At 35.5% G+C, this 56937-nt stretch carries 68 protein-coding genes, 1 pseudogene and 2 riboswitches (2 of these 71 only partly in view); of the genes and pseudogenes, 22 read left to right on the top strand and 47 right to left on the bottom strand.

What is annotated here, in order from left to right; all coding sequences use genetic code 11:
- From VF726_RS09555 to VF726_RS09545, 3 genes are all read left to right on the top strand, one after another.
- Nucleotides 1-83 carry the end of a PadR family transcriptional regulator gene (locus VF726_RS09555; protein WP_000556083.1) on the top strand. Its footprint begins 235 nt before the window's first position, so only the last 83 of its 318 coding nucleotides appear in the window; its start codon lies off the left edge, out of view; it ends in the stop codon at nucleotides 81-83.
- Nucleotides 84-88: 5 nt separating this feature from the next.
- The gene (locus VF726_RS09550; protein WP_440167637.1) at nucleotides 89-760 is read left to right on the top strand and encodes a hypothetical protein; all 672 of its coding nucleotides are present in this window, start codon (nucleotides 89-91) and stop codon (nucleotides 758-760) included.
- Between the two features lie 200 nt (nucleotides 761-960).
- Entirely contained in the window at nucleotides 961-1800 is an 840-nt protein-coding gene (locus tag VF726_RS09545; protein WP_440167634.1) for a hypothetical protein, read from the top strand.
- Nucleotides 1801-1827: 27 nt separating this feature from the next.
- On the opposite strand, the gene VF726_RS09540 is transcribed toward VF726_RS09545, so the two are convergent.
- On the bottom strand, nucleotides 1828-2664 hold the full coding sequence (locus tag VF726_RS09540; protein WP_440167632.1) for a lipoate--protein ligase family protein: 837 nt from the start codon (nucleotides 2662-2664) through the stop codon (nucleotides 1828-1830).
- 170 nt (nucleotides 2665-2834) lie between these two features.
- Here VF726_RS09540 and VF726_RS09535 point away from each other — a divergent pair, with 170 nt between their 5' ends.
- Complete coding sequence (locus tag VF726_RS09535) at nucleotides 2835-3218, top strand: rhodanese-like domain-containing protein (protein WP_048531103.1); 384 nt, start codon at nucleotides 2835-2837, stop codon at nucleotides 3216-3218.
- 39 nt (nucleotides 3219-3257) lie between these two features.
- Here VF726_RS09535 and VF726_RS09530 read toward each other — a convergent pair whose 3' ends face one another.
- On the bottom strand, nucleotides 3258-3794 hold the full coding sequence (locus tag VF726_RS09530; protein ID WP_440168291.1) for a DNA polymerase III subunit delta: 537 nt from the start codon (nucleotides 3792-3794) through the stop codon (nucleotides 3258-3260).
- A gap of 314 nt (nucleotides 3795-4108) precedes the next feature.
- Here VF726_RS09530 and VF726_RS09525 point away from each other — a divergent pair, with 314 nt between their 5' ends.
- The 5 genes from VF726_RS09525 to VF726_RS09505 all read left to right on the top strand — a co-directional run bounded on the left by VF726_RS09525 (nucleotide 4109) and on the right by VF726_RS09505 (nucleotide 6758).
- Nucleotides 4109-5086: a LacI family DNA-binding transcriptional regulator gene (locus VF726_RS09525; protein WP_053563663.1), complete on the top strand. Its 978-nt coding sequence runs from the start codon at nucleotides 4109-4111 to the stop codon at nucleotides 5084-5086.
- A gap of 97 nt (nucleotides 5087-5183) precedes the next feature.
- Complete coding sequence (locus VF726_RS09520; RefSeq protein ID WP_053563662.1) at nucleotides 5184-5765, top strand: TetR/AcrR family transcriptional regulator; 582 nt, start codon at nucleotides 5184-5186, stop codon at nucleotides 5763-5765.
- Between the two features lie 71 nt (nucleotides 5766-5836).
- A complete protein-coding gene (locus VF726_RS09515) occupies nucleotides 5837-6169 on the top strand; it encodes a DMT family transporter (RefSeq protein ID WP_000312344.1) in 333 nt (110 codons plus the stop codon).
- A gap of 1 nt (nucleotide 6170) precedes the next feature.
- Nucleotides 6171-6485, top strand: coding sequence for a DMT family transporter (locus VF726_RS09510; protein ID WP_016080306.1), 315 nt, complete (start codon nucleotides 6171-6173; stop codon nucleotides 6483-6485).
- A gap of 15 nt (nucleotides 6486-6500) precedes the next feature.
- Nucleotides 6501-6758 (top strand): DUF3975 family protein, encoded by a 258-nt coding sequence (locus VF726_RS09505; RefSeq protein WP_053563661.1) that lies wholly within the window; start codon nucleotides 6501-6503, stop codon nucleotides 6756-6758.
- 16 nt (nucleotides 6759-6774) lie between these two features.
- On the opposite strand, the gene VF726_RS09500 is transcribed toward VF726_RS09505, so the two are convergent.
- The 12 genes from VF726_RS09500 to gcvT form a co-directional block, all read right to left on the bottom strand.
- Nucleotides 6775-6960, bottom strand: a complete 186-nt coding sequence (locus VF726_RS09500; RefSeq protein ID WP_197234422.1) for a hypothetical protein — start codon at nucleotides 6958-6960, stop codon at nucleotides 6775-6777.
- A gap of 250 nt (nucleotides 6961-7210) precedes the next feature.
- A complete protein-coding gene (locus tag VF726_RS09495; protein WP_440167628.1) occupies nucleotides 7211-7804 on the bottom strand; it encodes an ABC-2 transporter permease in 594 nt (197 codons plus the stop codon).
- A gap of 17 nt (nucleotides 7805-7821) precedes the next feature.
- Nucleotides 7822-8445: an ABC-2 transporter permease gene (locus tag VF726_RS09490; RefSeq protein WP_053563658.1), complete on the bottom strand. Its 624-nt coding sequence runs from the start codon at nucleotides 8443-8445 to the stop codon at nucleotides 7822-7824.
- Between the two features lie 69 nt (nucleotides 8446-8514).
- On the bottom strand, nucleotides 8515-9147 hold the full coding sequence (locus tag VF726_RS09485; protein WP_440167626.1) for an ABC-2 transporter permease: 633 nt from the start codon (nucleotides 9145-9147) through the stop codon (nucleotides 8515-8517).
- Nucleotides 9148-9161: 14 nt separating this feature from the next.
- Nucleotides 9162-9830, bottom strand: a complete 669-nt coding sequence (locus VF726_RS09480; RefSeq protein WP_440167624.1) for an ABC-2 transporter permease — start codon at nucleotides 9828-9830, stop codon at nucleotides 9162-9164.
- Nucleotides 9811-10683 carry an ABC transporter ATP-binding protein gene (locus VF726_RS09475; protein ID WP_440167621.1) on the bottom strand — a complete coding sequence of 291 codons (873 nt, stop codon included), beginning with the start codon at nucleotides 10681-10683 and terminating at the stop codon, nucleotides 9811-9813. The genes VF726_RS09480 and VF726_RS09475 overlap by 20 nt, the downstream gene beginning before the upstream one ends.
- Nucleotides 10684-10686: 3 nt before the next feature.
- Nucleotides 10687-11061: a GntR family transcriptional regulator gene (locus tag VF726_RS09470; protein WP_001021351.1), complete on the bottom strand. Its 375-nt coding sequence runs from the start codon at nucleotides 11059-11061 to the stop codon at nucleotides 10687-10689.
- A gap of 118 nt (nucleotides 11062-11179) precedes the next feature.
- Entirely contained in the window at nucleotides 11180-11371 is a 192-nt protein-coding gene (locus tag VF726_RS09465; RefSeq protein ID WP_000535935.1) for a hypothetical protein, read from the bottom strand.
- 70 nt (nucleotides 11372-11441) lie between these two features.
- A complete protein-coding gene (locus VF726_RS09460; protein WP_000639160.1) occupies nucleotides 11442-11645 on the bottom strand; it encodes a DUF3929 family protein in 204 nt (67 codons plus the stop codon).
- Nucleotides 11646-11937: 292 nt separating this feature from the next.
- On the bottom strand, nucleotides 11938-13413 hold the full coding sequence (gene gcvPB / locus VF726_RS09455) for an aminomethyl-transferring glycine dehydrogenase subunit 2 (RefSeq protein WP_061677399.1): 1476 nt from the start codon (nucleotides 13411-13413) through the stop codon (nucleotides 11938-11940).
- Entirely contained in the window at nucleotides 13410-14753 is a 1344-nt protein-coding gene (gene gcvPA, locus VF726_RS09450; protein ID WP_144612634.1) for an aminomethyl-transferring glycine dehydrogenase subunit 1, read from the bottom strand. Before gcvPA ends, gcvPB begins: the two co-directional genes overlap by 4 nt.
- Nucleotides 14754-14773: 20 nt before the next feature.
- Nucleotides 14774-15874: a glycine cleavage system aminomethyltransferase GcvT gene (gene gcvT / locus VF726_RS09445; protein WP_087956936.1), complete on the bottom strand. Its 1101-nt coding sequence runs from the start codon at nucleotides 15872-15874 to the stop codon at nucleotides 14774-14776.
- Between the two features lie 391 nt (nucleotides 15875-16265).
- On the opposite strand from gcvT, the gene VF726_RS09440 reads away from it, so the two are divergent.
- Complete coding sequence (locus tag VF726_RS09440; RefSeq protein ID WP_440167617.1) at nucleotides 16266-17948, top strand: DEAD/DEAH box helicase; 1683 nt, start codon at nucleotides 16266-16268, stop codon at nucleotides 17946-17948.
- Complete coding sequence (locus VF726_RS09435; protein ID WP_440167615.1) at nucleotides 17935-18729, top strand: YqhG family protein; 795 nt, start codon at nucleotides 17935-17937, stop codon at nucleotides 18727-18729. Before VF726_RS09440 ends, VF726_RS09435 begins: the two co-directional genes overlap by 14 nt.
- A 36-nt stretch (nucleotides 18730-18765) precedes the next feature.
- Here the strand turns inward: VF726_RS09435 and VF726_RS09430 are convergent, their stop codons facing one another.
- Nucleotides 18766-18897: a hypothetical protein gene (locus VF726_RS09430; RefSeq protein WP_440167613.1), complete on the bottom strand. Its 132-nt coding sequence runs from the start codon at nucleotides 18895-18897 to the stop codon at nucleotides 18766-18768.
- A 97-nt stretch (nucleotides 18898-18994) separates the two neighbouring features.
- Nucleotides 18995-19222 (bottom strand): hypothetical protein, encoded by a 228-nt coding sequence (locus VF726_RS09425; protein WP_000032702.1) that lies wholly within the window; start codon nucleotides 19220-19222, stop codon nucleotides 18995-18997.
- Nucleotides 19223-19295: 73 nt separating this feature from the next.
- Between VF726_RS09425 and VF726_RS09420 the strand changes: the two are divergent.
- Together VF726_RS09420 and VF726_RS09415 are read left to right on the top strand one after the other, a co-directional pair.
- A pseudogene (locus tag VF726_RS09420) lies at nucleotides 19296-19414 on the top strand (GTP pyrophosphokinase).
- 140 nt (nucleotides 19415-19554) lie between these two features.
- Nucleotides 19555-20187, top strand: a complete 633-nt coding sequence (locus VF726_RS09415; RefSeq protein ID WP_001073110.1) for a VC0807 family protein — start codon at nucleotides 19555-19557, stop codon at nucleotides 20185-20187.
- Between the two features lie 67 nt (nucleotides 20188-20254).
- Here the strand turns inward: VF726_RS09415 and VF726_RS09410 are convergent, their stop codons facing one another.
- The 10 genes from VF726_RS09410 to comGA form a co-directional block, all read right to left on the bottom strand.
- Nucleotides 20255-20455, bottom strand: a complete 201-nt coding sequence (locus VF726_RS09410; protein WP_000106080.1) for a YqzE family protein — start codon at nucleotides 20453-20455, stop codon at nucleotides 20255-20257.
- Nucleotides 20456-20493: 38 nt separating this feature from the next.
- Entirely contained in the window at nucleotides 20494-20991 is a 498-nt protein-coding gene (locus VF726_RS09405; RefSeq protein WP_440167608.1) for a shikimate kinase, read from the bottom strand.
- 118 nt (nucleotides 20992-21109) lie between these two features.
- Entirely contained in the window at nucleotides 21110-21760 is a 651-nt protein-coding gene (locus VF726_RS09400; protein ID WP_097843945.1) for a 2OG-Fe(II) oxygenase, read from the bottom strand.
- Nucleotides 21761-21935: 175 nt separating this feature from the next.
- Nucleotides 21936-22307 carry a competence type IV pilus minor pilin ComGG gene (gene comGG / locus VF726_RS09395; RefSeq protein WP_440167606.1) on the bottom strand — a complete coding sequence of 124 codons (372 nt, stop codon included), beginning with the start codon at nucleotides 22305-22307 and terminating at the stop codon, nucleotides 21936-21938.
- Nucleotides 22304-22774 (bottom strand): competence type IV pilus minor pilin ComGF, encoded by a 471-nt coding sequence (comGF, locus tag VF726_RS09390; protein ID WP_440167604.1) that lies wholly within the window; start codon nucleotides 22772-22774, stop codon nucleotides 22304-22306. Before comGF ends, comGG begins: the two co-directional genes overlap by 4 nt.
- On the bottom strand, nucleotides 22744-23046 hold the full coding sequence (comGE, locus tag VF726_RS09385) for a competence type IV pilus minor pilin ComGE (protein WP_440168289.1): 303 nt from the start codon (nucleotides 23044-23046) through the stop codon (nucleotides 22744-22746). The genes comGF and comGE overlap by 31 nt, the downstream gene beginning before the upstream one ends.
- Entirely contained in the window at nucleotides 23039-23494 is a 456-nt protein-coding gene (gene comGD / locus VF726_RS09380; protein ID WP_440167602.1) for a comG operon protein ComGD, read from the bottom strand. The genes comGE and comGD overlap by 8 nt, the downstream gene beginning before the upstream one ends.
- Nucleotides 23491-23790, bottom strand: coding sequence for a competence type IV pilus major pilin ComGC (gene comGC, locus VF726_RS09375; RefSeq protein ID WP_440167600.1), 300 nt, complete (start codon nucleotides 23788-23790; stop codon nucleotides 23491-23493). The genes comGD and comGC overlap by 4 nt, the downstream gene beginning before the upstream one ends.
- Nucleotides 23791-23801: 11 nt before the next feature.
- Nucleotides 23802-24833: a competence type IV pilus assembly protein ComGB gene (gene comGB / locus VF726_RS09370; protein WP_440167598.1), complete on the bottom strand. Its 1032-nt coding sequence runs from the start codon at nucleotides 24831-24833 to the stop codon at nucleotides 23802-23804.
- A complete protein-coding gene (comGA, locus tag VF726_RS09365) occupies nucleotides 24826-25869 on the bottom strand; it encodes a competence protein ComGA (protein ID WP_440167596.1) in 1044 nt (347 codons plus the stop codon). Before comGA ends, comGB begins: the two co-directional genes overlap by 8 nt.
- Nucleotides 25870-26074: 205 nt before the next feature.
- Between comGA and VF726_RS09360 the strand changes: the two genes are divergently transcribed.
- From VF726_RS09360 to VF726_RS09350, 3 genes are all read left to right on the top strand, one after another.
- The gene (locus VF726_RS09360) at nucleotides 26075-26770 is read left to right on the top strand and encodes a helix-turn-helix transcriptional regulator (RefSeq protein ID WP_098088693.1); all 696 of its coding nucleotides are present in this window, start codon (nucleotides 26075-26077) and stop codon (nucleotides 26768-26770) included.
- Between the two features lie 125 nt (nucleotides 26771-26895).
- Nucleotides 26896-27138, top strand: coding sequence for a DUF2626 domain-containing protein (locus tag VF726_RS09355; protein ID WP_000440714.1), 243 nt, complete (start codon nucleotides 26896-26898; stop codon nucleotides 27136-27138).
- Between the two features lie 106 nt (nucleotides 27139-27244).
- Nucleotides 27245-28639 (top strand): L-cystine transporter, encoded by a 1395-nt coding sequence (locus VF726_RS09350; RefSeq protein WP_440167593.1) that lies wholly within the window; start codon nucleotides 27245-27247, stop codon nucleotides 28637-28639.
- Between the two features lie 192 nt (nucleotides 28640-28831).
- On the opposite strand, the gene VF726_RS09345 is transcribed toward VF726_RS09350, so the two are convergent.
- Nucleotides 28832-29047 carry a DUF3912 family protein gene (locus VF726_RS09345; protein ID WP_440167591.1) on the bottom strand — a complete coding sequence of 72 codons (216 nt, stop codon included), beginning with the start codon at nucleotides 29045-29047 and terminating at the stop codon, nucleotides 28832-28834.
- A 252-nt stretch (nucleotides 29048-29299) separates the two neighbouring features.
- On the opposite strand from VF726_RS09345, the gene VF726_RS09340 reads away from it, so the two are divergent.
- A complete protein-coding gene (locus VF726_RS09340; protein ID WP_166701809.1) occupies nucleotides 29300-29611 on the top strand; it encodes a hypothetical protein in 312 nt (103 codons plus the stop codon).
- A 35-nt stretch (nucleotides 29612-29646) separates the two neighbouring features.
- Here the strand turns inward: VF726_RS09340 and VF726_RS09335 are convergent, their stop codons facing one another.
- The 6 genes from VF726_RS09335 to VF726_RS09310 form a co-directional block, all read right to left on the bottom strand.
- Nucleotides 29647-30135: a hypothetical protein gene (locus tag VF726_RS09335; RefSeq protein ID WP_440167589.1), complete on the bottom strand. Its 489-nt coding sequence runs from the start codon at nucleotides 30133-30135 to the stop codon at nucleotides 29647-29649.
- Between the two features lie 79 nt (nucleotides 30136-30214).
- The gene (locus tag VF726_RS09330) at nucleotides 30215-30589 is read right to left on the bottom strand and encodes a nucleoside 2-deoxyribosyltransferase (RefSeq protein ID WP_440167587.1); all 375 of its coding nucleotides are present in this window, start codon (nucleotides 30587-30589) and stop codon (nucleotides 30215-30217) included.
- 97 nt (nucleotides 30590-30686) lie between these two features.
- A complete protein-coding gene (locus tag VF726_RS09325; RefSeq protein WP_000817964.1) occupies nucleotides 30687-30947 on the bottom strand; it encodes a DUF3966 domain-containing protein in 261 nt (86 codons plus the stop codon).
- 96 nt (nucleotides 30948-31043) lie between these two features.
- A complete protein-coding gene (murG, locus tag VF726_RS09320) occupies nucleotides 31044-32102 on the bottom strand; it encodes an undecaprenyldiphospho-muramoylpentapeptide beta-N-acetylglucosaminyltransferase (RefSeq protein ID WP_440167584.1) in 1059 nt (352 codons plus the stop codon).
- A gap of 18 nt (nucleotides 32103-32120) precedes the next feature.
- Entirely contained in the window at nucleotides 32121-35519 is a 3399-nt protein-coding gene (gene metH / locus VF726_RS09315) for a methionine synthase (RefSeq protein WP_440167582.1), read from the bottom strand.
- Nucleotides 35519-37351 carry a bifunctional homocysteine S-methyltransferase/methylenetetrahydrofolate reductase gene (locus VF726_RS09310; RefSeq protein WP_440167580.1) on the bottom strand — a complete coding sequence of 611 codons (1833 nt, stop codon included), beginning with the start codon at nucleotides 37349-37351 and terminating at the stop codon, nucleotides 35519-35521. The genes metH and VF726_RS09310 overlap by 1 nt, the downstream gene beginning before the upstream one ends.
- A gap of 70 nt (nucleotides 37352-37421) precedes the next feature.
- Nucleotides 37422-37531, bottom strand: a riboswitch (SAM riboswitch).
- A 203-nt stretch (nucleotides 37532-37734) separates the two neighbouring features.
- Nucleotides 37735-37844, top strand: a riboswitch (SAM riboswitch).
- A 93-nt stretch (nucleotides 37845-37937) separates the two neighbouring features.
- Here VF726_RS09310 and metI point away from each other — a divergent pair.
- The 4 genes from metI (at nucleotide 37938) to VF726_RS09290 (ending at nucleotide 41573) form a co-directional block, all read left to right on the top strand.
- Nucleotides 37938-39050, top strand: a complete 1113-nt coding sequence (metI, locus tag VF726_RS09305) for a cystathionine gamma-synthase/O-acetylhomoserine thiolyase (protein WP_440167578.1) — start codon at nucleotides 37938-37940, stop codon at nucleotides 39048-39050.
- Nucleotides 39047-40210, top strand: coding sequence for a cystathionine beta-lyase (metC, locus tag VF726_RS09300; protein WP_440167576.1), 1164 nt, complete (start codon nucleotides 39047-39049; stop codon nucleotides 40208-40210). The genes metI and metC overlap by 4 nt, the downstream gene beginning before the upstream one ends.
- Before the next feature lie 161 nt (nucleotides 40211-40371).
- A complete protein-coding gene (locus tag VF726_RS09295; protein WP_440167574.1) occupies nucleotides 40372-40884 on the top strand; it encodes a cysteine hydrolase family protein in 513 nt (170 codons plus the stop codon).
- A 398-nt stretch (nucleotides 40885-41282) separates the two neighbouring features.
- The gene (locus VF726_RS09290) at nucleotides 41283-41573 is read left to right on the top strand and encodes an ArsR/SmtB family transcription factor (RefSeq protein WP_000894375.1); all 291 of its coding nucleotides are present in this window, start codon (nucleotides 41283-41285) and stop codon (nucleotides 41571-41573) included.
- A gap of 144 nt (nucleotides 41574-41717) precedes the next feature.
- Here the strand turns inward: VF726_RS09290 and VF726_RS09285 are convergent, their stop codons facing one another.
- Together VF726_RS09285 and VF726_RS09280 are read right to left on the bottom strand one after the other, a co-directional pair.
- Entirely contained in the window at nucleotides 41718-42830 is a 1113-nt protein-coding gene (locus tag VF726_RS09285; protein ID WP_440167572.1) for a class I SAM-dependent methyltransferase, read from the bottom strand.
- Between the two features lie 9 nt (nucleotides 42831-42839).
- The gene (locus tag VF726_RS09280) at nucleotides 42840-43469 is read right to left on the bottom strand and encodes an MBL fold metallo-hydrolase (RefSeq protein WP_440167569.1); all 630 of its coding nucleotides are present in this window, start codon (nucleotides 43467-43469) and stop codon (nucleotides 42840-42842) included.
- A gap of 170 nt (nucleotides 43470-43639) precedes the next feature.
- On the opposite strand from VF726_RS09280, the gene VF726_RS09275 reads away from it, so the two are divergent.
- Nucleotides 43640-43813 carry a DUF2759 domain-containing protein gene (locus VF726_RS09275; RefSeq protein WP_000524846.1) on the top strand — a complete coding sequence of 58 codons (174 nt, stop codon included), beginning with the start codon at nucleotides 43640-43642 and terminating at the stop codon, nucleotides 43811-43813.
- An 80-nt stretch (nucleotides 43814-43893) separates the two neighbouring features.
- On the opposite strand, the gene glcK is transcribed toward VF726_RS09275, so the two are convergent.
- The 12 genes from glcK to VF726_RS09215 form a co-directional block, all read right to left on the bottom strand.
- Nucleotides 43894-44877, bottom strand: a complete 984-nt coding sequence (gene glcK, locus VF726_RS09270; RefSeq protein ID WP_048531179.1) for a glucokinase — start codon at nucleotides 44875-44877, stop codon at nucleotides 43894-43896.
- A 19-nt stretch (nucleotides 44878-44896) separates the two neighbouring features.
- Nucleotides 44897-45097, bottom strand: coding sequence for a YqgQ family protein (locus tag VF726_RS09265; protein ID WP_000253699.1), 201 nt, complete (start codon nucleotides 45095-45097; stop codon nucleotides 44897-44899).
- 103 nt (nucleotides 45098-45200) lie between these two features.
- Nucleotides 45201-45779 (bottom strand): 5-formyltetrahydrofolate cyclo-ligase, encoded by a 579-nt coding sequence (locus VF726_RS09260; RefSeq protein ID WP_440167565.1) that lies wholly within the window; start codon nucleotides 45777-45779, stop codon nucleotides 45201-45203.
- Nucleotides 45780-45883: 104 nt separating this feature from the next.
- Entirely contained in the window at nucleotides 45884-46033 is a 150-nt protein-coding gene (gene rpmG, locus VF726_RS09255) for a 50S ribosomal protein L33 (RefSeq protein ID WP_001265616.1), read from the bottom strand.
- A gap of 69 nt (nucleotides 46034-46102) precedes the next feature.
- On the bottom strand, nucleotides 46103-48457 hold the full coding sequence (locus tag VF726_RS09250; RefSeq protein ID WP_440167562.1) for a sugar phosphate nucleotidyltransferase: 2355 nt from the start codon (nucleotides 48455-48457) through the stop codon (nucleotides 46103-46105).
- Between the two features lie 353 nt (nucleotides 48458-48810).
- Nucleotides 48811-49467 carry a phosphate signaling complex protein PhoU gene (phoU, locus tag VF726_RS09245; RefSeq protein ID WP_440167560.1) on the bottom strand — a complete coding sequence of 219 codons (657 nt, stop codon included), beginning with the start codon at nucleotides 49465-49467 and terminating at the stop codon, nucleotides 48811-48813.
- 162 nt (nucleotides 49468-49629) lie between these two features.
- Nucleotides 49630-50445: a phosphate ABC transporter ATP-binding protein gene (gene pstB, locus VF726_RS09240; RefSeq protein ID WP_000226683.1), complete on the bottom strand. Its 816-nt coding sequence runs from the start codon at nucleotides 50443-50445 to the stop codon at nucleotides 49630-49632.
- A gap of 28 nt (nucleotides 50446-50473) precedes the next feature.
- Complete coding sequence (gene pstA / locus VF726_RS09235; RefSeq protein WP_440167557.1) at nucleotides 50474-51340, bottom strand: phosphate ABC transporter permease PstA; 867 nt, start codon at nucleotides 51338-51340, stop codon at nucleotides 50474-50476.
- A 1-nt stretch (nucleotide 51341) separates the two neighbouring features.
- Nucleotides 51342-52292: a phosphate ABC transporter permease subunit PstC gene (gene pstC, locus VF726_RS09230; RefSeq protein ID WP_440167555.1), complete on the bottom strand. Its 951-nt coding sequence runs from the start codon at nucleotides 52290-52292 to the stop codon at nucleotides 51342-51344.
- A 27-nt stretch (nucleotides 52293-52319) separates the two neighbouring features.
- Nucleotides 52320-53237, bottom strand: coding sequence for a phosphate ABC transporter substrate-binding protein PhoX (gene phoX / locus VF726_RS09225; RefSeq protein WP_440167553.1), 918 nt, complete (start codon nucleotides 53235-53237; stop codon nucleotides 52320-52322).
- Between the two features lie 332 nt (nucleotides 53238-53569).
- The gene (locus VF726_RS09220; protein ID WP_440167550.1) at nucleotides 53570-55693 is read right to left on the bottom strand and encodes a peptidoglycan D,D-transpeptidase FtsI family protein; all 2124 of its coding nucleotides are present in this window, start codon (nucleotides 55691-55693) and stop codon (nucleotides 53570-53572) included.
- 109 nt (nucleotides 55694-55802) lie between these two features.
- A protein-coding gene (locus VF726_RS09215) for an MFS transporter (RefSeq protein ID WP_440167548.1) crosses the window boundary here: on the bottom strand, nucleotides 55803-56937 show its 3' portion. Its footprint extends 143 nt past the window's final position; only the last 1135 of its 1278 coding nucleotides appear in the window; its start codon lies beyond the right edge, outside the window; it ends in the stop codon at nucleotides 55803-55805.

Below are 56937 nucleotides of genomic sequence, written 5' to 3'. Positions count from 1 at the left end.
AAGGATTAGAACAGCTTGAAGAATTTAAACAAAGCTGGGGGATGGTTTCAACGACCGTAAACAACTTATTACAAGGGGAGTGATAGGGATGAATGCACAAGAAATGATTGAATTGAATAATAAAAAACGTGAGCTTCTAACTTCCGAAAACGAAACTGCTTATGGTGATATGCTAGTATATCTTCGGTTATCTAATGTACCCGAACATCAAGCAGAAGAACTTTTGTTAGAAATATTAGACCACCTCATCGAAGCACAAGCTGAAAATAAAAATGCTTATGACATTTTCGGAAATGATTTACAATCTTACTGCGATGAACTTATATCCGCTTTACCCGCCCAAACAAAATTTGAAAAAACTTCTTTAATTGGTTTTGTTATTAGTTTACTTCTTGCTATACAGTTTGGAATGGATGCCCTTGCTTCTCTTTTCATTTTCCTGTTTGAAAAAGATACCGATATAATAAGTCCACCTTTTAGCATCCCTGGAACTACTTTGTCTATTTCATTAATCGTACTAGGCATACTACTTATTTTATATTTATTAAAGCGTTATTCTTTTAATAAAAAGATAAATTGGAAAAGAAGAATTCTATTCGGACTCGCTTTTGCTACTCCATTTTGTTCAACTATATTCGTAAATATTTATTTTAGAAAACAACCTTATCTCCTTTACCATCTAACCTTTTGGCAAAACGCCTTAATCGCTATCTTATTTTTTGTTTTATATAAATTACTATACAAAAAATCAAATTTTTAACAGCCTTTCAAAAGGCTGTTTTTCTTCTGTCTAATTTTACAAATTGAAAAATTTCATAAAGAAAATAAGAAAAATGCAAAATAATTAAAGTTAATTGTTGACGTGATGCTTTTATTATCGGTATCATAAATCTTCGTGAGCAATTATTTTTCGTTATACGATTTTTTTATTATTACTGAATTTTTGAGAGGAGAAATTAGATGTCAGTTAAGAAGAAAACGCAAGTACGCACCGGCAAAATGGTACGTGAACTAATGTTAGCAGACGAAGATGTAAATGCTTCGCTAATTATGGTATATAGTGAAAACGGTGTAAACGCAGAAATTAAAATCGAGGGCTTAACGCCGAAATGTAACGAAGAATTATTTTTGAGCGGAAACGTGGATTGGAACAAGAGTGTTATTTATAAAATTGTTGATTTCACTGGGAACGCTGAAGTTGGTAAAGTTACATTAACAGCGATGAACAAAAACAATGTTTCTCTAGAAGTTGAACGCGTTATGTGGAGCAAAGAGAATAAAGAAGCTGCTGAGCAAGAAGAAACTGTTGTAGAAGCTACTCCGAAAAAAGAAGTAGTTGTAGAAGCGCCAAAAGCAGTTACACCTGCTCCAAAACCTGTTACGCGAGTAGAAACACCTGCAGCACCTAAACCTACTCCGGTACCAACACCGAAGCCAGTAAGTGTAGAAGCTGCTGTGGAATTATCTACTCCAGCACCTGTGAAAAAAGCAGTACCAACTCCAGTTACAAAGCAAGAGACAGCACCGGTTGCGCCTGCAAAACCGAAGCAATCTGCTTTGACTGAAACAAATACAAAACTACAAGAAAATTATGTGAAACTCGTGAAAAAGACAATTGAAGTTTGTCAAGATTACGAGCTTGGCATCGACATAGATGATTCTATTGAAGGATTAAAACAAGAACTACAAAGCCAAGGTATTAGCGTTACATTTGACAAAGAAATTATGGACGTTGTAAACCGCCTTCGTTCTTTACAAGATAAAGGAATCAAAGTAGAAAAAGTACTTAATTTACTATAAAAAATAAGAGGTGGCAATTGCCACCTCTTATTTTTTATAATTCCATTCTATACTTTCATACTTCTCTTTTGCTAATGTTTGTACTTCATGTAACTGTTCTTCTGTTAATTCATACGGAACAAGCTCTACATCTAATCCTTTTTCAAACCCAACCTCAAACGCTTTAATTAACTGCTCGATTGTAAATGTACGGTCTGTTAATTCATTAATTGCCACCGCTTTAGAAGAGAACATACTCTTCATACGTTCTTTTACACGTTCATTCGGGAATAAAAACAAATCATATAACTCATCTAAATCTATTTCTAACGGAATCGACCCGTGCTGTAAAATCACACCTTTTTGACGTGTTTGCGCACTACCTGCGATTTTTCTTCCTTCTACTACGATTTCATACCAAGATGGTGCATCAAAACATACGCCTGAGCGTGGATTTTTTAAATTTTCACGATCTGCTTCTGTTTTTGGAACTGCATAATACGCTTCTAACCCTAATGCTTTAAAACCGTCTAGTAAACCTTGCGAAATAACACGATACGCTTCTGTAACTGTTTTTGGCATATTTGGATGATCTTCAGACACAATAACACTGTATGTTAATTCTTTATCATGTAGTACACCCCTGCCGCCTGTTTGACGACGAACGAATCCATATTTCTTTTCTTTAACTACATCCATATTAATATCTTTTTCAACACGCTGGAAATACCCGACTGTTAATGTTGGTACTTCCCATTCATAAAAACGAATAGTTGGTGGCATTTTCTTTTCACTTTGCCAATTTAATAAACATTCATCTAACGCCATATTAAATGCCGGTGAACATTGACCAGAGTTAATATAACACCATTTTTCTTTTCCCATCCTGCACCTCATATAACCAATTATTTTTCACATTCTCTAGTCTACCAAATTCGACAAAATTTGTGAAAGAATACGAAATTTCTTCTTATATACAAATGAATCTGTTGCATAAATACATACGGGCATTATAATATTGAAAGTAGGATAAGAAAAAAGGGAGCGATAGAATCGTGTCAACAACTTGGATTATTTTATTAGCCGTAATCGTAGCGTTCATCGGTTACACTGTATGGATGTATTTCTATCAGAAAAAATTAATTAAAACACTTTCAGAAGAAGAGTTTCGCGCTGGCTACCGTAAAGCACAGCTTATCGATATTCGCGAAGCAGACGAATATACTGCAGGGCATATTTTAGGCGCACGTAACATTCCGTTATCACAAATTCGCCTTCGTCATAAAGAACTTCGTAAAGATCAACCAGTTTACTTATACTGCCAAAGCGGATTCCGTACTGGTCGTGCGGCTCAATACTTAAAGAAACAAGGCTACAAAGATTTCTACCAATTACAAGGTGGATTCAAAACGTGGACTGGAAAAATTAAAAAGAAATAATAGTATACAAAAACTAGCTGAATGATTCAGCTAGTTTTTTCATTCCATATTATTCGCAATGTATAATAAATTTTTCTTAATCACATCTTGATCATTTTCTTGTGCATTCCGATACAAGAGCTGATATTCAAGTCCTTTCTCTTTCCATATAAGCGTAGCAAATTCGTCTCCTTGCCCAGAGTCATCCTTATTTTTAAAATAAGCGAATGCTCCATTATTCAATTTCATTTGTTCTTGAAATCGCTTCTCTTCCACGAGATCCGGAAAACTATAAGGAAAGTTCGCAACATTTAACTCAATATACTCATTTCTCCCCGGCTCCCGCTGTTTATATTTAATCATTAAGACAGCGTTCTTTTTTCCAATCGTTCTGACTTCTCCCTTCACATCACTCGTAATGTTATACGGTAAAAACGCCGGAACTTTAAATTTCACTGGAAAATATTTTGGAAGCTCCTTCAGCGAAATAGGATCCGTAACACGATCCATAGTTCCCCCTGTTGTTCCCACAAAGTTTTTTTCTTCTTGCATCGTTTGCTGAAACGAACACGAACTAAGCATGAAACTAGAAAACACGAAACAAATGATTCTTTTTTTCAATTTGTTTCCGCCCTTTCATACCGCTCTCTTAACGAACGAAGCGTTTATATGCTCTTCATATTCGCTTCTCTACCAAACTCCACCTTTGAAAACTTTCCACGTTATTCTCACACATTTTGACAAAACTATTTTGCAAACAAAAAGACCCCTATCATTCTTACGCCCAAATGAAAAGGTTACGCGAATAAAAAGAAGCCTTATTCATACCATAGTTTGTGAAAAGCTTTTCAGGTCAAGATTTTTTCATTCTTATTATTTTCCCTTTATAATAAGGGGAAGAGGTGATACATATGGCCAATATAAAACAAATTGCAAAAACTGCTGGTGTATCCATATCAACTGTTTCCCGCGTCCTTAATAATCACCCTTACGTAAAAGAAGAAAAGCGTAAGCGTGTTCTAGATGCTGTTGAAGAATTGAACTACGCAAAAAATATAAATGCTATTCATTTAATAAAGGGAAAAACATATACGATCGGTGTAATGCTCCCTTTCATTAACCTTCCATACTTCAGTACCATTATTGAAGGAATTGGAAACGAAGCGTTAGCTGCTGGATATCACATTAATTTATGTCAAACAAATTACGATAGCATTGAAGAAATTCGTGTTCTTGAAATGATGAAAATGAAGCAATTCGACGGGATGATTATTTGCTCTCGAACGAGTTCATGGGAACAAATTGAACCTTTCGCAAAATTTGCTCCTATTATTTCATGCGAAAAAATGGACCACCCCCTCATTTCATCTGTCTACGTAGATCATTATGAAGGCTTCCGTCTCGGCACCGCCTATTTACTTAGTAAAGGCCATGAAAAAATCGGGATTTGTTTAGCAAGAAAAACAAGTGTAAATTCTATGGAACGTGAAAAAGCGTTTGCTGATACACTTCGTAACGAAGGGAAAACGTTACATCCCGAATGGATTTTTCATCAGTGCTATACAATGCAGGACGGTGCAAGAATACTCCACCGTATTTTAAACATGAAAAATCGTCCAACCGCTATTTTTACAGCGAACGATCAAGTTGCAGCAGGTTTATTAACAGAGGCTCGAAAGCAAGGTCTTCGAGTACCTGAAGACCTTGCTATCCTCGGATTTGATAATCATGAAATTTCAAAGGCGTTAGAAATTTCCACAATTGAGCATCCCGGTCTCGCAATGGGCTCACATGCTTTTTCTTTATTCCATAAGCAGATCCAGAGCGAGCAAATTGTCGGGAACGCAAAAGAGCTTTCATTCCATCTAATTGAACGAGATACTGTCTAAAAAGAGCGTTACCTATAGCGCTCTTTTTTCAGCTCTTCCCCTATTGACTTTATATTTTCCATCTCATATAATAAACCTAACGAACGGTAGGTAGGGGATGAAAATGACAGCAAACCGCATTAAAGCTGTAGCACTTTCTCATTTCGCACGCTACGGCTATGAAGGAACTTCATTAGCAAATATTGCTCAAGAAGTTGGGATTAAAAAGCCATCGATTTACGCACACTTTAAAGGAAAGGAAGAGCTATATTTTATATGCTTAGAATCCGCTCTTCAAAAAGATTTACAGAGCTTCACTGACGATATCGAAAAATTTTCAAATTCGTCTACTGAAGAATTGCTCTTACAGTTACTAAAGGGCTATGCAAAACGATTTGGTGAAAGTGAAGAATCAATGTTTTGGTTACGAACTTCTTATTTTCCGCCTGATGCATTTCGCCAACAAATTATTAATAAAGCAAATGTGCACATTGAAAACGTCGGAAAACTTTTATTCCCTGTATTTAAAAGAGCAAGCGAACAAGATGAGCTTCATAATATTGAAGTAAAAGATGCCTTAGAGGCTTTTCTATGCTTACTTGACGGTCTCATGGTTGAACTACTATACGCAGGTTTAAATCGTTTTGAGACACGTTTAGACGCTTCTTGGCAAGTATTTTGGCGCGGACTTTCAAACTGACGGATTGCTCCTTTGCAATGCGTCGTTTTTAAGCCCTTTACCTAACGACTGGTAGGAAGGAGAAATGACATATGGCTTGGATTTATGTAATCATAGCTGGTATTATTGAAATCTTTTGGGTGATTGGACTAAAAAAAGCGGAGGCACCACTTGAATGGGCTGGTGTTGCGCTATTAATTACAATTAGTTTCGTCTTATTATTTAGAGCCTATAAAGATTTACCTGTCGGCACTGTATACGCAGTCTTCACAGGAATTGGGGCTGGCGGAATCGTTCTGACAGAGATTTTCGTCTTTGGAGAACCTTTCTCTATTGTAAAAGTATTATTAATTGGTTTAATCTTCTTCGGAGTAATTGGTTTAAAACGAGTAACAGAAGAAAAAGAAGCGAAGGAGGCCGCATAAAATGGCTTGGGTATTTTTAATTCTAGCTGGTATTTGTGAAATTATTGGTGTACTCTTTATGAAAGTAGCCACTGAAAAGAAAGGCTGGGCACCAAAAGTTATTTTAATCGCTAACTTCGCAGTAAGTTTCTTCTTCTTATCCCTTGCGATGGACACATTACCGATGGGAACTGCTTACGCGATTTGGACTGGAATCGGAACTGCCGGTAGTGCACTTCTAGGCATTCTAATTTTCCGCGAATCAGCGGATTGGCGTCGCCTTGCCTTCTTAAGTTGCATTCTATGCGGCGCTGTTGGCTTAAAACTATTAAGCTAACGTGAGGTGAATGTCATGTGGAAAGAAAAAGGAAAACAAATGCTAGCATGGATGACACTCGGGATCGTCATTCTACTGCAAATCAGTTTTCATATAATAGAATGGTTGTTTCATAGAGTCGTATCCATCCTTACATTTCTTCCTAACATGACACTTGAAATTATATCTATTGTTTGGTCAGTTATTGCCTCCATTGCAATCGTCATTATATGGAGTATCGCCAAATTGTGGAATAAGTTATTTAAAAAGGACAGTACTTCTGAAAAAGAGTAACTGTCCTTTTTTATATTCATTCAGACTTTCTATAGAAGTTTGATGCGATAAGACAAAGAAGACCAACTATGACAACACTTATACAGACCCCTTTATGTAAATTAGGAAATGGTGATGGTATATCTGAATAAAAATTTGATAATATGAGACCGATTGAAAATAAAAATACCCCTATTCTATAGAACCATTTTCTTTTATTCATCATTCTCCCCCCTAAAATTTTTCATACACTTCTTTCTTTTGGACATACTACCTAAAAAAGGAGTGAATTCTATGCAAAATTCTATACATAAGCAGATCCTATTTTTATTTTTCCTCTTTCTCACTCTCGTTATCGTTTTCAGCTTTATATTACATACTCCAAAAGATGTTGTACCAAATAACCTCTCTGTTTATAAACTCTTACTTTCATATTGTCGTTATTGAAGAAGGTGCCTTTTATAAGGCACCTTTTAAAATTCTCTCTTCTCATACAATTTCACTGAAACGAAGACAGATACTATGAACATGCATATTGAACTAACGAATAACACACTGTTATATAGTTGAATTTGTTCTAGGTTGATTTGAAACAAAGTTTCTAAAATAACAATCGGCGCCATGAATATTACTATTGTAATAAGAATAGTTTTTTTATATCCTAACCAAAACGCTATTGGTAAAACAAAGCTTAAATATACTAAAATGAAGCTAATACTAGTAACCATTGTTGTTTCAATAAATTCAAATACATTAGTTCCATTACTCATTCCCATCGTGAAACAACCGATTGATACACTTATGAAAAGAATAATAATCGATACAACATATTTTGCAAATACAATTTCTTTTTTCAATATCGGTAAACTATTTACTATTATTTCACTCTCATTTTTACCATCGGCTTCAAACGTTTTTACCGTCGCCATAACTGTAAAAATAACCGACATAATTACGAATACATTTCCCGTATCTTTTAAGGCCATATAAAAGAGAATAGGATATAGTATGTACCACATTAAAAATTTCCACTGAATAATAAAATCTTTTAAAATTAGTTGTTTCAAAACTATTCCCCTCTCCCTTACAAATCACGCTCACTATACAAATTAATTGAGAGTAACATAGACATGATATATAAAAGAAGTAGTCCCACTATAAAACAAACATTTACGACTAGACTCGTGCTCCAAACATTCTCTACATCTAACCATACACTACTTACAATTACTCCACTTAATCCACCAACTATAACTCCCATAAAATAAGCAGCCTGTTTCGAACTGCTATATTCTACCGAAAATTCAATTGGAAGTACGATTATGCTATAAACCAATCCTCCCGTTATTCCGCCAAGAATCGCTCCCCACAGCATAAATCCAGTTATATTTTCATTTTGCAACTGAATTAAACCAACTAAAAGTGAGAAAACGACACCTAAAACAACTAAAATACTTACAAATATGTATTTTGCTATGACAATTTCTTTACGATCAAACGGTAAACTATTTAATATCTTTTCGCTCTTATTTCTAGCCTCATAACTCGTCGACCATATTGTTCCAAGGATAGGTATAATTATACTAAGCTTCAACAGAAAAGTGTCGCTACCGAAATCAACAATTGCTAGGAAAAGCAAGCATATAAAACCAACAACCCCTACCTTTCTTTGCAACATCATATCTTTTAAAACTAGTTGCTTGATCATTTGTTACACCTCCCTAAACTTATCCCTTAACATTACTTATGACTTTTTATATACAACAAGTCATAAGCGTTAAAGCTCTCTCTTTTTAAAACTCACAATAGCTACGATCATTGAGGCTAAATAACTTACACACGCGCCTATACTTAAAATACTTATAACTAATAGCACATCTGAAGTTCGAAAAAACATTAACATAAGCCTTTCATCCATAAATATATTGCACATAAATCCTAGTAAACCTATCATCGGAAAAAGCATAACTAATCCCAGCATAGTAACCGTTCGCTTATCCTCACTATATTTTATTGGGAGAATCATAACAGCATACAGACTAGAAAAGAAAATAGCTATAAATGCTGCATACCAAGGAATATTTATATTTTCTTTTAATACAAATACAGGTAGTACAAAGAAAACGAATGTAATGATTAAGCTGAATGCCATAAAAAATAGTGTAGATATGTATTTCGCAATGACAATATCTTTTCTAGTAAACGGTAGACTTACTAATATTTTTTCTGTACTATTTTTCTCTTCATTTGATAAAGAGATTGAAATCATCAAAAGACATATAGCAAAACAAACATACGCCATTTGAAATGGTTCTATAGAATTTTGGAATGCTCCGTATATTGGTAAGATCAAATAGATAAGAAACGTTTTTCTTTGTAAGAAAAACTCCTTCAAAATCAATTGCTGCATGGTAATTCCCCTCTCTATAAATCACGCGCTCCATAAATTTTAATTGTAAGAAACATAGAAGCAATATAGAAACTAGCTAATATAATTCCTCCAATTATAAATACACCAATATGCACTGGATTCATAATCCACTCAATGAATGAAGGTGTTGTTTCATCCAATCCATCTCCTAAGAATATCCAAGCAATTCCTCCAACTACCATTGATGCTCCTGACACTATACTTCGTGCTATCTTTGACCTTGTAACATAATAACTGGGAAAGAATGTTACAACAAAAAATACGGCGTAAACAGCTCCATTTATTACTTCATACCATGGAATTTCTATGTATAGATTCGGATGATATGCACCGATATCACCAATAACCACAATGCCTCTTACAAGAAAAACAACTAACATCGTAGAGAGTATCCCACCAACAATAAATATTGCACAGGAAATATATCTAGCAATTATGATATCCTTTCGGCTTACCGGTAAACTATTTATAATAATGTCACTGTTATTCCTTTCATCCATAAAGGTTAACGTCATAACGGAAGAAAGGGTTATAAATAGACAACTCATCGAAAATAACAATTCACCACTTGGATCTAACATAAATAATACAAGAGGCATAATTAGATTCACTAACCACGTTACCCGAAAAAAGAACAAATCTTTATATACGAGCTGACGCATAGGCACCTCTTCCTTTCGCAGTGTAAACAATGATATCGTCTAATGTAGGCTTTTCTAGTACAACTTCATTTCCAAACCAATCGATAATTGCTTGTTTATCCTTCGCTAAACCTTCGAAACCGAACTTATTTTTTCGCAATCCAACAAATAGCTCTTTTCCTTCTCGGTCTAATAAATCATTACTTCCTTTTACGATTACGTAGTTCTCCATTAATTCATCTTTCTCACCAGTAAATATAATTTCTCCATCGTTGATAAACGTAATATAATCAGCGATACGCTCTAAGTCTGTTGTAATGTGCGTTGAGAATAATACAGATACTTCATCTTCCATTACAATCTCTTGCAGTATATCAATCAACTCACTTCGAACAACTGGATCTAATCCTGCTGTCGGTTCGTCCATGATGATAAACTCCGCGTGATGTGAAAGTGCGATAGCAATCGCAAATTTCATTTTCATCCCTTTTGATAATTCTTTAATTTTTTTATACTTCGGAACTTGCAGTCTATGCATATACGATTGATACTGCTCTTCGTCCCACTTTTTATATAACGGTGCAATAATACGTTTCATTTGTTCACACGTTAAATCTTCGTAGTAATGATTTTCATCATATACAAAACCGATATTTTGTTTTATTTCCTTTTCAGCTTTCTTATTGTCCTTGCCAAAAATTTTTATATCACCGCTATCTTTTCTAATTAAATTCATAATCATTTTGATCGTCGTACTTTTCCCTGCTCCATTCGGACCGACAAATCCCATAATATATCCGCGTGGTAACGTAAAACTTATATTTTTCACTGCAAAATCTTCATAACTTTTACAAACGTTTTTTAGCTCTAACACCCTTTATTCCCCCTCATATAAACACGCAATCATCTGCTGTAAATCTTCAAGTGAAAGCTGCAACGCTTTACTTTCATTTACAATCTCTTCCGCTTTACTTTCTAATAGACGAAGCCTTTGTTCTTTTAGTAGTTCATTATTTTTACGTGAAACATAAGTCCCCTTCCCAGCAACAGTTTCTATATATCCTTCTTTTTCAAGCTCCTCATACGCACGCTTCGTTGTAATTACACTAATTTGTAATTCCTTTGCTAAGCTACGAATAGACGGTAATTGGTCTCCACCCTTTAAACCACCATTTAAAATAAGCTGGCTTAATTGTTTTCTTATTTGTACATAAATAGGGTCTTGGGAAGAATTCGAAATAATAATATTCATGTTTTCCTCCAGTGTGTGTATATACTGTATATACCTTATATATACAGTATATACACACTATCCTATTTTTGGCAAGAAAAAAAGACCAACATTTTCCTGTTGGTCTTTCGTATATGTATCACTTTTCAAAGCGATCTAACATCTCATCTCTCATTCCGAAACTCACTACCGCAATTCCTACATACATAAACAGAAGGAACGCCGGATGAACTGTGTTGTACCAAGTGCTATCAACAATTAAATAAATCGTTAATGCGACAACAAGAACAAACGCTAAGATAAACATATAAAAGTGTCTTGTACTACCCATGATAAACTCCTCTCTTCTCACTTCACCATTCAACAGTATATTTTATCGAATAATTCGATATGACTCAAGGTTAACTTTCTGTTATGTAATCAAGTTCCACCTTTACAATGTCCTCACATGCTATTGAAATGATCGTTCCTTGCTTATCAATTGCCGTCACTTCTCTATTATCCATCACGCGATGTGCTACTCTTTCTAGTACTTTTCCTTGATCTCGATAACAAAATTCTTTTACATCTTTAATCGTTTTTCCGTTTTCTAAATGGTATATCATTCTATAACACCGATATCCCACATTTTCACCCCCAGCTTGCTCGTTTTTTCACATATACATAAAAATGAGTCATTCCTATCTCATTACATCTTCTTAATTTCAATAAAATTCTAACAAAAATAAATACTTTTATCAAACCGACTTTTTCAACAAAATCACCTATGAAACTGCTTCTTTACGCCATTATGAAACAAAAAATATAAATTTTTAACATTTTCTTCACTAATTCTGCACAGATTCTCCATACAAAAAAAGAACCCGCATATAGCGAGTTCTTCCTTCGTTATTCTAATCAAACTTGTACAGGAGCTGGCTTTTCATAACGTAAAACTGGTTTACGTGCAGCCATCGTTTCGTCTAAACGTTTAATGACTGTTGTATGAGGTGCTTCTTGTACAACTTCTGGATTTTCTTCTACTTCTTTAGCAATTTGAATCATCTTATCAATGAAACCGTCTAATGTTTCTTTTGATTCTGTTTCTGTCGGCTCAATCATAATACATTCTTCCACATTTAATGGGAAGTAAATTGTTGGTGGGTGATAACCGAAATCAAGCAGACGTTTTGCAATATCTAATGTACGGACACCCAGTTTCTTTTGACGACGACCTGATAATACAAACTCATGCTTACAATGTCTATCGAATGGAAGATCATAGAATGGTGCTAATCTTCTCATCATATAGTTCGCATTTAATACCGCATACTCCGTTACTGCACGTAGTCCATCTGGACCCATAGAACGAATGTATGTGTATGCACGAACGTTAATTCCGAAGTTACCATAGAATGGTTTTACGCGCCCAATTGCTTCTGGACGATCATAGTTAAAGCGATAGCCATTTTCCGTTTTCTCTAAAATTGGTTTTGGTAAGTACGGAATTAAATCAGCTTTCACACCTACTGGACCAGAACCTGGGCCACCGCCGCCGTGAGGACCTGTAAATGTTTTATGAAGGTTTAAATGTACAACGTCAAATCCCATATCTCCTGGGCGCGCTTGGCTTAATACCGCATTTAAGTTTGCACCATCATAGTATAATTTACCGCCTGCATTATGGACGATTTCTGCCATTTCTAATATATTTTCTTCGAATAAACCTAATGTATTAGGGTTTGTTAACATAAGTGCTGCTGTTTCTTCGTTTACAACACGTTTTAAATCTTCTAAGTCAACAAGACCATTTTCATTTGATTTTACTGTAATTGTTTCAAAACCAGCTACAGTTGCAGATGCTGGATTCGTTCCGTGAGCAGAGTCAGGAACAATTACTTTCGTTCGGTTAAAGTCGCCATTCGCTTCATGGTACGCACGAATTAACATTAAGCCTGTCCATTCTCCGTGTGCACCAGCTGCTGGTTGTAATGTAACAGTATCCATACCTGTAATTTCAATTAAATGCTCTTGTAAGTCGTACATTAATTCCATTGCACCTTGTACTGTCTTTTCGTCTTGTAACGGATGAATATTTGCAAATCCTGCGAAACGAGCTACATTCTCATTAATTTTCGGATTATATTTCATCGTACAAGATCCAAGTGGATAGAATCCAGAATCAACACCGTGGTTACGGTTTGAAAGTGCTGTATAGTGGCGCATAATATCAAGTTCAGATACTTCTGGTAGCTCTGCATCTTCTACTCGAATATAATCGCTCTCAAACACATCTTCTAGTTTCACTTCTTCTACATCTAATTTTGGTAGGCTATATCCTATGCGTCCTTCTTTACTCACTTCAAAGATAAGTGCTTGGTCTTGGTTCTTCATTGGATAGCCCCCATTTCGTTTACAAGTGTGTCAATTTCCTCTTTTGTACGAAGCTCAGTTACTGCTACAAGCATATGGTTCTCATGCTCTTTATAATCACGGCCTAGGTCGTAACCGCCGATAATATTCTTTTGTAATAATACATCGTTTACTTCTTTCACTGGACGCTTGCAATCTACAACGAACTCATTGAAGAATGGTCCAGCGAATGTAACTGTGAAGCCTTTCGCTTCAAATTGACGTTTTGCATATTGTGCTTTAGAAATGTTTTGACGTGCCATTTCTTTCACACCTTGTTTACCAAGTGCCGTCATTGCAACAGAAGCTGCTAATGCATTTAACGCTTGGTTTGAGCAAATGTTAGACGTCGCTTTATCACGGCGAATATGCTGTTCACGTGCTTGTAACGTTAATACGAATCCACGTTTACCATCTGAATCTACAGTTTGTCCGACAAGACGTCCTGGAATTTTACGCATAAATGCTTTCGTTGTTGCAAAATAACCACAGTGTGGTCCACCAAACTGCGTTGGGATACCAAATGGTTGTGCATCACCGATTACAATATCAGCACCAAATTTTCCTGGTGGTGTTAATGCGCCTAATGATAACGGATTTGAAGAAACGATAAATAATGATTTTTGTTGATGAACGATTTTTTCAATATCAGCTAATTTTTCAACTTGTCCAAAGAAGTTTGGATATTGAACGATTACACAAGCAACTGTATCATCTACTTCACTTTGTAATACGTCTAAATCTGTTACACCATCTTTATGATTAATTTCAACAACTTCAAGATGTTGACCTTTTGCATACGTTTCAAGTACTGCTCTTGATTCTGGATGAACCGCACTAGATACAAGAATTTTCTTTTTACGAGTATGGCCAGCTGCTAGCATTGCCGCTTCAGCTAAAGCTGTACCTCCATCGTACATAGAAGAGTTTGCTACATCCATTCCTGTTAATTCACAAATCATTGTTTGGAATTCAAAGATTGCTTGTAATTCCCCTTGTGAAATTTCTGGTTGGTATGGCGTGTAAGCTGTATAAAATTCTGAGCGAGAGATAACGTGATCTACAATTACTGGAGCGTAATGATCGTATACGCCTGCTCCTAAGAAAGAAGCGTATTCTTTTAAATTAGCATTTTTACTAGCCATTTGAGTTAACTCTTTTAACAGCTCTGGCTCTGATTTTGCTTCTTTAATTTTTAAATCCCCTTTAAAACGAACACTCTCTGGAATATCAGAGAATAACTCATCGATCGTTTGAACGCCGATCGTTTGTAACATTTCTTTTTTGTCTTCTTCTGTCATTGGAAGATAACGATGCAACATGAAATCTACCCCTCTCCCCGTTACTTTGAACGTTTATAAAATGGTGTTGGAACAACTACTGCTTTGACGCGTTTATTACGAATTTCAATTTCTACTTCTGTATCAACTGCTGCGTATTTTACATCAATTAGTGCTAAACCAATGCTTTTCTTTAACGTTGGAGATTGTGTACCACTCGTTACTTCCCCGATTTTTTCTTCTCCAATAAATACAGGGTAATGCGTACGAGGAATTCCACGTTCGATTACTTCGATGCCGACTAACTTACGAGGCGCACCGTTTTCTTTTTGCTCTTTTAAAGTCGCTTTTCCAAAGAAGTCTGCTTCTTTATTTGGCTTTACCGCAAAGCCAATTCCAGCTTCAATCGGTGTAATATCTTTTGATAATTCTTGACCGTAAAGTGGTAATGTCGCTTCGAAGCGAAGTGTATCACGAGCACCTAAACCACATGCTTTTAAGCCTTCTTCTGCTCCAACTTCAAGAAGTTTCTCCCAAAGTTTTGCAGCATCTTCACTCTTACAGTAAATTTCAAATCCATCTTCACCTGTGTAACCTGTACGAGATACAAGTGCTGGAATTCCATCTACAAGAATATCGTTTTTAAATTTAAAGAACTTAATTTCTTTCAAATCTTCTGACACAACTTTTTGTAAAATGCCTTCTGCTTTTGGTCCTTGAATTGCAAGCTGTGCAACTTCACTAGAAACATTGACTACTTTTGCATCGCCAATTACATGGCTAGCTAACCATTCGTAATCTTTCTCGATATTTGATGCGTTGATTACTAATAAATAGTCTTCTTCACCACGTTTGTAGATTAATAAATCATCTACTGTACCACCATTTTCGTAGCACATAGCTGTATATTGTGCGCCTCCTACCTTTAAGGTAGAAACGTCATTTGTAACAACTCGTTGTAAAAATGCTAAACTATCTACACCTTTTACCTCAACTTCTCCCATATGAGACACATCGAACAAACCTGCCGCTGTACGTACAGCTTCATGTTCTTCTTTAATGCTTGAAAATTGAACTGGTAACTCCCAACCACCGAAGTCGATTGTTTTCCCACCATACTTCGCGTATACATCAAATAACGGTGTACGTTGTAATGTAATCATGCTCTCTCCCCCTTATGCTCTGACAAATCAATAAAAGTTGTTTCCCTTATCTAAACATTTTCACTCTGAAAAGATAGGATATACGGAATCTCATTATATTTTTTTATGAAAGCGTAAATAAAAAATCACTTTCTTGGATAAAATACGAAAGATTCCACACATTTCACACCATTATCCTAACATCATTCGCTATATTTCATCAATATTCTAGCATAAAAAATAATTTAGAATTTTTTATTCTTAATCTTATTAAATACAACTTTCAAAATTTAGCCCTTTATCTTTACCTATTCTTTAACTTTTAGTATGTGTAATAGTGCCTTATTACAAGGTTTATATAATAAAGATTTTTTAATAATTACTTTAGTTTATAAAAGGTGGGAGAGTCGTAATGAATGTCGATATTTCCGTAGATCGAACGTGGCAAAATAATTTTTTAAATAGAATTGATGAAGATGGCCCTTGGACAAACTGGGATTTATATCATTTAGCTTATAAAACAGAAAAATCATTACTTGTTCCTACTTTCGATGGATTACAAGCACCGAAACATTTATCTCATTTCACACCACTTCCTCATCAATTAGAAGTCGCTCAAAATGTCATTGAACAAATGAATGGTAAGGCAATACTAGCAGATGAAGTGGGACTTGGGAAAACAATTGAAGCTGGGCTTATTTTAAAAGAATATATGGTCCGCGGTCTTGTGAAAAAGGTGCTTATACTCGTTCCTGCCTCTCTCGTATCACAATGGGCATACGAACTAAATACAAAGTTTTTCATTCCCGCTGTAGCCCAGAAGAAAAGCTACTCGTGGGAACAAGCCGATGTGATTGTATCCTCAATTGATACTGCAAAACGTTCACCGCATCGCGATATCGTTTTGAACTTAGAATATGACCTTATTATTATCGATGAAGCACATAAACTCAAAAATAATAAAACAAAAAACTATGAATTTGCACAGCGTTTAAAAAAGAAATTTTGTTTATTATTAACCGCTACTCCTGTTCAAAATAAGATCGATGAAATTTTCAACCTTGTATCTTTATTAAAGCCAGGACATTTAGGCAATCAATCCAACTTTGAAGAATATTACGCTTCAAAAAATCGTTCTGCCGAATCGGATGAAGATTTAAAAGCTCTTATTAATAAAGTGATGGTTCGAAATCGACGGCATAATACCGGAATTGATTGGCCAAAGAGACATGTACGTACAATTTTTGTTGAGTTTAATGAAGAAGAACAAGCTTTGTATAATGGTATTGAAAATTGGCGAGGGCAAGACGCCTTCACATCTGCTTTCTCATCATTAACTTTAAAACGAGAAGCGTGTAGTAGTCGCGAGGCTGTGTACTATTCATTAAAAAAACATGTGGAAAAAAGGCAGAAAGAAAATGAGCATTACATAAAAGACCCACATATTGATGTGCTAATGGACAAAATTAATCATATTCCTTTCAATTCAAAAGCGACTAAAGCTCTTGAGCTTATAAAAGAAATTGACGATAAAGTCGTCATCTTTACAGAATATCGAGCGTCACAAATGTACTTACAATGGTTTTTACAACAACATGGTATTTCTTCCGTTCCATTCCGCGGCGGGTTTAAACGCGGGAAGAAAGATTGGATGAAAGAACTTTTCCAAAAACACGCACAAGTATTAATTGCAACTGAAGCTGGTGGTGAAGGGATTAACTTACAGTTTTGTAGCCATATGATCAATTATGATTTGCCATGGAATCCAATGCGTCTTGAACAAAGAATCGGACGTATTCACCGTCTTGGTCAAAAGAATGATGTTCATATTTATAACTTAGCTACAAAACACACTGTGGAAGAACATATTTTGAAACTGTTATATGAAAAAATCAATTTATTTGAGCGTGTTATCGGTGAACTTGATGAAATTTTAACGAGAATTAATATGAAAAACATAGACGCGCACATTCAAGAAATATTTGCGCAATCAAAAAGCGAAGGAGAAATCCGAATTAAGATGGAAAACTTAACATCCATTATCGACTTTGCAAAACGAAATGAAGCTGAGGTGCAAGGCTATGCAGCAACATGAAATTCATAATTACTTATACAATTTTTTTGAGGCGAATAACTGTGAAATTTTAGAACGTTCTCCTCATTTATTAGATGTGCAGTTAACTATTGAGATGGATAAATTATTAATGAATCGCCCTTTTTATTGGCACTATCTTGAGAAAACAGGAGGCGTACCGAATCCGATGCGCCTTACTCTTGTTACGAATCCAGAAGATGAAGAAAACGATGGTGAACTGATTCACTACGGTTCCCCACGCCTTCATCAAATTTTTCAAACGACAAAAGAATTAGGCTCTTACATACGTTTATATGAGGAAGTACGGCATAGCGGAGCAACACATACACCGCTCCATCCGTGGCTCGGTGTAAATATTAAAGTTTCCTATCAATGTGATCGAAAAAAGGACATCCTCCACTCGATTGGTATTCATCTCATTTCTGGCACAATGATTGCAAACTTTCATGAAACATTAACTAAAATTAAACTTACACCGAAAATACCTGATTTTTGTTTTACCCTCTCGCCTATTATTAAACCGCAAAGTGGTTTACAACGTATAGAGGACGCTTTAAAAAATATTATTGCAGAAGATGACCATACGTGGGCGAAAGAAGCAAGAGTGCGCTGGAATCACGATTTAGACCTTTTAAATCGTTTTTATGAAGAAAGTGATGAACTTCCCGAAAGCTATGAAATTGAAAAACAAGCACTGCAAGAACAATATGAACCACGCATTACAGTGCAAATTATTAACGGTGGACTCTTTTATGTTACCGCGAATCATTTTCTATCTTAAAAAGCTCCTTCTATTTTAGAAGGAGCTTTCTTTGAGTTATCCTCTATCGCCATTACGCCCTTGTTGTTTTTGCTTTGCCATGCGTTTTTGATACGCACGATCCTTTGCACTCACATGATTTGCATCAGTTGGAAGATTTTCTTTCGAACGACCAATTCCATTGCTCATCTTTTCACCCCTTTTTATATCTTTCAAAATACCCCCTTATTTTCAGCTAGAGATACAATCCTTATACAAAAAAAATAAGAGCAGCCATTGGCTACTCTTACTCACTCACGTATTTTTGAAACATATCATGGATGCCTTTATTTACTAGGTTCGAGATCTGCTCGTCAGATTTATTCGGATAACGATCACGTAATCTGATAGATGCCTTCACCATTAAATTTTCTAATACAGAACGGCCACCTTCTCCATAAATAATTTCAGCATATTTAACAAGCCTTCCATCCTCTACTGTTGCTGGATTATGATTGAAGAAAAATTTACTCATTGTCTCCACCTCTCTCTTTTGATAACGTTTACATTTATATAGATTATTTATGTTATTTATTTCACAATATTGTATGCATGTATATTTAATTAGTTTCATTATAAAGCAACATATCGATAGTAAATATGTGATTTTCCGTCCATTTTGTGAACAAAATAAAAAAATGAAAGCGTTTCCTTTATTATATACTAAAAAAACTTACTACGCTAGGGGCAATTTTTTCAATCTACTACTCCCTCAAAAATTGATATATTTTTTCTTTTCCCATTAAACCTTATACAATTTTCAGAAATTATATTATAAAATATATGTATGACTTAAGGAGGATTTGTATGAATCAAAATAAAAAAGCTATATTAGATCTTGTCTTTTATCTCGTAATCCCATTCCTCATTTGGAAATTTGCAAAACCTTATATCGATCCTTATTACGCAATGTTACTTTCCTCTGTTCCGGGGATTATTTATACACTGTATACCTTTAAAAAAGAAAAACAGTTTAACGTAACAGGATTCTTTATTTTAATTACACTCATTTCTAATACAACGGTAGATCTATTATCTGGATCAGCTGAACGAATGTTATGGAACGATGCTTATTATCACATCGTGCTCGGTATTATCGTTATCTGTACAATCTTTATAAAGAAACCACTTATGTTATATTTCGCAGCAGATATTGCCGCACTACAAGGCCATGACCGTGATAAAAGTCGTGAACTGTATCGTGATAGTCGTATCTATCCAGCACTGCAATATTTAACGCTCTTTTTCGGGCTACAATTCATATTAAAAAGCTTCTTAAAAATTTATTTCATCTCTGTTTTCGGTGTAGATGGCTATGGTGAAATGAGAGCGATTATGACCGCTGTTGGATGGGGCATTTCTATTTGTATCGGAATTGGATTTGTTTGGGTAAATAATAAAATACATGCCGTTACAGAAGAAAAAGAATCCGTGCAGTAAATGAAAATCCCCTAGTAGCATCATACTACTAGGGGATTTTTATTTTGCTACACATATTACGAAATCGTTAACTTGATTTTTTCCTTTTATCTTTTACGTTTCGATAAAACAAAGCAGCACTTAGTGGCATAACACCAAACCACTTATTCATAAATGGCTCTTTTTCAGCACGGCGTTGTTCTTTCTTTTGTTTACGATCTTCTTTTGGAGCATCCATATACGACACAAACTGCTGCGTCACAAAGCGAACATAATCATTAGTAGACATATTATCATCACCTCTACTTGATTAGTATGTCCACTTTTTTATTCATTAATCTTTTCTTTTAATTCATTCATAATTTGCTTTACAGACTTATTCGTCGTATCAATATGAATATGAGCCTCTTCATAATAAGCTCGGCGCGATTCAAATTTTGCCACAAATGCCTCTATGTCTTTCTTTTGAAATAGTGGACGCGTCGTATCTTCACGAAGCCTCTCTGCAATTACATGTGGATCACAATATAAATACACAACTGTTCCATTTTCCTTCATCCACTTTCGATTTTCCGCCCGTTCAATAATTCCTCCACCAGTTGTAATAATTACATTATGAACCGGTAGTGAACGTAGCATTTCACTTTCATATTCCCGAAAAGCCATTTCACCTTCTTCGGCAAAAATATTACGAATTGCCTTCTCTTGCTTCTCTTCAATTTTTTGGTCTGTATCGACAACATCCATATGAAGTTCTTTACTTAACGTTTTTCCAATTGTTGTTTTCCCTGCTCCCATATAACCGGTTATGTATATAGATTTCATATTCTTTCCTCTCAATCATTCGTTATTATTTGTTATTATAACGAATGATTCCATTATTTAATAAAAAAACGTTTTGTTCTTCTTATACAATGAAGAACAAAACGTTTCATACACGCTTTTACTTATAAGCGCCTCTTCTCACCCACTGCGTTGCAATCCATTTCTCACCTTTCGTTACAGGTGCCCCTCCATGTAACGTAAGCTCATTTAGTGATTGGTCTTGATAAAAATACTCAAAGTATACTGCCATTCCCTTTCTAGGGTTCACAGAAAGATTTAATTTTGGAAAGAACGTTTCTCCGCCTTCTTCTACATCATTTAAGTACATGACAAGCGTACTAATACGATTATTAGCAGCTGATCTACTATGTTCCGCAAAATAATCATAATGCGCTTTATATTGTTGATCCACTTCATAATTTAAAATGTGTAGTCCTTCTCCATGCGACGCAGGAACATTCATGATAGATGAAATTCGTTTTTCAATCTTCGCAGTAAGTTCATTATCGTCTAAAAACGCACCCTTACTCGTTCGAATATCATTTACATCACGTGATGAACCAACTTTAGAACGTGCTAACTTACTTTTAGACAATTCGATCAATTCATCACATTCTTCATCGCTTAATACATTTCCTAACACGACAATAAGAGGTTCTTCGAATTTTGAAATAATGTGTATTTCCCTATCTTCCGTCATAATTGCATTTCCTTTATGATCAAAAATAGTTTGTTCCTTATTTTCACCTATTTGATTGTTGTTTGTCATTTCCCTATTCTCCCTAAAAAAATATGTTTAGATAGCTTGAATATATCATATTCTTTCTACCTTTCTCTTTTTTGAGAAAATTTAAACTTCCAACTGTTTTATTTATCCATTTTCTATAAAAAAACAGCCTATTTTAAAATGAGAAATTATGGTTTTTGTTCACACATTCAACAGACTATCCTTCTATCCAATCGAATATTTTCTCATCCTTTTTTCTATACCGAAAGCTTACTTTATAGAAAATTTCCTGTTTAATTTTGCACTGCAACGAAATGAGAATATCACCGTTTTCAAAGACGTAATTCCCACTTGCTTCACCCTTTTCATATTGAAAGAAAAATGTATCTTCCTTTTCTTTTTGCTGTAAGTCTTTTTTTATATTTGTAATCGATTGATTTAGTAGTTCCTCCAATACAAATTTTTGCTCTATTTCAATATAAAATTTTTTATCTATAAGTAACATATTCGTTTCATATACAAAGAACGAAGTTAATAATACAAGAAAAATGATTGTTCCTGGCATCGTAAATCCATCTTGTTTTCTCATATATTTACGTCCATCTCGCTATACCTTACAGCTACACCTTCATATGTTTTCCCACTCATATCTTTCACATGTATAAAGAGCAAATGAGGGGTTACTTCATATGAAACCATTTCAATATTTTGTAATATAACTTCTCTTCCGCGCATATTCACTTTTCTTATAAGATGATTATTCAATTTTTCGTACGTCACTTCATCTCCAGTACGAAGGCGGAACCGCAAAAGATTATCTTTATTTTCAGGGACTATTTTTTCTACAAATGATACTTCACGAAATTCTAATTGTACTTGTCCTATAAACACATCCCATTCCCAATTATTTAATCCTTTCGATTGTTTGTTTTCTATTCCGATAAAGTTTAAACGTGGCAAGAGTAAAAAGAACAGTGATAACAGAAAAAAACATACGATCATTTCTATTAATGTAAATCCAACTTCTAATTTGTTTTTTCTCCTGCATAAAAGCATTGTTCCATCATTCTTCCTTTCACATCTTTCCACATAGCACAAACTTCATTTCCTCCCCAATATGTGTAATATACATTTCCATTTACGACTTTTTCTTTCTGTTGTTTCAACTCATTCTCATACATATATAAAGCTGCTTCCCTTTTTAATAATACAAATGCATTGTAACGAATTTGTATGTTTTTTCGTTCTTGCATAATCAATATGGTTTGCGGAATTAGTAAAGATACCGCCATCATTATTATACTTAATGCCACAAGCATTTCAGCCATTACTGAACCTTTTTGACATTTCACGGTACGTAAATCTCCCTCTGCCAAGCTGAAATACAACCTCATATTTATAACTTCGATAAGAAAGTAAAATTGTACCACCTCTATTAATATTTCCACTCGGATTATATGTCATCGGATTGGGAAAAGTATTCAAATCAATTTGTATATCGCTATCATATTCTCTTTTAATGATAGCAAGATTCGTACTCGATTCCCCTATATAGTACATATGTCTATCTTTATACCATCGTAATGTATAATGTTTTTGGCGGTTTATCGCTAATTGTTGCATATACAAAATATCATTTGAAAACTGTCTCAAAAATTGTTCGATTTTTTGTTTTTCATATAATGAATGTACATTGTAATACATGACCATACTTAGTACAGAAATTGCAAATAGAACGAGTAGCATTTCTAACAGAGTAAAACCTTTTTGTTTCACAGTTTCCCACTTGATACTGTGCCATCATTTGAAATATGAATGGATTCACCATTCGGACACTTATCAGATGTAATATATTTCTCATCACTTAGCTCTTTTAGCGAGGGAATTTTATTATGTTGTAATTGGTATACTTGTATTTGCGCTTCTACAGATTTCACATAGGCTTTACATCCTTTTCCTTCAACGGATGAACGCTGTGTAACTACATTAGGAATAATTAATAGTAATAATACAGTTATTACTACCATAACTAATAACATTTCTAAAAGGGTAAATCCCTCCTCATTCTGCATGTAAATACCTCCTAAATAGAATTCATCATTTGAAACATTGGCATAATCATCGCTAAATACATAAGAACGACTATTCCTCCAATACACGTAAATAAAATTGGTTGAATGATCACTAACATACGTTTAACTTTTTGCTCCATCTTCTCCATGATAAGATCGCTATAGTCACCTAATTCAATCGCCAAATTACCATTTGCTTGTCCATGCGTAATAATATAAGATAGCTCTTCCTCGTAATATCTGCTTTTTGCAATAATAGATTGCAACGGTTCTCCCGCAATTAATTGGTGTTTAATTCGGCCCGCTTCATACTGAAAGAACGAATGATACTTTTGCTCCATCATTATTGTTAGAGCCTCAAGTACTGATAGTCCTCCGTGTAATAAGCCGCTCAATTGAGTAGCGAAATAATGCGAATGCTTTAAAATAAGAAATTTTTTTATGAGGGGAATACGGAGCATAATTTTTATCTGCTTCATATGCGGGAGTTTCTGAAAGTAAAATATATATACACTACAGCTAATTAAGACGATAAAAATAGTGCTAATAATAAGATAGGGTAGCAGCTTAATTGCACTTAATATTTGTTCTGTAAGTAAAGGTGCTGTAGAACCAAACGAACTATATACCATGTCAACCTGCGGTAATAAAATGCGGTTAAAAACAAAAATCATGATTATTAAAAAGAACGCCAAAAACATAGGATACTGCATTATTTTCATCATATCTTTCCTGTACTTATCCTTTTTATAAAGAAGTAAGCTCCCTTGTTGCAACGCAAAAGAAACATCACCATGTTGCTCGGCATAAAATAAATAGCTTAACATCTCCTGATGAAACTTTAATTGATGAAAAGAATCGTGTAGACTTTTTCCATCTTTTAACCCATCAATCATACGCTGCAATTGTACTTTCTTTTCTAAAGGTAATTGAAAGCGTAAAAATTCTAATGCCTGCAAAAGGGAGTATCCTTTTTCTAATAGTTCTCCTAATCGTTTCAGTAATACTACTTGATCACTTAAACTCCATATTTTCTTAAACATAAACATCCTCTTCTAAAAATCCTAAAGCGTATCCTTTTCGCAGCGAAGACTCTAATGTCTCATGCTTGTATGTGACACATTCCCCGTTTGCTTCTTTAATCGCTTGTTTTAATTCATATCCATATAACAACTCATAAATACTCGCTTGTCTTACTTGCCTCATTGATTTACATAAAGTTGAGCACTTTCTTTTGCAAAACGGACACTTCAATTCGACAAGTCGCTGTGCAGCTATAGCTAATAAAGATTGTTCAATCTCTTGCCTCGTTATACCAAAATCCATGAAACGAAGTATCGCCCCTTTCGCATCATTCGTATGCAATGTCGTCATTACTAAATGGCCAGTCAAACTTGCTCTTATAGCGATTTTTGCTGTCTCTTCATCACGAATTTCGCCAACTAAAATAATATCTGGATCATGACGTAAAATAGCCTTTAGTCCCGCCTCATATGTGATACCTGCTTTTTCATTTATTTGAATTTGTAATACATCATCATTTCTTTTTTCAACTGGATCTTCCAGTGTAACGATGCGGCGTGTTTTCTTTTTTCTAATTACCTCTAATAATGCATACATTGTTGTTGTCTTTCCTGAACCAGTCGGTCCCGTAAAGACGAGTAACCCATGCGAATAATGTAAAAAGGAAAGAAGTTTCTTCGCTGTACTTGGAAATAACGAAAGATGAGATAACGGCTGAATAGATGCTTGTAAATGAAGACGAATAACGAGACTTTCTTGATATACGGTTGGAAGCGTGGAAAGGCGCAAATACACTTCTTGTCCATCCATTTGTAAATACAGTGAACCATTTTGTGGTTTCCGCCTCTCCCCTATATCCATAGATGCTAAAAATTTAAAGTGTGAAACGAGTTTTTCTCCAAATTCTTTTTCGATAAGGTGTTTCGTCATTAAATCTTTCCCTATACGTAGTTGAATTGCTACATCCTTCTTCCGGGGCACAATATGTAAATCTGAAGCTTGTACCCTACACGCCTCTTTCAAAATCATATTCGCAAAACCTTCAATTCCATTCATCATTTTTCCCTCCCCACTATGTATATAGCATGAAAGAATTCATAAGAAAAATCGGTATTTTTGTATTTTCACTAGAGTAAAAAGGAAAAATATGTTTGTGAAATTATGAACAATTTCCGAATTATTGTCTGAAATTACCTATATGGAAGTTTATCTGTATTATAATGTTATTATCTTGGATAAAGTGATAAAGGTGGAGATCCTCATGGAACAAGCTTTAAAAATTACAGGTGTATTATCTGACCCAACTCGTTATTACATTTATAAATATATTTCTCAAAAACATAGTTACGTAACAGTACAAGAAATTGCAGATGAGTTTGACATTCATCCAAACGTAGCGCGTTTACATTTATCTAAATTAGAAGATGTTCATATGCTGAAATCTGAAACGAAGAAAACTGGAAAAGGCGGACGACCAAGCAGATTATATGTATTATCTGATGATGTGATTCAATTACAATTTCCATTCCGTGATTATCAATTGTTAGCAAGAATCGCATTTAATTCTTTACTTAGCCTTGGCGCTGCTGGTGAAAAAGCGCTATACGAAACTGGAAAACAATTTGGAGCCGAATTAATGCAACAACATATGCTGCGTTTAAATGTGAGTGAAGATGCTTTAACAGTGGAACAAAAAGTTCAAATTGCAAAAGAAGCTTTCTCAACAGCTGGCTTATCACCTGCATTTGAATTAAGTGCAGATGGAACGAAAATTTTCTATGATGTACACAATTGTCCATTTAAAGAAGTTGCTGTTCATCACCCAACTGAAATTTGTAATATGCACGGAGATATGATGAAAGGGATTTTTGAAATCCTATTCCCTAACACGGAATTAACACGAAATGATAGCTTACTAGATGGATGTAAATCTTGTAATTATAAACTAACAATTTAATTTTCCATATAAAAAGAGGCCAATTATAATTGGCTTCTTTTTATATGAACCAATATTTACAATAGTAAGAAAAATAAACTATAATGAAGTGAGGTTTACTTTTTTTAGAAAAGGAGGGAGATGGCATGGAGCGCATGTTTCGCGTTCTCGGCTTTTGGACTGGAATTTTCTCGGTTATGTTTTACGTAGGGGATATGCATTCGACCGCACTACTATTTTTAGGACAAACAGGATTCTTCGTACTTTTAAGCTATTTAAATTTAACAGAGCGTATGTATATATACGTATTTGGGGCATATTTAACTGTTTTCTTCATAGGATTTACATACTACACGACGTTTTTACTTGTCCCTGGGGCTGGACATTAAAAGATGGCATTTTGCCATCTTTTTTTAATTCCGCAATTTCCTAGTTGACTTATAGGTTTTATTACCTTATATTCTATATAACAGATTGGAATTAGGGGGAATCAACATGAATACACTACTTGTCGGAATTAACGTTGCAGTCATGCTCATCTTAGTTGGCGTATTATATTATATGCAACGTAAGCATGTATCTTTTAATAAACGTGTATTTACTGCTTTAGGAGTCGGAATTATATTCGGTCTTATATTACAATTTATTTATGAACCAACTTCTAAAGTAATTATTGAATCAAATACTTGGTTTGGCTTAATCGGTAGCGGTTATGTGAAATTACTTCAAATGATCGTTATGCCACTTATTTTAGTATCTATTATTTCAGCATTTACAAAATTACAGTTAACGAAAAACCTTGGTAAAATTAGTGGTCTTATTATCGGAATTTTAATTCTTACTACTGGAATTGCTGCAGCTGTCGGTATCGCTGCAAGTGCAGGATTTGATGTATCAGCAACAGGCCTACAACAAGGTGATGCAGAATCTGCTCGTCTGAAGCTAGTTGAAGAAAGATTTACTTCTATTGAAAAAACAACAATTCCAGATAAATTATTAGAACTATTGCCTACAAATCCGTTTCTTGATTTAACAGGCGCTCGTCCAACATCAACAATTTCTGTTGTAATATTTGCAGCCTTTATCGGTATCGCCTTTATAGGTGTAAAACGAAAATATCCAGAACAAGCAGAGCTATTTAAGAATATGCTTGATGCTGTATATGCAATCGTAATGCGTATGGTAACATTAATTTTACGTCTTACTCCATATGGCGTATTAGCTCTTATGGCAAAAACAGTTGCTGGTAGCGACATAAATGCTATTTTAAAACTTGGTAACTTCGTGTTAGCGTCTTACGTAGCACTTATCGTAATGTTCGTTATCCACTTATTATTAATTGCTCTATCTGGTTTAAATCCAATTCAATATTTGAAAAAGGTATTCCCTGTATTAACATTCGCATTCACATCTCGCTCTAGTGCTGGTGCAATGCCATTAAATATTGAAGCACAAAAAGAAAAGCTTGGTATTTCTGAAGGGATTGCAAACTTCGCAGCATCATTTGGAGTATCTATCGGACAAAACGGTTGCGCAGGTATTTATCCAGCAATGCTTGCAATGATGGTCGCTCCAACTGTAGGAATCGATCCATTACAACCACAGTTTATTTTAACTTTAATCGCTGTCGTTGCCATTAGCTCATTCGGTGTTGCCGGCGTTGGTGGCGGTGCAACATTCGCAGCGTTAATCGTACTATCTACAATGAACTTACCAATCGGTATTGTCGCTCTTGTTATCTCAGTTGAACCATTAATCGATATGGGTCGTACAGCTCTTAACGTAAGTGGTTCTATGACAGCAGGTCTTATTTCTAGTAAATGGCTTGGTGAATTAGATCAAGATACGTACAATCAAGATGATGTAAAAACTGGTGAAATTGCTTCATAATGAAAAGGACGCTAACAAAACTGTTAGCGTCCTTTTTTAGTTCTTTCCATCTTCCTCTTTATCTTTTATACATAAGGCATAACATATTGTTTCAAACACTATGTATTTTCGTCTCCTTACACATAGAAAAGAGAATACAATAACATATTCTCTTTTCTCAAATATATTTCATTATCTCACAGCCCGTCCTTTTCACAAATAACCATTTTGTTCGCACCATATATGAAATTGTCCTACGTCTACTCCAACTAACACGATATCCTTTAGCTCTACATCAATGATTTGTTCTCCAATTACAATAGCAAACTGCGATTCTAATTTTGGCTCGCATTTCTTTACAATTCCAATTCTGTTCCGATGCGGTCCATCTTTTATATATGCTTTTTGTCCTACAATATCAAAGTTCAAGATTTTCACCTCTTTTACTGCGCTCAAATTGGAAATACGATCTCCAACTCGGAAAATTTCCTTTCATTGCACTATTTCTCTATATATATGACGAAACAATAAAAGAGTCCTCCCTTCTTTACAATTATTTTTTCTTTGTTTCATTTTTGTGATTGAAACGTAAAGTTTATAATAAAATACACTTGGAAGCGCTTTCTATGTAATTTTTTATGTTATAATATATAAGTAGAACTTCGTAAAGAGGGTTAAAAAATGAATACAAAAATGATTAAAAAAGTAATTGAAGCATTAAAAGTATATGGATTTCAAGATGTATCATTCTGTGACAAAACGAAGCAATTTTTATTTCATAACGAAATGGATATTATGAGCGGCTATGCAGAAATAACATATAGTAGTCAATTTGAAAAATTCAACGTACAAATTCATCCGATTGAAACACATCACCAAGCAGAGTTACAAGAGGTTGAAAGACATATACAAGCCTGTATAAGAAAAGTGGAATATTTAAACGCACTTCTTAGCGGACAAACAAAACTAGATGACAAAATTATTATAATGTAAAAAAAGAACGTGATTACCTCACGTTCTTTTTTACATTATACGTTCATCTTTTCTTTCAGTTGTAATCCTGTAATGGACTCTAACAGATCCATTGCTTCTCCAAATGTCATATTAAAAATTGTCTTATCCTCTATGTATGGAAATTGTCTAAGGCGCTTTTCTAACATTTTCACGGCGTCTGACGTAAAGTGTGCACTATCAATACCAAATTCTGTTTCAAGAAGAACGATCCAATCTAACACATGAAAACCTAATCCATTTACGAATGAAATAAGTTTTTCTTCTGGCTGCGAAGATAAGAATACGTATCGTTCCATCTCACTAAAAAGTTCTTCTCCTAAAATATCAGCTAATTCATCATCATGTTCGCGGTTAATGATTTCTTCATATCCATAATCATCAACAAGCTCCTCAACTTCTTCACTATCCTCACAAAGCAATTGACTAAGCAGTGCATCTTTCTTAAATTCACTATTTTGTACGACTTCTAAAAAGCTCGTTTCCCATCCATTTTCTAATTTCATATTATGTACTCCTTTATATGCGTTTCTTATCATCACTGTACCCAAAAGATCACTTTTATAACCTTTTAGGTAGTTACTATTATTTCACATGATTCATAACATAAGATGCAAATTCTGCTGCATCTCCTTCAAAAATATTTATTTCTGGCAAATGATAGAACGTTGTTTGGAGCGGATTTCCTTCATGATATACATATATCTTCTTCTCTAACGCGATCGCCATTCCAAACTCTGTATGGCTCCCGTTTCCGCCATCTAATATAAGTAAAAATACATCCGCTTCTTTGATAGCATTCTTTTCTGCCAGACCAATTTCTCTTAATTGTTCTTGATTTACTGCTCTTTCGTTTCTTGTCCAATCATATGTATGATGCCAACCTGCATGTTTCAGTTCATTTGCTATAGAACATACAAGATGTTTATTTTGGAATCCTGAGGCGATATAAAAATTCATTTTATATACACTCCTTCATTATATAAGGGGGAAACTCCATTTTAGCGTTATTTGCTATAAACATAATAAAGAACGACTTCAAAAAAAATCCCCATCTTTAAAACTTATTTGCGTTTAAATGATGGGATGCCTCATGGTCTTCTTTTATTTTTTGTTTTTTATAACTTTCATCAGCTAACATTTCTAGTTCAGCTGTTATTTCTGATTTTTCAAGCTCTCTTTCTTGCGAAAATTTCCTTGAAATATAAACAATAACACTACCAACGTACAACACAAAGCATATAATAAGTGCAGTATTTTCATAGAGACTTAGCTCCAACACAGTCACTCCTAATCCATTCGTATTTTCACGCTTCATTAATTGGAATTTCCCTACTAATCCATTTGTTATTGTAACATAAAAATATCAATCCTTGGAATCTTTCATTCTATTAAAAAAGACATGATTGTTTCATCATGCCTCTGAAATATGTTGAATGATTGTTTGAATTGCTTCTTTTCCATTATATTTTTTTAGAGCTGTTTTATACATCTCATTATTTTGATTTAATTCTTCGACATGCTTTATAAGAGATTTCACAGTCACATCTTCTTCATACAATACGGAAGCATACCCTTGTCTTTCAAAAGACTCTGCATTTAGTATTTGATCTCCGCGGCTTGCAAATTTCGATAGTGGAATTAAGACCATCGGCTTTTGCAATGTTAAAAACTCAAAAATGGCATTAGAGCCCGCACGTGAAATAACAAAATCTGTTACCGCTAATATGTCTGGCAGCTCTCCATGCACATATTCAAATTGTCTATATCCTTCTTTATTTTGTAAGCTTTCATCAAGATTACCTTTTCCGCAAAGATGAACAATTTGATACTTTTTCAAAAGTTCTGGTAACGCGGATCGAACCGTTTCATTAATTTTCTTTGCGCCCAAACTTCCTCCCATAATTGTAATAACTGGCTTTTTACGTGAAAAACCTAAAAATGCTAAACCTTTTTCACGATTTCCCTTTAGCACTTCTTCGCGTACAGGAGATCCTGTATAGATTACTTTTTCTTTCGGTAAATGTTTCGCAGCTTCTTCAAATGTAACAAATATTTTCGAAGCAAAACGGAGCGCAATTTTGTTTGCTAGTCCTGGCGTCATATCAGATTCATGTAATAAAACTGGTACCCTGTTTAACCATCCGCCTATTACGACGGGTACAGATACGAAACCACCTTTTGAAAAAATCACATCCGGTTTTAGTTTTCGAATCCTTACATACGCATCCATAACACCCTTCATTACAAGAAAAGGATCTTTTATATTTTTCAAATCAAAATAACGGCGTAGCTTTCCGCTTGCAATACTATGATACGGAATGCCTTCCTTTTCTATAATCGTTTTCTCAATTCCTTGATGAGAACCAATATAAGAAATATCCCAATTTTGTTCTTGTAAATGCGGAATGATGGCTAAATTAGGTGTTACATGCCCTGCCGAACCGCCACCTGTAAAGACTATTTTTTTCATACGTCTCCCCCTTCTACACTATAATACACTAAAATATCTTGCCTCAGGGTGAGAAAATACCATAGCCGTTACAGATGCTTCTGGCTCCATCATAAATCCTTCCGTTAATGAAATACCTATTTCTTCTGGATGAATAAGGCGGAATAATTTTTCTTGATCCGCAAGTTCTGGACATGCTGGATAACCGAAGGACACGCGTATTCCTCTATATTTCGTACGGAAACGTTCTTCCATCGTCAGTTCTGGTGAATCTGGAATACCCCAGCGATCACGAATAAGCATATGTGTTTTTTCAGCGAGTCCCTCTGCTAGTTCAAGCGCTAACGATTGAATGGCGTGACTGCGTAAATAATCGCCCTTCGCTTTCCATTCTTCAGCAATGTCCCTAACACCTTCCCCAACCGTAACAGATAGGAAAGCAACGTAGTCCATTTCATCTCCAATCGGCCTCAAATAATCACCTAAAGTACGGTATGGTGCTTTTCCTTGTCTTGGGAATGTGAAACGTTCTATAACACGCGTATGATCTTCTGGATCATATATTACAATGTTTTGTCCATCACTTTGCGCTGGGAAAAATTGATACACTGCTTTCGGTTTTAACCAAGTTTGTCCTTCCTGCAATAATTCGTCTATTAAATCATTTAATTCATGCGCTCTTTTATCTCCCTCTAGCAAAAGCTTCTTCACATTTCCTTTTAATCCAAGGTGATGTCCAAGTAGCATTTGTCTATTTAAAAATGGAGCGAGATGAAGAGCGGGAATATCGCGTAATACAATTCGCTTTGTTGAATCAGGGACTATCACCTCTGTCTTCGGTAACGGTTCAATTACTGCTGGAATTTCTACTTTTTTCTCCTCTTTTTTTACGATATGAAGATGACGTTCTTTTTTATCTTGTTTCATCTTCTCACGCTCTTCTTCTTTTTGAAGCTTATTAATAATATCAAGACCAGTCATCGCATCACTCGCATAACATACGAGTCCTTTATATGATGGTGAAATACGATTATCTGTAAATTTTCTCGTTAACGCTGCCCCACCTACAACGATTGGAATATCAATATTTGCCGCTTTTAAATCTTCAGCAGTCGTTACCATTTGTTGCGCTGATTTTACTAATAAACCAGAAAGACCAATAATATCAGGCTTCTTTTCTTGTACTTCTTGAACAATTCGATCCGAGCGAACATTGATCCCTAAATTAATAATCTCATATCCGTTATTCGATAAAATAATTTCAACAAGATTTTTCCCGATATCATGTACGTCACCTTTAACAGTCGCTAATAACACTTTCCCTTTTTTCGCACTATCACTAGATTCCATATGTGGCTCCAAATAACTTACAGCAGCTTTCATACTTTCAGCACTTTGCAATACTTCAGCAACGATAAGCTCATTATTATTAAATAATCGTCCTACCTCATCCATTCCTGTCATAAGAGGACCATTAATAATATCCAAAGGTTTTCTTCCTTCTGTAAGCGCAAGGCTTAAATCTTCTTGTAACCCTTGTTTCGTACCTTCTATGATGTAATTTGCTAGCCTTTCATCAAGAGTTAATGTTTCTTGGATAACGATATCTTTCTTTTTTGCCACGCGATAAAAGTTTGTAAATTTTTCTAATGTCTCTTGCGTCGTTTCAAAAAGCAATGCATCCGCAAGACATTTTTCTTCCTCAGGAATTGACGCATACCGTTCTAATTTTTCCGTATTCACAATCGCATAATCTAATCCCGCTTTCGTTGCATGATATAAAAAGACGGAATTTAACACTTCGCGTCCAGCTGGTGGTAAACCAAATGATATATTACTTACACCTAAAATCGTTAAACACTCTGGTAATGCTTCTTTAATAAGACGAATCCCTTCTATCGTCGCGGCCGCCGAGCCAATATATTCTTCATCACCTGTACCTACAGGAAATACAAGTGCATCAAAAATAATATCTGACGGGCGTATACCATATTTCGTCGTCAATAACTCGTAACTTCTTTTCGCAATTTCTAGTTTTCTTTCTGCACTTACTGCCATACCATCTTCATCAATTGTTCCAACTACAATTGCAGCACCATATTTCCGAAGGAGCGGTGTCACTTTTTTAAATCGTTCTTCTCCATCTTCTAAATTAATTGAATTAATAACGGCTTTTCCTTGAATATAAGTAAGAGCTCGCTCCATCACATTTTCATCTGTTGAGTCAATCATAATCGGCACTTTTAATACTTTCGTAACTTCTGCCAAAAAATTTTCCATATCTTCTATTTCATCACGGTCCGGGTCTGCCATACAAATATCAATAATATGAGCATTTTTCTTCACTTGCGCTCTAGCGATTTCAGCAGCCTCTTCGAATTTCCCTTCTGCTACTAATCGTTTAAATTTACGTGATCCAATAACGTTTGTTCTTTCACCAACAAATAACGGTCTCATAGAATCATCATATTGAAGTGCCTCTAATCCACTAACCCCGTGTCCAGCTCTTTCGTGTTGTTCACGCGGCTTAAGAGACGCTAGCGCAGATTTCATTGCTTTTATATGTTCTGGTGTTGTGCCACAACAACCACCGATAATATTAACCCATCCTTCTTCAGCGAATCGTTTCACTTTTTCAGCGAGAGAAGATGGAGATTCATGATAATGTCCATCTTCATCAGGAAGACCTGCATTTGGATAGCAAGAAATGTAACACTCTGACAAATCAGATAGGGAACGAATATGGTCTCTCATAAACTCCGGACCAGTCGCACAGTTTAATCCAACAGATAATGGCTTCATATGCTCTATCGATAAATAAAAAGCCTCAATTGTTTGCCCAGCCAAAGTCGTTCCCATCGGTTCAATCGTTCCTGAAATCATGATAGGTACTACCTTATTTAGTTCGTCAAAAGCTGCTTGAATTCCAATATAAGCAGCCTTCACGTTACGCATATCTTGACTCGTCTCAACGAGTAATACATCTACTTCCCCATTCAATAATCCTCTTGCCTGCCGCGTATAGGCTTCAATTAATTCTTCAAATGTCACACCACCAGTAACACTAATCGCTTTCGTTGTCGGCCCCATCGCTCCCGCAACATATACTTCCTTCCCGCTTTCTTTGACCGCTTGCCCCGCTAAACGTGCTGCCTTCTCATTTAGTTCCTCATCTAAATGAGACAACTCATAATCACTTAATACAATATTTGTCGCCCCAAATGTATTTGTTTCAATAATATCCGCTCCAGCTTCAATATAAGCTTTATGAATCTTTAAAATGACATCAGGCCTTGTTTCTACTAAATATTCATTACAGCCTTCGTACTCTTCTCCTCCGAAATCTTCCGCCGTTAAGTCCTCTTGCTGGATCATCGTTCCCATTGCACCATCTAATACTAAGATGTTATTTTGTAATTTTTCTTCTATACATTTCATCAATTAATACCTTCTTTCACTTCTTGCTTTTCTCTCACATATTTAACAAGATGTTCTGTAATTTCATATTTTAGAAATGGTGTAATAAGATAAATGCCATTAAAATATTTCATCGCTGCATCGATCAATTCTTGTGAAATACGAATCCCTTCTTCAATTGCTGCTTCTTTCGTTTCATGTCCATCCATTCTCTCCCTTACTTCTTCAGGTAGCGTAATGCCTGGCACCTCAAAATGAAGAAAATCTGCATTCCGTTTACTTATTAGTGGCATAATCCCAATAAAAATAGGCTGTTCTAAATGCTTTGTCGCTTCATACACTTCTTCAATTAACGCGATATCGTAAATTGGCTGCGTTAAAAAATATTCCGCTCCAGCATCTATTTTCCGTTCCATTCGCTTAACTGCTGCTTTTAAATGTCTTACATGCGGATTAAACGCACCTCCCACTGAAAACCTTGTTGCCGGCCCTATTGATTTCCCTAAAATAGAGCGCCCATCGTTCATTTCTTTAATCATTTTAATGAGCTCAATAGAGGACAAATCATATACAGAAGTGGCACCTGGAAAATCACCGACGCGTGCTGGATCACCAGTTAAAGCTAACACTTCTTCCATGCCTAACGCTGATAAGCCTAGTAAATGAGATTGTAGTCCGATTACGTTATGATCTCTACACGTTAAGTGCGTCAATACCGGAATATCGTGCTTCGTTAATAATGCTCCCATTGCCATATTCGAGACGCGAGGCGATGCCAACGAATTATCTGCTAGAGTAATAGCATCTGCTCCAGCTCTTTTCAATGCTCTTGCTCCTTCAAAAAACCGCTGCGTATCTAATGTTTTCGGTGGATCTAATTCCACTACTACTGTCGTTTGTTTTTTTGCTTTCTCTGCCAAAGTGACATGAGCTTTCGAACGCTTTTCGTGTGTATGAACTACTTTCGGCCTTGGAATCGTATCCTTCTCTATTACAGGCGTAACATTTAGAACAGCACGTTTCATGCTTTCAATATGTTCTGGCGTAGTGCCACAACAACCACCCAATAAACGAATACCTTGCTCAATAAATTTCGGTGTCATCGCTTCAAAATAAGCCGGACTTCCCTCATATACGTAACGTCCCTCCACATAATTCGGGAGACCTGCATTTGGGTATGCTGATAAGTAACCATCTTTCGGGATCGATATCATTTTAAAAGCTTCTGTCATATGAAGCGGCCCTAGTTGGCAGTTCAATCCAACGACATTTGCCCCATAATCTAAAAGCTGTTTTAATATTTCATTTACATCATTTCCATTTTGAGTCGTACCTGCCTCATGTAACGCTAATTGAGCTACAATTGGAATATTTGTTTGTTTTCTTAACACCTGAACAGCATGAAGTAATTCAAACTCATCATAGAAAGTCTCTAATAGCAGGCCGTCCACCTGTTCTTCTAGTAATGCACTTGCCTGTTCCAGTAACATAAATTCTCTCTCCATATCAGTTGTCGTAACAGCTCCGATATGTTTCATACCACCAATTGTTCCTAAAATCGCATTTCTTTCTGTAACAGATGCTTTCGCCAGTTTTACTGCCGCTCTATTAATTTCAGTAACTTGATTTTCTAAGCCATACATACGTAATTTCGCTTCATTTGCTCCGTACGTATTTGTTTGAATTACATCTGCCCCAGCAGCTACATATTGCTTATGAATCGATATAATTAAATCTGGATCAGATATGTTCAATTCTTCAAAACTACTTTGTAAACCATGTGAATGTAATAACGTCCCAACCGCACCATCACCTATTACAATTCCTTTTGATAATAAATCTAGTAATTTCACCAATCTCCCTCATTTCTATCAATATAAAAACCCCCTCTTCACTTTGAAGAGGGGGACATAATCGATCCTCCTCTTATTATGCAAAACATTCGTTTTGCAGGTATTAGCACCGTTTCAAACATTTCGTTTGAAGGTTGCCGGGTTTCACAGGGCCTTTCCCTCCACCGCTCTCAATAAGAGTTTGTCTTTATTATTTTATTTATGTAGCTAAAAGGAAATGCGTTCCCCTTTTAACAATGTTTGTTAATTTTTTTATAAATTTAGCACGCACAAATACAAAAGTCAATGACACTTGCGGAAAAATAAAAATTATTTAAAATAAAGTTGCAATTCAATTATCTTTTGTTGTAAAGTTAAAAACATAATAAAATTTCATACGAACATTCTTATCTAGAGAGGTAGAGGGACTGGCCCTATGACGCCTCAGCAACCATTAACATTTGTTAATAAGGTGCTAATTCCAGCAAATTGTGAAAGATTTGACAGATGAGAAGAAGACTCTATTCAAACCGAAAGCCTTCTTCTTAGAAGGCTTTTTTTATTTTACATTCACTTAATTGTTCATTTAAAAAGGAGGAATTTTTACATGTCAACAATCGAAACAAAACTAGCACAAATTGGAAACAGGAGTGAAACTACAACAGGAACTGTTAATCCGCCTGTTTATTTCTCAACTGCTTATCGTCACGAAGGAATTGGTAAATCTACTGGCTTTGATTATTCACGAACTGGAAATCCAACTCGCGGTCTTTTAGAACAGGCAATCGCAGACTTAGAATACGGTGAACAAGGTTATGCCTGTAGCTCCGGAATGGCGGCTGTTCTCCTCGTCCTTTCGCTATTCCGTTCTGGAGATGAACTTATTGTATCTGAAGACTTATACGGCGGAACGTATCGATTATTTTCTGAGCATGAAAAAAAGTGGAACGTTCGATGTAGATACGTAAATACACAATCTATTAAACAAATTGAAAAAGCTATCACAACTGAAACGAAGGCTATTTTCATAGAAACTCCGACTAATCCATTAATGCAAGTTACTGATATTGCCGCTGTCGCAACTGTAGCGAAGAGGCATGGACTACTCCTTATTGTAGACAACACATTCTACACGCCGTATATACAGCAACCATTAACGGAAGGTGCCGACATCGTACTTCATAGTGCAACGAAATATTTAGGTGGACATAACGATGTACTAAGCGGACTTGTCGTTGCAAAAGGAAAGGAACTTTGTGAGGAAATCGCCCATTATCATAATGCATCCGGTGCGGTCTTAAGCCCATTTGACTCATGGCTATTAATTCGCGGTATGAAAACGTTAGCGCTTCGCATGAGACAACATGAAGAAAATGCGAAAGCTGTTGTTGCTTATTTAAACAATGAAGATGGTGTGACAGATGTATTTTATCCAGGAAGAGGCGGTATGATTTCATTTCGTCTTAAAGACGAATCTTGGGTTAATCCATTCTTACAATCTTTATCCTTAATTACATTTGCTGAAAGTCTTGGTGGTGTGGAAAGTTTAATGACCTATCCAGCAACGCAAACACATGCTGATATTCCTGAAGAAATCAGAACAGCAAACGGTGTGTGCAATCGTCTTCTTCGATTCTCCGTTGGCATTGAAAATAGTAACGATTTAATTCAAGACTTACAGCAATCCATTAAACTTGTAAAAGAAGGTGTAAGAATATGAGTTATTCTATAGATACACTCTTACTGCATAACCAATATAAACATGACCCGCAAACAGGAGCTGTTAACGTTCCCATCTATAATACATCAACATTCCACCAATTTGATGTAGATACGTTTGGAAAATATGACTATAGCCGCTCTGGTAATCCAACACGTGAAGCTCTTGAAGATATCATTGCTTTATTAGAAGGCGGAACAAAAGGGTTTGCGTTCGCGTCAGGAATTGCAGCAATTTCTACTGCATTCCTCCTCCTTTCACAAGGTGATCACGTACTCATTTCAGAAGACGTATACGGAGGAACTTATCGCATTATAACTGAAGTTCTCTCCCGTTACGGTGTTTCACATACATTTGTTGATATGACCAATTTAGAAGAAATAAAGCAAAACATTAAACCAAATACAAAACTCTTTTATGTGGAAACACCTTCTAATCCACTTTTAAAAGTAACCGATATTCGTGCTGTTTCTACACTTGCAAAATCTATTGACGCCCTTACTTTTGTTGATAATACATTTTTGACACCACTATTCCAGAAACCACTTGATCTTGGCGCCGATGTCGTTCTTCATAGTGCCACAAAATTCATTGCTGGTCATAGTGACGTTACTGCCGGATTAGCGGTTGTAAAAGATGCCGAACTCGCTCAAAAACTTGGATTTTTACAAAATGCATTCGGCGCTATTTTAAGCCCGCAAGATTGTTCTCTCGTACTTCGAGGTCTAAAAACATTGCATGTACGTCTTGAGCATTCAGCGGCTAACGCCAATAAAATTGCACACTATTTACAAGATCACACTAAAGTTCAAAATGTCTATTATCCTGGCTTACAAACACATCTTGGATTTGACATTCAACAATCTCAAGCTACATCAGCTGGAGCCGTCCTATCTTTCACTTTACAATCAGAAGACGCACTCCGCCAATTTTTATCAAAAGTAAAATTACCTGTCTTTGCGGTCAGTTTAGGAGCTGTCGAATCCATTCTTTCCTACCCAGCTAAAATGTCACATGCAGCACTGTCGCAAGAAGCTCGCGATGAAAGAGGTATTTCGAATTCATTACTTCGGTTATCCGTCGGTCTTGAAAATGTTGACGATTTAATATCCGATTTTGAAAATGCCCTTTCTTATGTAGAAGAACCTGTAAATGCATAGAGAGAAAAGAAGATATGAAATTAAGTTTTCATATCTTCTTTTTTATGCTGTTTAGTATATTTTTTACTTTTCTTATAGTTCATAAAAAACGAGAGAGCACCATCTATTTCCAAGTAATGAATTAATTGATATATTAAAAAGTAAAAAAAGGGGCAAAAATAATGGATACTTGTGCAGATGTTTTAATCGTTATCGACTTACAAAATGGAGTATGTTATAGCGGGGAGCATTTATTCGATTTACAAAATCTACTTACAAAAGTAAATAAAAGAATTTCTTCATACAGAAAATCAAATAAACCGATTCTTTTCGTTCAACATTGTGATGATGATTTAGTACCTGAGAAAGATCTTTGGGCTATTCATACTGATCTAGATGTTCAGGAACAAGATTTTTTTGTAAGAAAAACACATGCCAATTCATTTTATAAAACAAACTTAAAAGAGATTTTAGAACAATTATCTGTACATCGTATTGAATTTTGTGGTGCCCAAACAGAGTACTGTATGGATGCTACAATTAAATTTTCACATGGACTAGGGTACGAAAACTTCATGGTGCAGAAGGCTACCTCTACATTACATAATCCCTTTATGTCCGCAAAAGAGACAATTGATTTTTATGAGAATATATGGAACCACAGATTTTTAAAGCTAATAAACGATGAACTCTAGAATAAATAACCAACAGCTTAATCATTCTTAAATTTATCAGCTAAACGCAAACAGTTTCTTTTCTTTTAACCTGTTTTATATTCTATATATATCATTATAATTCCTTTGTCATATTATTTTAAAAATTTTGTATATTCATTTGAAAGAATAAGAAAATCATGGTAAGATTGTGTTACAAATATATCTATATCTTTCAATTTTTAAAACGCATCTAAATTTTCACCCAAAATTGTCATTTTACAAAACCGTGCTAAATCATCTACTTTATTTACATCAGGGTCTCTTTTCTTACAATTTCTTTACTTTAGGACTTTTTTTCTGCAACAACTGTTTTCTTTTCTTTAATTTTTTGGTATGTATAGTATGGTATAACAGCTCACACGGAGGTGGAAAAGAACATGTTAGAAACCTTTCAAAAAGAAATAGAACTATATGAAAGCAATGCAGAACTATTGAAAGTACTTGCTCATCCTGTTCGCTTATGTATCGTAAAGGGATTAATTGAACGTGGTCCAAGCAACGTTTCTACAATGTACACTGGCTTAAACATGCCACAATCTACAATTTCACAGCATTTAGCAAAATTAAAAAGTGCTAAAATCGTTTCAAGTGAAAGAAAAGGATTGGAAATTTATTACAAAGTAGAAAACGAGACAATTATTCAACTCGTTCGCGTATTATTGGGTTAGGGACTCATAAACAGAGAAAAAGGACGTATTCTATATTTTTAATCTCATATCTTTAATATAAATATATATCATGAGAGGAAATATATGATGCTACATAAGTCGTATTAAAAAACAAGACACAGAAATATGCTGTGTCTTGTTTTTTTATATTTTCAAATACCGATTCAATTGTAAATGTTGTATATGTTTCGTATGTATAACAACATCAAATGCACTCCCTAATCCTCCGCTCAAAATCATAGAACGAACTGCTCGATTTTGTCTTTGAGTTTCAGAAAAAGGGTTCCTATCTTGATGATTCGTAAGCTGCTCTAATATTCCTGCCGCTAACAAAAACTCAGATTGCTTCTTATGCCATACTGTATGCATACCTTGCAGGCTAAACATCTCTTTCAGTTCATCCCAATGAATATGAGTAGTAAGATCCATTTCACCTGGATGCACTAAAGGATTACGGATTAACTTATGCTCGTAATATCCTCGTAAACTTCCTTCCTGATGTGCAGGATGCATCCATTCTTCTTTTGTATACCCATAATCAACTGTAATACATATTCCCTTTTGAAACCATTTCGCCATTTCTTTTATATATTCTTCCATCGCAATCGGCACTTCAAAACGCTGGCCTTCAGCAAGATGAATATTATATTTCAATAAGTATCGACCAATTCTTTTATGTAACGGCCTACATACTTCTGCAAGTTTCCCTTCCTCTGTGTACGTAACACGTACTTCATACAATATTCCATTTCTCTTCTCAATTACTTCAACAGGAAATGCATCAAATAACTCATTCGAAAAAAGAATCCCTTCGAACGATTCTCCCATTTCACTATGCGACGTATAATATGACACATTAGAAAACGAATAAAGATTTTTCTGCTGTAATTTTCTATGAAAAGGGCTCATTTCAATCATTGAATAGTTTAAATCCATAAAGGTTTCTGGAGATAATTGCTTCCACTCTTGTAAAACATCATAGGCAAACCTTCCTGTTCCCCCACCAATCTCACAAATATTCGGAGCAACTTCACCATTTTCAACAAGACGAATAAAAAACTTAGCAACAGTTTTTGCAAAAACAGAGGATACATTGCTACTTGTAAAAAAATCCCCTTGTCTTCCAATCTTTTTACGTTCTTTCATATAATAGCCATGTCCTTCTGTATATAACACAAGGTTCATATACGTACTATATGAAATGGAATAATCTTTTTCTTTCCCCATCCATTCTCTTAAAATGAGCTCCATCCCCATCATGACTCCTTATTGTAAAAATGGATTATTTTCTTTTTCAAAACCAATGCTTGTTTCTGGACCATGTCCACATAGCACCGCTGTTTCATCAGGTAATACAAATAATTTTTCTTCAATACTTCCAATTAATTCAGCAAAGCTTCCACCAGGTAAATCTGTTCTTCCGATGCTCATTTGGAACAATACATCTCCAGAAAATACAGCATCCGCCTCTTTACAGTAATAAGAAATACTACCTGGAGAATGTCCTGGCGTTTCAAAAATTTCAAAATTAAATGAGCCAATTACTAATGTACCTTCTGCATCAATAATATGATCTGCTGGTTTTGCTGTAATGCTGCGATTCATCATAAAAATTTGAGAACCATTTACAGTTGCATCGCCTAACCAATCTGCTTCTTCTTTATGTACGTACACAGGAATATGAAAAGCGTCTCTTACCGCATCAACAGCTCCAATATGATCAAAGTGAGCATGTGTTAATAAAACAGCCAGTGGCTTTAATTGTTCTTCTTGTAAATATGTAACGAGCTTCTCTCCTTCATGACCAGGATCAAAGATAATACACTCATTTTGATCATTCGTTAAAATATAAGCATTCGTTTGTAATGGGCCTAACGGCATTTGTATCCATTGCATATGAAAATCTCCTCCAATTATTAAACTTACTTTCAATGATACAACATTTTTTTCTCTTAGGAAAAGAAAGGATGCTATCTCGACAATCATTTTTAAAACATGTACAATATAAAAGAGTTAATATTCCAAAAACTCATATTTAGGAATGGGTAGACAGAGGAGGATATTGTATGGGCCTTGTTATTATTTTTGCATTAGTCACTCTGTTAGCTGTATTTGCTACGCTTAGAACACTTCGTGAAAAGAACTTTTTCGCAGGCGGCTTTGCAATTGCAACTGTACTCGTTTTCGGATGGTTTACAATTATGACTGTTCTATATAACGGGTACCCACCAGCAGCTTAATTCATTTACATGTTATTCTTCATCAAGATTGTGCGCAAAAAGAGGAAGGGTTTCCCCTTCCTCTTTTCATATTTCACAACTTATATCATCTTCGCTTCGTATTTGTGCTTTTTTACAAGCCAAGCTCCTCCGATAACACCTGCATCGTTACCAAGTGTTGCAATCGCTAACTTCGTGCTCTTTACAGCACGTGAGAAAGCATATTGCTCGAAATAACGTTGAATTGGTTCTAATAGTGCGTCTCCAGCTTTAGAAACGCCTCCGCCAATAACGATTTTCTCTGGGTTCAACGTGCTAGAAAGGTTCGCTACAGCTAAACCTAAATAAGAAGCTACTTTTTCTACTACTTCGCCTGCTAGTTCATCACCTTGTCCATGTGCTTCAAATACGTCTTTTGATGTAATACGCCCTTCTTCTGCTAACATAGAACGTAGAACACTTTCTTTATCAGTCTCTTGTATTTTTTGCATAGCAACACGCACAATACCTGTAGCAGATGCTACAGTTTCTAGGCAACCAGACTTCCCGCAATTACATGGGAAAGCATTCTCTGTAACGACTGTAATGTGTCCAATTTCACCAGCAGCACCGCTTACGCCGTGTACAATCTCACCATTGGCAATTACACCTCCGCCAACGCCAGTACCAAGAGTCATACAAATTAAATCTTTTGCTCCTTCACCAGCACCTTTCCACATTTCACCAAGCGCTGCTAAGTTTGCATCATTATCAATAACGACAGGTAATCCTGTTTCTACTTCTAATAAATCTTTTAACGGATAGTTTTTCCATCCTAAGTTAACCGCTTCATAAATCATTCCAGACGCCACGTGTACAGGACCAGGAGCTCCCATACCAATACCGATTAACTTACTTTTTAATTCGCCTAACTCTTCTAACTTTTTATCAATAGCTTTCGCTACATCAAGTGTAATATGTTTTCCTTGCTCATTTGTATTCGTAGGGATTTCCCACTTATGTAAAATTTCACCGTACACATTAATAAATGCTAATTTAATCGTTGTACCACCAAGGTCAACACCAACTAACCATTTCTCTTCCATGTTGCTTACCTACCTTTATCTAATTCTTATTTAGCTCTTTTTGAATTTCTTGCTTCAATAAAAATAAAGCTGTTTGATAGTCTTGTGGATCGATTAGCTGTGATTGATTTAATTCACGCAATTCATCTTGCATTAATTGTAAATCTGCAATTCGATCACCCGTATAAATAATCGTACCAAATTTCTTTAGCAATTGCTGAATATCATAAATAGATACCATTTCATCACCCTCTATGCTCACTTACTATAAAAAATTATAATAAGAAAACGTTCACATATTTTATTATAATCAAGAAGAAAAAGTCTCGTCAATTTTTATTTGTCTATACAAGCCCATTTTTAACCATTGTTCCTTTTTCTGTAATAATTTTTTCTACATTTTTATCAAACGGCTCTACTGGAATATATTCTACCATTTGAAAACTATAAGCTAATGATAGCGTTTTCCCTTTATAATGCACGAGATAACGATCATAATAGCCACCGCCATATCCAATCCGTTCTCCTCGCCCTGTATAAGCTACGCCCGGTACGATTTGAAGATCAATTTCATCTGCATTCACTTCTTCCGTAAGTGCTGGAATTGGTTCACGTAAATTCATATAAACCGTTTCTAATTGATCAAAATTACTAATTTGCCTAAAGGAGATTGTTCGTGTTCCTTTATTACACTTCGGGACAACAACTTTCTTGCCCTCTTCCCAAGCTTTTTCGATAATAGGATATGTATTCACTTCATTTTCCATTGAGAGAGTGATTCCGATCGTTTTAGCTTCAATCCACTCTTTTTGCGCATACAATGAACAGGCAATTTGCTCTGATAAAGTTGTATACCGTTCTTCTGATAAAGAATTCATGTGCTCTATTATTCGTTTACGTAAACGTACTTTCTCTTCTCTCACACATTTTCCCCCTCACAGTGATACTTTTCTCTACGATGATAGTGTATCACTTTTAACAGAGGAATCGAATAAAAAAAGAAACAGTAGGAAAATATTCCTACTGCTTACTTTGTTTCACGGTGTAACGTAGACTTCTTGTCACGCTTGCAATACTTTTTAAGCTCGATACGCTCAGCGTTGTTACGTTTGTTTTTCTTTGAGATATAGTTACGATCTCCGCATTCTGTACATGCTAGAGTAATATTCACACGCATTCTTATTTCCCTCCAGTACTAATAACTTAAATCAGACTATACTATAATACCACTTTTAAAATAAAAATTCTACACCTTTTGATATTGTCTAATTTTTTCTATAAGATTTTTCATGTTTTCCCTTGCTATTACTGGGTTTCTAGCATGTGAATACACTAAAAATTTCGGTTGTTTTGTGTCAGAAACGATATAAGACCACTCTTTTTCCGTATATTTGAACTGTACTCCTTCAAATATACCGTCTTCCTTTCTTTCCATATCAGCCAATAATTTCCTCATCACTTTCCCTTTTTCATTCCATGAGCATACAACTTCATCACAAAGTAGATAGAGCGGCGGCGATTGCTCTACTATGCTGAGAAACGTTTTTCCCTGCAATGCTATTAGCTCAAATAATTTTCCTATTCGATATAAAATATCTCGCTTCCATCTCGCTTGAAACGACTTTTTTTCATCCTGCGTATAAAATAGGAGGTAACACTCTCCTAATTTCAAAGACATTGGGTAAATATTTCCTGTCGATTCAAGTAATAAATCTGGAATATCTACCTCTTCAAAATCTGTTCCTTGGTAAATATTACTATGATTATCATATAACTCGAAATAATTTCCTTGCTCTGAAAACATAAGAGCCATATTTGCTTTACTTGATTTCATCAAAGCTTTCACATGATCCTTTTGTTCGCCCGCATAAATCCACGTAACTGTACATCCGAGCCTTTGCAAAAAGAGCATAAGTAAATGTTGTAACATATCATTTCTCTTATTAATAAGAAGGTGAAACTTCTGTTTTTGTATTTTCTCAATATCAATGCGTTCTAATACAGCCTCAATATAATCATGTAAAGAAACGTGGACTAGCTTATTCCGCCCCATTTCCTTCTCACATACGTAATAAAACGACTCAGACATATATACTTGTTCTATCGCTTTTTGCTGCTTATACGTTAATTGTACCCCATCCTTGCCATACAACTTTATAACAACCTCTTTTTCATTTTCTACTTGAATGAAAACCCCGCCTGCACATTGTAAATCCTGAATGCTATATCGAAAAAGCGACTCGTTCATTTCTTTGCATTCCATCGTATGAACTCCGATACCATGAATCGCATGAAGAAAGAGATTTTTATAAGAGGTCGTTTCTATATGTTCTTGACTCCCGATTAATATACTTTCTCCCTTAGCAAAAAGAGAGCCGTACGCCATCGCAACCTTTACAATAAATTGAGGAGTGATTTCAACATTACCTCTTCCTACAATGCGGCTTTTTTGCAACCATCCTGCACTCTTTTCACTTTCTTGAACACCAGCCGATCCTACTACCGAATAGCAGTCAATCGCCTTATATGGCCATAGTTTTCCCTTTTGCTTAATTACCGTACTCTTCCCTATATGACAATGATCCGCTACAATGCTTTTTTGAAACAATGTAACGTCATCTTCCACCATTGTATGCTCTCCTATTGTCGTTTCTAATAACTCACAATACTGCCCAATGTGAGCATTTGCAAAAACAATACTTTTTTGAAGATGAGAATAGCTTGAAACAATACTATTTTTCCCGATAATGGAGTACGGTTCAATTACAGCTCCAGCACCAATCTTTGCTCCTTCTCCAATAAAAGAGGGACCGTGAATTTTCGTGCCTTTTCCAATCGTCACCCCTTCCCCCATCCATACCATCGGCAATACTTCCGTGTAAGGAATAGGTACTTGTAATTTTTTCGTTAACAAATCAAATTGTGCTTGTCGATATTGATCAAATGTACCGATATCTAACCAATAGCCTTCTGACAAATATGCAAATAACGCGTTCTTATTTGCCAATAACGGAAACACATCTTGACTGAAATCAAAAAATTCTCGGGGCGGTATGTAAGAAAAAATTTCTGGCTCCATAATATATATACCTGTATTCACAATATTAGAAACTACCTCATTCCAACTCGGTTTTTCTATATATCGTGTAACCTCTTGTTCTTTGTTCATTACAACTAAACCGAATGAGAGTGGATTTTCTACTTCCTTTACAAACATAGTTACCATTCTTTTCTTTTGTTCATGAAACGCAATGCCTGCTGATAATTGAAAATCAGTTAACGCATCCCCGCTTATGACAACAAACGTTTCATCCAAAAATTTTTCCGCTTGTTTAATACTTCCTGCAGTACCAAGCGGTGGAGAGTCTTCAAAGTAGTACAAATTGACGCCCCATTTGCTACCGTCACCAAAGTATTGTTTAATGGCCGTACTCATATACTGAACAGTAATGGCAATCTCACGAATACCATGCTGACGTAATAATTCAATATTGTATTCCAAAACTGGCTTCTCTAATAATGGCAACATCGGCTTTGGAGTATTACATGTTAATGGTCTAAGGCGTCGTCCTTTTCCTCCAGCTAAAATAACCCCCTTCATATACTTCAGCCTCCACTTATATAATGTTCAGTAACTTCATATACGATATGTATATTATCTAGCCCACATTAACTAGCAGTATAAAATGAAACTTTAAATAGCAGGGATTTTTTCATCTCCCGTTGATGGCTGACAAGCAGTATAGCTCCCTATATACACGTACCTTTCAAACACAAAAGAAAGCGCTTACTATTAACTTAGTAAAATATTACTTACAAAACGAACAACATATATGTCCTATTTTTTCCATTATATTATGATACATCTTATCATCATAAACTAAAGGAAACAACGAGCTTTTTTTGTCATGTTTTGACTAAAAAAAGCAGGTGATGTTTCACCTGCTTTTTTCTTTATTCATTTAATAAGTAATGCTTTCCTTTTACTAAATAAAAAACATTTTCAGCAATATTTGTAATGTGGTCTGCTACACGCTCAATATATCTCGCTACAAATGATAATTGTGTAATTTGCGTAATTGCTTCTGGTTGTTCTGGGACTGAAGATATAAATTCACGAATCGCTTTCCCATATATTTCATCAACTGAATCATCCATTTCGGCAATTTGTTTCGCAAAAGTTAAATTTTCTTGCTCATATGCATCTAATGCTAACTGTAACATCTTATTTGCAATTGCAAACATCTCATCAAGATTGTGCAAACTAACAGACGCTTCTTTTTCCCCAAGACGAATCGTTGATTTCGCAATATTAACAGCATGATCTGCAATACGTTCTAAATCTGTCGCTGTTTTAATTGAAATGAAAATCCTTCTTAAATCACTTGCTACAGGTTGCTGCTTCGTAATGAGCATAAGCGCAAGATCATTTATTTCCTCTTCTAAATTATCCATACGATAATCACCATCTATTACCTCTAACGCTTTCTCTACATCCCTTTTATGAAGACCTTCCATAGCAAGCAATAGAGCTTCCCTCGCTAATTCACCAAGCTCAATTACCTTTTGCTGTAACATTTTTAAATCACATTGAAATTGTTCTCTTACCATTGTCTCTTCCCCCTCAATATTGTGTGCCATTATATATAAATCTCCTATGTAAAGCCTCTTATCTCTGTAATCAACCTTACATAGGAGAAGTATTCCTTTTCTCAATAAAACAAGAAATACCCTCTGTTAAGAGGGTATTTGCTCTTAGCCTTGCTAGCGATATCAACCGAATCGGCCTGTAATATAATCTTCTGTACGCTTATCTGAAGGTGTCGTAAATAATTTATTTGTATCTGTATACTCCACAACTTCTCCACTTAAGAAGAAAGCAGTTTTGTCTGAAATACGTGCTGCCTGTTGCATGTTATGCGTTACGATAACGATGCTAAAGTCTTTCTTTAATTCTTGAATTAATTCTTCTACTTTTAATGTTGAAATTGGATCTAGTGCCGATGTTGGCTCATCCATTAAAATAACGTCTGGTTCAATCGCTAAACAACGTGCGATACATAGACGCTGTTGCTGTCCACCGGATAAACCGTATGCATTATCGTGCAAACGATCTTTTAACTCATCCCAAATTGCTGCTCCACGTAAACTTTTTTCAACAATTTCATCCAATGTTTTCTTGTCGCTAATACCATGAATTTTCGGGCCGTATGCTACATTTTCATAAATAGATTTTGGAAATGGATTTGGCTTTTGGAACACCATTCCTACATGTGTTCGCAATTCTTCAACTGGGTATGATTTATCAAATATATTGCGCTCTCTATATTCAATTACGCCTGTAGTTCGCACGATTGGTACTAACTCTACCATACGATTTAATGTTTTTAAGTACGTGGATTTACCACAACCACTTGGTCCGATAATTGCTGTAACTTCATTCTCATGAATGCTTAAATTAATATCTTTTAAAGCATGGTCTTCTCCGTACCATAAATTTAAGTTTTTCGTATCAAATACTACTTTCTTTGGCGCAGTCTCGATTTTCTCCTCGTTTTTCACCTGTACATTTACTACTGTTGCTACCATTTGAATTCCCCTTTCATCCATTTCCAACTTATTTTCGATTTCGTAACCATAGAACAAATATATTGATAAAGAGCAACAAACCTAACAAAACAATCATTCCAGCAGCTGCTACATACTGAAATTCTTCTTGTGGTCTACTCATCCAATTAAAAATTTGAATTGGTAAAACTGTAAATCTATCAAACATACTAAATGGAACATAGTTTGCAAATGCAAGTGCCCCAATAACTAATAAAGGTGCCGCTTCTCCAATCGCTCTTGATATCGCTAACGTACAACCCGTTATAATTCCCGGGAAAGCATATGGCAATACAACTTGATACATCGTTTGCCACTTCGTAGCACCTAATCCGTAAGAAGCTTCTAATAATGAAATTGGTACAGAACGTATTGCTTCTTGGCTTGCTACTACAACTGTAGGTAAGACGAGTAAACTCATCGTCAGTGCCGCCGCAATAATACTCTCACCTAAATGAAGAGCATATACAAAAATAGTTAAGCCGAGTAATCCAAATACGACGGAAGGTACTCCTGCTAACGTTTGATTATTAATTTCTATTACCTTTTTAAATATAGATTCCTTCGCATATTGCTCTAAATAAAGAGCAGTTCCGACTCCAAATATAAAGGAGACCGGTATAACAATACTCATAAATAATATCGTTCCTGACAATGCTGCAGCAATCCCAGCTTCTTTCGGATTACGCGAAGCAAAATTTGTAAAGAAATCTAACGAAAGATAACTTATACCTTTTTCAAAAATTTGAAAAAGCAAAATAAGCAGTATTACTATTGAAAACAAAATAGCTATATAAAATAACATTTTGTAAACTCGATCTTTTAAAAAACGTGATGCCATATTTTCTTTTATTTTTTTATGATTCAACATTCGCATATTATGCCCCCCTCCTAAAGCGGCGCATAATAAACTGCGAAATGATGTTCATGATAAAAGTAAACAAGAATAACGTTGCGCCTACAGCGTACATGCTGTAATACGTAATTGTTCCATGCGGAGCATCACCTAAACTCACTTGCACAATATAAGCTGTTAGCGTTTGAATAGAGTGTGTCGGATCGAGCGATACGTTCGGCGTGGATCCCGCTGCAATTACAACGATCATCGTTTCACCAATTGCCCTGGAAGCAGCTAATATAATCGCTGCCATAATCCCTGTAAAAGCCGAAGGGAACACGACTTGTTTTACCATCTCAAACCGAGTTGCTCCAAGTGCTAACGAAGCTTCTTTCGTCCCTTTCGCTACAGCTCTCATTGCATCTTCAGACAGAGATGCAATTGTCGGGATCATCATAAAGCCAATAACAATGCCCGGACTAATCGCATTAAAAAACTGTAAATCTGGTATAATCCGTTGTAAAAGCGGCGTGACAACTGTTAATGCAAAGAAACCATATACAATTGTCGGGATACCTGCTAATAGTTCTAACATCGGCTTTAATACTTTCCTTGCACCGTTTGAAGCATATTCGCTTAAAAATACGGCACACGCTAAACCGATAGGAATTGCTACGAACATAGCGATTGCTGTTACAAGTACCGTTCCACATATAAGTGGTAATATACCGAATTTAGGATCTTCAAAAAAAGGTAACCATTCTTTCTCTGTCAAAAAGGAGAGCAATGGTATTTTTTGAAAAAACATCATTGTTTCATTTGCCAGCGTAAAAATAATTCCAAGTGTCGTCACAATAGACACGCTAGCAATTATTTTTAGTAATAATGGAACGATTCGATTGATTCGCTGCGTTTTTTTTCTTTGTTTTGTATTTCTTTCAATCAAATGTTGTACAGAAAATGTAATTTGACTTTTGTCATTATGAGCCAAAGATGAAAACCCCTTTCCACCCTGACATTACCTTTTTATTTCTGTTAACATCCGCAGCTGTTCATTGTATTTTTCTTTTGGTAATTTTACATATCCTACCTCTTCAGCAAGATTACCAACATGCTGAATCATAAACTCAACATAATTTGCTACATTCATTTTATTTCGGATAGATGCATCATTTACATAAGCAAATAGCGACCTAGATAACGGCTTATATTTACCTGATTGAATCGTATCTTTCGTCGGAAGTACACCATCCACTTTTATTGCTCTCACCTTATCTCGATTGGCCATATAATAAGCATATCCTACAAAAGCAATGGCATTTTTATCATTCATTACCCCTTGCATAATAACTTGATCATCTTCAGACAAAGAGACTTTTTTTACAATGCGATTATTTTGTAAGATGACGTTTTGAAAATAATCATACGTACCAGAGTCTACACCTGGCGCATAAAACTTCACCTGTTCACGTGGCCATGAAGAATGAATTTGTGACCATCGCTTTTCGTTTCCATCTTCACTCCATAATAGACGTAACTCGTCTACTGTTATATTGTCTACCCAAGTATTTTGGCGATTCACAACGATCGTAAGACCGTCGTAAGCAACTTCAAATGGTGTAAACTGAATGGAGTTTCTCTTCATTTCATTTTCTTCCACTTGTTTCATTACTCTCGAAGCATTATTTATATCCACTTCTCCTTTACTGAAACGATTAAACCCTCCTCCTGTTCCAGAAACACTGATGGAGATTTTCACGTTGGGATGCACCTTTGTATATTCCTCCGCTACTGCTTCTATAATAGGAAAAACCGTTGAGGATCCATCAACTCTCACTTCTCCCACTTCATTCACAGCAAATGCAGTAGACGTGCCAACATAAAGGAAACATGTCGACAGTATGAAAACTTTAATCGATGCACTTATCCATTTCACGTGTTCTTCCTCCTAGAAGTAACCGGAAATAACAGGATTACAGATATAAGAATACTGCTAAACTATTAATTCGGTTTTAATTGTTTGTAAAAGTTTTGTAAAGTTCCACAAGAATCAACATTAGGTAAAATTTTAATCCGTAGCCACCGTTCAGCTTCACTAATGATTGGTCCACAAAATCGTTATCCTCCATAGGGGGATGCATACGTATCATTTGTGAAGTCCCTTAATTTTCCGATATGATATGCTTGTCCACTTTATTAAAACGTATGCATGAATCATAAAAAAAAGCACACTATCTTTTCAGATAGTGTGCTTTTTTTACAACTTTTTTATTCATCATCTTGTTCTTTATTTTTCTTATCTATTTCCTCTTGTGTAGCTTCGCCATTTTCTATTTTTTTCAAATCAAAGTATGCGTCCATAATGTCACGACTAATATAACCGTTAATACCTGATTTATCATCTACCCAAGGTACAACAACAGAAAATGCTACTTCAGGGTCTTCAGCTGGCGCATAACCTACTAACGTTAAGTTATATGTCTCTTTGCGCTCACCTTTTGCATTTCTACCAATCTCTTTATCTCCGCCATATACAGTTTGAGCTGTACCTGTTTTACCAGCAGCTGTATATTTTGCAGTCGAAAAATAGCTTAAAGCCGTACCACCCGGACTGTTAAACACTTGCTTAAATCCTTCCTGAACACGTTTAATTTGTGATTCAGGCATATCTACACGGTTTAGTACTTTCGGTTCCATTGAATGAACAACTTTTCCAACTTCATCTTGTTTCGCTGCCGGTTGACGGATTTCTTTTACAACTTGCGGCTGCATACGGTAACCACCATTTGCAATTGTTGAAACATATTGTGCTAATTGAAGTGGTGTATACGTATCATACTGTCCAATTGATAAATCTAATAGGAAACCTGGCATTTTATCTGTTTTACCTCTTTGTCCAGCCGTTTCATTCGGTAAATCAATTCCAGTTTTTACACCAAGTCCAAACTGACCGAAATAGTAACGCATCGTATCGTATGATTTTTGTTGTATATCTAACGTACCGCCTCGTACATAAGGAACACCAGCGATATTCATCGCTGTTTTAAACATATATACGTTAGAAGACATTTTTAACGCTGTAAGATCATTAATATAGCCCATTGTCTTCCAAGAAGATTTTTTTAGCGGTCCTTTTAATACAATTGGTTCATCGAGTTGAACGGAACCTGGCTGAATCGCGCCTGTTTGATATCCAGTAAGTATCGTCGCACCTTTTACAGTCGATCCCATCGGATAAGAACTTGTCATCGTTCCTAATGCGAAATCTTGTACTTTCGTTTCGCCATTTTCATTCACTAATTGTTTTCCTGCCATAGATAAAACTTCACCATTTTTCGGATTCATCATTACAACGAATGCACGATCTAAAAGTGGTTGCCCACCTTTATACTTCAATAAACTTTTCGTGATAATTTCTTCTACACGCTTTTGTAATTCCATATCAATCGTTAAATTCAGATCATTACCACTTTGTCCTTTTGATACATTAATCGTTTCTAAAATATTACCGTTTTTATCTGTAATATTTTTCACTTCTGCTTTCGTACCGTGCAAACTATCTTCATATTGCTGTTCAAGATAACTTTTTCCTACTCGTTCATTTCGATTATAGTCACGAACAAGATAGTAATCTAGTCTTTCTCTAGGCAAACCTTCATCAGACGTTGACACCCCGCCAAGTACACTTCGGAATAAATCATCATAAACATATTTTCGATCCCAATCAACATTCGTATCTACACCCGGTAATGCTGCTAGGTTTTCACTAATAATCGCATATTCTTGTTCTGTAGCATCTTTTTTAATGACTTGTGGCGTCATCGCATATCCGCCGTCCATTTTGCTTTTAATCGCTAATATTTCTAAATCTTTTGCGGATAATTGATTCATTTCCTCTTCTGTCACGCGATTTCGTTGACGCTCATCTAATTCTTTATCGTCAATTTTTTTATCTTTAAACTCTTGACGATCTTTATTCGTAATTTTTTCTTTCGCTTCCTCTTTATGCATAGCAAGCCAATAATCTTTTTTATCGCGATCTGTTAATTTATCTGTCGGTACTTCAATCAAATCTGCTAGCTTTTTCGCTGTTTCTAAGCGCGCCTCTGCAGTTGATCCTTTCATTTTTGTAAATGTAATCGTACGTACAGCTGCATTATCTACTACAGCTCGCCCATAACGGTCAAATATTTTTCCACGTGGTACAGGATTACTAATCGTCGAGTTCTCTTTCCTCTCCACTTCATTCTTATATTCCTCACCGCGGACAATTTGTACATATCCAAGCCTTACAATAACCGCGGAGAACATTAAAAACACGCAGAAAAACAGCACGTTTAACCGAAAAGGAACGTGAGTCTTTTTCTTTTGTTGTTTCTGCTTCTTGCTCATACAAACCCCCTCTACCAACAGCTATGTAATGTGAAAGGGACACCTTCATACAGGTGTCCTCACTGCTGTCTTACATCTTTTTCTATTCTAGCATAAAACAACCGAGAAGTTAACCTTCTGGTTCTGTTTGATTCTGCGCAGTCCCTTGCGTTACAACACTTGTTTTACTCGTATTTCCCTCATCATATTTGACATTTTTAACTGCAAAATAAATAAGGAAATGTCCTGCACCTAAAATACATAATAAATACGGTAAACTTTTTTCAGGCGGAAAGAATAGTACCGCACATAAAAAACTTAAAATCGAGCAAATTCTCCCTGCATTTAACCATAGTTCTCGAACAACTACATACTCTACACGCCACTCTTTCGCATTTTTCGCTCTACCAATTACATCATATGTCATGGACCCGTATGGAACGAGCAAAATGGGGTATGCAATCGCGATACACGCTGCATAAATAAGTAATTTTGCGTATGTAACGTTGAATATAACTAAAAATACGACAGCATATAAAATAATGCCTCCAAGCAATATTGCTTTTTTCCGCCACTCTTTCTTTAACATACGAGTGACTAAATAGTAACACACAAATGATACTGCCGAATTTACTAAGCTATATTTCCCTAATGCAAGCTCGCTATCAGTTGCTAAATACACGTACACTGAAATAACAAAAATAAACGTTCCTTCTCTTAACCCTTGAAAAAAATGAGCACGTGTAATTCTTCCCCAATTTTTATCAATTTTCCGCTCTTTCAATACTTGTACAATTTCATACCGACCTTCACATTCTCTCTTAGATACAAAAAAGCTTAAAATAACAGCAATTGCAAATAACAGTAACGAAAGAAAGAATATGACCGTATAGCCACTCCATTTTTCCATACGTGAAATTGTGTATCCAGCTGCTATCGGTCCAATCATGCCAGAGAAGGATGTAAGAAGTCCTAGAAACCCGTTAAAAAAATCTCTTGTTTCTGGTTCTGTAATCTCAAATGTTAATAAGTTAAACGCGAGCCAGTAAAAACCATATCCAACTCCTAAAAGAGCCCCCATTAATAAAATATAGTGAGAAGCGCTTTTTCCCGCTACTAAAACAACGATAAAAAAAATTGCTAACGTGCCTACGCCTATTCGTAACAAGATTGAGCGATCAATACGCTTCGCTAATTTCCCACCTATAAGAAATGTGAGAGGCTGTAATACAACGCTGGCCAAATTATATAAGCCAAGATTCACA

It is taken from the genome of Bacillus sp. Brlt_9, assembly GCF_051948935.1.
Taxonomy (GTDB): domain Bacteria; phylum Bacillota; class Bacilli; order Bacillales; family Bacillaceae_G; genus Bacillus_A.
This window is presented reverse-complemented; position numbering and strand designations above follow the sequence as displayed.

Bases quoted from the DNA above. Each gene is read 5' to 3' on its own strand.
- VF726_RS09550 (WP_440167637.1), top strand. From the start codon at position 89: ATGAATGCACAAGAAATGATTGAATTGAATAATAAAAAACGTGAGCTT.
- VF726_RS09545 (WP_440167634.1), top strand. From the start codon at position 961: ATGTCAGTTAAGAAGAAAACGCAAGTACGCACCGGCAAAATGGTACGT.
- VF726_RS09540 (WP_440167632.1), bottom strand. From the start codon at position 2,664: ATGGGAAAAGAAAAATGGTGTTATATTAACTCTGGTCAATGTTCACCG.
- VF726_RS09525 (WP_053563663.1), top strand. From the start codon at position 4,109: ATGGCCAATATAAAACAAATTGCAAAAACTGCTGGTGTATCCATATCA.
- VF726_RS09520 (WP_053563662.1), top strand. From the start codon at position 5,184: ATGAAAATGACAGCAAACCGCATTAAAGCTGTAGCACTTTCTCATTTC.
- VF726_RS09515 (WP_000312344.1), top strand. From the start codon at position 5,837: ATGGCTTGGATTTATGTAATCATAGCTGGTATTATTGAAATCTTTTGG.
- VF726_RS09510 (WP_016080306.1), top strand. From the start codon at position 6,171: ATGGCTTGGGTATTTTTAATTCTAGCTGGTATTTGTGAAATTATTGGT.
- VF726_RS09505 (WP_053563661.1), top strand. From the start codon at position 6,501: ATGTGGAAAGAAAAAGGAAAACAAATGCTAGCATGGATGACACTCGGG.
- VF726_RS09500 (WP_197234422.1), bottom strand. From the start codon at position 6,960: ATGAATAAAAGAAAATGGTTCTATAGAATAGGGGTATTTTTATTTTCA.
- VF726_RS09490 (WP_053563658.1), bottom strand. From the start codon at position 8,445: ATGATCAAGCAACTAGTTTTAAAAGATATGATGTTGCAAAGAAAGGTA.
- VF726_RS09485 (WP_440167626.1), bottom strand. From the start codon at position 9,147: ATGCAGCAATTGATTTTGAAGGAGTTTTTCTTACAAAGAAAAACGTTT.
- VF726_RS09480 (WP_440167624.1), bottom strand. From the start codon at position 9,830: ATGCGTCAGCTCGTATATAAAGATTTGTTCTTTTTTCGGGTAACGTGG.
- VF726_RS09470 (WP_001021351.1), bottom strand. From the start codon at position 11,061: ATGAATATTATTATTTCGAATTCTTCCCAAGACCCTATTTATGTACAA.
- VF726_RS09465 (WP_000535935.1), bottom strand. From the start codon at position 11,371: ATGGGTAGTACAAGACACTTTTATATGTTTATCTTAGCGTTTGTTCTT.
- VF726_RS09460 (WP_000639160.1), bottom strand. From the start codon at position 11,645: ATGATATACCATTTAGAAAACGGAAAAACGATTAAAGATGTAAAAGAA.
- gcvPB (WP_061677399.1), bottom strand. From the start codon at position 13,413: ATGAAGAACCAAGACCAAGCACTTATCTTTGAAGTGAGTAAAGAAGGA.
- gcvPA (WP_144612634.1), bottom strand. From the start codon at position 14,753: ATGTTGCATCGTTATCTTCCAATGACAGAAGAAGACAAAAAAGAAATG.
- gcvT (WP_087956936.1), bottom strand. From the start codon at position 15,874: ATGATTACATTACAACGTACACCGTTATTTGATGTATACGCGAAGTAT.
- VF726_RS09440 (WP_440167617.1), top strand. From the start codon at position 16,266: ATGAATGTCGATATTTCCGTAGATCGAACGTGGCAAAATAATTTTTTA.
- VF726_RS09435 (WP_440167615.1), top strand. From the start codon at position 17,935: ATGCAGCAACATGAAATTCATAATTACTTATACAATTTTTTTGAGGCG.
- VF726_RS09430 (WP_440167613.1), bottom strand. From the start codon at position 18,897: ATGAGCAATGGAATTGGTCGTTCGAAAGAAAATCTTCCAACTGATGCA.
- VF726_RS09425 (WP_000032702.1), bottom strand. From the start codon at position 19,222: ATGAGTAAATTTTTCTTCAATCATAATCCAGCAACAGTAGAGGATGGA.
- VF726_RS09415 (WP_001073110.1), top strand. From the start codon at position 19,555: ATGAATCAAAATAAAAAAGCTATATTAGATCTTGTCTTTTATCTCGTA.
- VF726_RS09410 (WP_000106080.1), bottom strand. From the start codon at position 20,455: ATGTCTACTAATGATTATGTTCGCTTTGTGACGCAGCAGTTTGTGTCG.
- VF726_RS09405 (WP_440167608.1), bottom strand. From the start codon at position 20,991: ATGAAATCTATATACATAACCGGTTATATGGGAGCAGGGAAAACAACA.
- VF726_RS09400 (WP_097843945.1), bottom strand. From the start codon at position 21,760: ATGACAAACAACAATCAAATAGGTGAAAATAAGGAACAAACTATTTTT.
- comGG (WP_440167606.1), bottom strand. From the start codon at position 22,307: ATGAGAAAACAAGATGGATTTACGATGCCAGGAACAATCATTTTTCTT.
- comGF (WP_440167604.1), bottom strand. From the start codon at position 22,774: ATGCTTTTATGCAGGAGAAAAAACAAATTAGAAGTTGGATTTACATTA.
- comGE (WP_440168289.1), bottom strand. From the start codon at position 23,046: ATGGCTGAAATGCTTGTGGCATTAAGTATAATAATGATGGCGGTATCT.
- comGC (WP_440167600.1), bottom strand. From the start codon at position 23,790: ATGCAGAATGAGGAGGGATTTACCCTTTTAGAAATGTTATTAGTTATG.
- comGB (WP_440167598.1), bottom strand. From the start codon at position 24,833: ATGTTTAAGAAAATATGGAGTTTAAGTGATCAAGTAGTATTACTGAAA.
- comGA (WP_440167596.1), bottom strand. From the start codon at position 25,869: ATGAATGGAATTGAAGGTTTTGCGAATATGATTTTGAAAGAGGCGTGT.
- VF726_RS09360 (WP_098088693.1), top strand. From the start codon at position 26,075: ATGGAACAAGCTTTAAAAATTACAGGTGTATTATCTGACCCAACTCGT.
- VF726_RS09355 (WP_000440714.1), top strand. From the start codon at position 26,896: ATGGAGCGCATGTTTCGCGTTCTCGGCTTTTGGACTGGAATTTTCTCG.
- VF726_RS09350 (WP_440167593.1), top strand. From the start codon at position 27,245: ATGAATACACTACTTGTCGGAATTAACGTTGCAGTCATGCTCATCTTA.
- VF726_RS09340 (WP_166701809.1), top strand. From the start codon at position 29,300: ATGAATACAAAAATGATTAAAAAAGTAATTGAAGCATTAAAAGTATAT.
- VF726_RS09335 (WP_440167589.1), bottom strand. From the start codon at position 30,135: ATGAAATTAGAAAATGGATGGGAAACGAGCTTTTTAGAAGTCGTACAA.
- VF726_RS09330 (WP_440167587.1), bottom strand. From the start codon at position 30,589: ATGAATTTTTATATCGCCTCAGGATTCCAAAATAAACATCTTGTATGT.
- VF726_RS09325 (WP_000817964.1), bottom strand. From the start codon at position 30,947: ATGAAGCGTGAAAATACGAATGGATTAGGAGTGACTGTGTTGGAGCTA.
- murG (WP_440167584.1), bottom strand. From the start codon at position 32,102: ATGAAAAAAATAGTCTTTACAGGTGGCGGTTCGGCAGGGCATGTAACA.
- metH (WP_440167582.1), bottom strand. From the start codon at position 35,519: ATGAAATGTATAGAAGAAAAATTACAAAATAACATCTTAGTATTAGAT.
- metI (WP_440167578.1), top strand. From the start codon at position 37,938: ATGTCAACAATCGAAACAAAACTAGCACAAATTGGAAACAGGAGTGAA.
- metC (WP_440167576.1), top strand. From the start codon at position 39,047: ATGAGTTATTCTATAGATACACTCTTACTGCATAACCAATATAAACAT.
- VF726_RS09295 (WP_440167574.1), top strand. From the start codon at position 40,372: ATGGATACTTGTGCAGATGTTTTAATCGTTATCGACTTACAAAATGGA.
- VF726_RS09290 (WP_000894375.1), top strand. From the start codon at position 41,283: ATGTTAGAAACCTTTCAAAAAGAAATAGAACTATATGAAAGCAATGCA.
- VF726_RS09285 (WP_440167572.1), bottom strand. From the start codon at position 42,830: ATGGGGATGGAGCTCATTTTAAGAGAATGGATGGGGAAAGAAAAAGAT.
- VF726_RS09280 (WP_440167569.1), bottom strand. From the start codon at position 43,469: ATGCAATGGATACAAATGCCGTTAGGCCCATTACAAACGAATGCTTAT.
- VF726_RS09275 (WP_000524846.1), top strand. From the start codon at position 43,640: ATGGGCCTTGTTATTATTTTTGCATTAGTCACTCTGTTAGCTGTATTT.
- glcK (WP_048531179.1), bottom strand. From the start codon at position 44,877: ATGGAAGAGAAATGGTTAGTTGGTGTTGACCTTGGTGGTACAACGATT.
- VF726_RS09265 (WP_000253699.1), bottom strand. From the start codon at position 45,097: ATGGTATCTATTTATGATATTCAGCAATTGCTAAAGAAATTTGGTACG.
- rpmG (WP_001265616.1), bottom strand. From the start codon at position 46,033: ATGCGTGTGAATATTACTCTAGCATGTACAGAATGCGGAGATCGTAAC.
- VF726_RS09250 (WP_440167562.1), bottom strand. From the start codon at position 48,457: ATGAAGGGGGTTATTTTAGCTGGAGGAAAAGGACGACGCCTTAGACCA.
- phoU (WP_440167560.1), bottom strand. From the start codon at position 49,467: ATGGTAAGAGAACAATTTCAATGTGATTTAAAAATGTTACAGCAAAAG.
- pstB (WP_000226683.1), bottom strand. From the start codon at position 50,445: ATGGTAGCAACAGTAGTAAATGTACAGGTGAAAAACGAGGAGAAAATC.
- pstA (WP_440167557.1), bottom strand. From the start codon at position 51,340: ATGCGAATGTTGAATCATAAAAAAATAAAAGAAAATATGGCATCACGT.
- VF726_RS09220 (WP_440167550.1), bottom strand. From the start codon at position 55,693: ATGAGCAAGAAGCAGAAACAACAAAAGAAAAAGACTCACGTTCCTTTT.